Origin of the sequence: Amycolatopsis sp. (assembly GCF_035276945.1) — a bacterium.
In the GTDB taxonomy this organism is placed as follows: Bacteria; Actinomycetota; Actinomycetes; order Mycobacteriales; family Pseudonocardiaceae; genus Amycolatopsis_E.
This window is the reverse complement of the sequence record NZ_DATELF010000183.1, coordinates 54,422-108,991: the sequence shown is the minus strand read 5'-3', so window position 1 is coordinate 108,991 and position 54,570 is coordinate 54,422. Positions and strand designations below refer to the sequence as shown.

Sequence of the window (54,570 nt, the reverse complement as noted above, 5' to 3'; positions counted from 1 at the left end):
CCACGCGGCCACGAAGTCACGCACTAACAGCTCCTCGCCGTCGTCCGCCGCGTAGACCTCGGCCATGGCGCGGAGCTGGTCGTTTGCCCCGAATACGAGGTCGACCGCGGTGGCCGTCCACTTGACCTCGCCGGTGGCTCGGTCCCGGCCCTCGAAGGTCTCCGCGGTCGCGCCGTCCCCGGACGTCGCCGTCCACTCCGTGCCCGTGTCGAGCAGGTTCACGAAGAAGTCGTTGGTCAGCGACCCGGGTGCCGAGGTGAAGACGCCCAGCGGGGACTGCTGGTAGTTCGCGCCCAGGACACGCAGGCCGCCGACGAGGACGGTCATCTCCGGTGCACTCAGGTTCAGCAGGTTCGCGCGGTCGACCAGGAGGTACTCGGACGGCAGCCGGTTACCCTTCCCGCGGTAGTTGCGGAACCCGTCCGCGGCCGGCTCGAGCGCGGCGAAGGACTCGGCGTCGGTCTGGTCCTGCGACGCGTCCGTGCGTCCCGGGGTGAACGGGACCTGGACTTCGTGGCCGGCGTCCCTGGCGGCCTGCTCGACCGCGGCGCACCCGCCGAGCACGATCAGGTCGGCCAGCGAGACCTGCTTGCCGCCGGTCTGAGCGCTGTTGAAGGACTCCTGGATCCCCTCCAGGGTGCGCAGCACCTGCGCCAGCGTGTCGGGGTCGTTGACCTCCCAGGTCCGCTGGGGCTCGAGGCGGATGCGGGCCCCGTTCGCCCCGCCGCGCTTGTCGCTGTTGCGGAACGTCGACGCCGAGGCCCACGCGGTGGAGACGAGCTGGGAGACCGACAGCCCCGAGGCGAGGATCCGTTCCTTGAGGGTGGCGATCTCCTCCGCCCCGATCAGCTCGTGCGTCACGGCGGGGACGGGGTCCTGCCAGATCAGCGTCTCCTGCGGGACCAGCGGCCCGAGGTAGCGCTGAATCGGGCCCATGTCACGGTGGGTCAGCTTGAACCAGGCGCGGGCGAACGCGTCCGCGAACTGGTCCGGGTTCTCGTGGAAGCGCCGCGAGATCGGCTCGTAGATCGGGTCGAACCGGAGCGCGAGGTCGGTCGTCAGCATCGTCGGGGGTCGCTTCAGCTCGCCCGTCTCGGGGTCGGGCACGGTGTTGGCCCCGGCGCCGTCCTTCGGCTGCCACTGGTGGGCACCGGCGGGGCTCTTGGTCAGCTCCCACTCGTAGCCGAACAGGTTGTCGAAAAAGCCGTTGTTCCACGTGGTCGGCGTGGCCGTCCAGGTGACCTCGAGGCCGCTGGTGATCGCGTCCCGGCCCTTGCCGCTGCCGAAGCTGTTCTTCCAGCCGAAACCCTGCTCCTCGATCGAGGCGCCCTCGGGCTCGGGGCCGACGTAGCGGTCCGCGTCGGCGGCACCGTGGGCCTTGCCGAACGTGTGCCCGCCCGCGACCAGCGCGACGGTCTCCTCGTCGTTCATCGCCATCCGCCGGAACGTCTCCCGGATGTCCCGGGCCGCGGCGAGCGGGTCCGGGTTGCCGTTCGGGCCCTCCGGGTTGACGTAGATGAGACCCATCTGGACGGCGGCCAGGGGGTTCTCGAGCTCCCGTTCACCGGTGTACCGCTGGTCGCCGAGCCAGGTGCGCTCGGGGCCCCAGTAGACGTCCTCGTCGGGCTCCCAGACGTCCGCCCGGCCGCCGGCGAAGCCGAAGGTCTTGAAGCCCATGGTCTCCAGGGCGCGGTTGCCCGTGAAGATCATCAGGTCGGCCCACGAGATCTTGCGGCCGTACTTCTTCTTCACCGGCCAGAGCAGCCGGCGCGCCTTGTCGAGGTTCCCGTTGTCGGGCCAGCTGTTCAGCGGTGCGAAGCGCTGCATGCCGGCGCCCGCGCCGCCGCGGCCGTCGTCGATGCGGTAGGTGCCCGCGCTGTGCCACGCCATCCGGATCATGAGCGGGCCGTAGTGGCCGAAGTCGGCGGGCCACCACTCCTGCGACGTCGTCAGCACCTCGTCGACGTCCCTCGCCAGAGCGTCGAGGTCCAGGGTCTGGAACTCCGCGGCGTAGTCGAAGTCCCCGCCCATGGGGTTGGCCACGTCGGAGTGCTTACGGAGGATCTTCAGGTTGAGCTGGTTCGGCCACCAGTCGCGGTTGCCGGCACCCTCGGTCGGATGATTGCGGCGCCCGGCCGAGACCGGGCACCCGCCCGCGCTTTCCACGTTCATCTCACCGACAACGGCGTCAGGGCTTTCGGTCACGAGAATCCTTCCGGGATCAGGGGGGTGTGCTTCAGGAACTGATTGCGGTGGAGCAGTCGGGGCACAGGCCCCAGTAGATGACCTCGGCTTCCTCGATCGTGAAGCCGTAATCTTCGAGCGCCGTCAAACAGGGCGTGGTACCAACGGCGCAGTCGACATCGACGATGGCGCCGCAGGACCGGCACACGAGGTGGTGGTGGTTGTCCCCGACCCGCGCCTCGTAGCGTGCCACGGAGCCCAGCGGCTGGATCTGCCGCAGCAGACCCGCGCCGGTCAGCGCGCGCAGCACGTCGTAGACGGCCTGGTGGGACACCTCACCGAGATCCGCACGCACGGCACCGATGATCGAGTCCGTGTCCGCGTGCGGATGATCGTGTACCGCCGACAGCACCGCCACGCGAGGACGCGTCACACGCAGCGCGACCCCACGCAACATGCGCTCGAAGTCCGAAGTCGTTGGCACAGGCCGTAGTGTGCCCTATTTTCTGGAATCAATCAAGATTCTGCTCCGGTGTGTCCTACACCTCGCGATGGCCGGTCCCGTCGATCCGGGTGTCGGCGACGGGGCGGCTGGTGGTGGCGGCGAATCGGGCACGTCGTCCAGCAGGAACGCCGGGGCCCGCGGCGCCTTGCCGGCGCGGGCGTGGTGGAAGTCGGCGCGGTCACGTCACCGAGCGTGGACGCGGGTTTCGTGGATAAGGGACATTGTCCAGACCTTCGCCAGCGCCGCCGTCGCCGTGACACCGGCAAACGGCCCATTGTCCAGACGTAACAGGCCGGCTACTGTCGACAGTGGACAGATCGCCACTGTGGTCGACCGCCGTTCCTGGCACGTGCCGGTGAATTGGTGATCAAGTACGGCCGTGCGTGCCTGGCTCCGGCGCGGCGGGGGAGGGACCGTTCAGCGACAGCCGCAGGCCCCGCCACAGCAGCCTCCGGTCGGCGCCGGCGCGGCGGAACCGGTCAGCGCCACCGTGGTGAGTAGCTTGACCGTGTCGGTGTGGCCGTCCGGGCAGGTGGCGGGCGCGGCCGACTCGCTCATCGGCCTGCTCAACGAGAACGTGCTGGAACAGTCGCGGCAGCGGTAGTCGTAGGTCGGCATGCTCGCTATTGTCCCTGAACCCGGATGGCACGGTCGGACGGGTTTCCCGGCGACCCTGCACCGTTGCCCGGCCACGACGTCCCGGTCAGGGACTCGCCAAGGGCGGTCGTCATGTACGGGACATTGCGCCCGGATCGGTTGCCCGCGACGAGCCGCTTTCGCGAAGCACGCGGGGTGTTGCGACACGGCGCTGGGCGTGACGTCGATGTTCTTGTCTCCACTGCCTCCGCCCGGCCCGCTGCTGCTGTCCGCGTGTGGCCGGCTCGAGGTGTCACCGAGACGCGGACCGAAATCTCCGGCGATGGGATTCGTGCCGCGGCCGCGCGGGTTCGCCAGCTGTGGCCCTGGGAGCCGGAAAGAGCCCGGCGGGTTTCGCCACCGCCGCCGGTGGTGCCCGAAGGCGGCTGGTTCGACCAATATCATCCGCGGCACACCACCGAAGGATGACGCTGCCAGCCCTCGCGTGGCTTCCAGTATGGAAGTCGAGGCCTCCCGGCTCGGCGCGGTCGTCGCGACCGGGCAACTCGCGGGTCGCGAAAGCCGAACTCACCGGTCGTGCAGGCTGGACTCGCGCACCTGACGAAAATCAACAAAACCGACCAGGACTCTTGCCAGACCGCACACCGGGTTGCGATCATCTCAGGCGCAGGCCCGACGTCGCGCCGCGCTGCTGGTACCGGCGAGGGGCCATTGCCGGAACTGGCCGGAGGTGTCGGTATGGGGTGGTCCAACCCTGGCTGGCAGCGCGTCGCAGCCATCGTCAGCATGTTCGCGCTCGCTCTCGCCGGTTTGGGCGGCCAGCGTCCGGCACGCGCCGCGACGGCCGGCCCGGCCCCGGCCCCGGCGCACGCGGTGACCTACGACGGCTACTCGTTCCTGGTCGACGGCAAGCGAACCTATCTGTGGTCGGGGGAATTCCACTACTTCCGGCTGCCCAGCCCCGACCTCTGGCTGGACATCTTCCAGAAGATGAAGGCCGCCGGCTTCAACGCCACCTCACTGTATTTCGACTGGGGCTATCACTCGCCCGCGCCGGGGAAATACGACTTCACCGGGGTGCGGGACGTCGACCGGCTGCTCGACACGGCGCACCAGGCGGGGCTCTACGTCATCGCCCGGCCCGCGCCGTACATCAACGCCGAGGTCGACGGCGGTGGCCTGCCGGGCTGGATGTCCACGAAACCGGGCGACAACCGCGGCGCGGATCCGCGGTTCCTCGCCTACGCCGACGAGTGGCTGTCCCAGATCGACCGGATCCTCGCGCGGCACCAGCTGACCAACGGCACCGGATCGGTGATCGCGTACCAGGTCGAGAACGAGTACTACAACGGCTCGGCCGCGGGGCGCAGCTACCTGCGGCACCTCGAGGACAAGGCCCGCGCGGACGGCATCACCGTGCCGCTGACCGGCAACAACAACGGCACCTTCAACTCCGGCACGGGTGCGCTCGACGTGGACGGGCCGGACTCGTACCCGCAAGGTTTCAACTGCTCGAACCCGGCTCGATGGCGGGGCGTCCCGGACATCAGCTACGACCACCCGGCGGGCAAGCCGTTGTACAGCCCGGAGTTCCAGGGAGGCGCGTTCGACCCGTGGGGTGGTCCCGGCTACGACAAGTGCGCGCAGCTGATCAACGACCAGTTCGCCGACGTGTTCTACAAGCAGAACATCGCGGTGGGCGCGACGGCGCAGAGCTTCTACATGACCTACGGGGGTACCAACTGGGGCTGGCTCGGCATGCCCGAGAACTACACGTCCTACGACTACGGGGCGGCGATCCGGGAGACCCGCCAACTCGACCCGAAATACTACGAGGACAAGCTGATCGGTTACCTGACTCAGTCGGTGGCGCCGTTGACGAAGACCGACAAGATCAACACCAGTGCTCCGGACAACAGGGCGGTCGTCGACACGGCCCGGATGAACCCCGACACGAAGACGCAGTTCCACGTGCTCCGGCACGCCGACTCCACCTCGACGTCGGTCGACACCACACACGTTTCCGTTGACCTCGACGCCCAGCCGGCGACCGAGACCGCCTGTACCTACGACGACACCGACCCGGCGCTGCACTACAGCGGTTCCTGGTCACACGTGTCCAACACCAGCTACACCGGCGGCGACTACCAGAACACCGAGTCGTTTTCCAACCAGGCCGGCGATTCGCTCACCGTGCCGTTCACCGGCACGGCGGTGCGCTGGATCGGGTCGAAGACCGGAAACCACGGCTACGCCGACGTCTATCTGGACGGCACGAAACAGGCCACTGTGGACGCTTCCGGCGGCCAGAACCAGGCCGTGCTGTACCAGGCGAGCGGGTTGAGTGACGGGGCGCACACGCTGAAGATCGTCGTGGACGGCACGCACAGCGGTTCTTCCACCGCCGACTACGTCGCCGTCGACGCCATCGATCTGACGGCCGGACCCGTCGTGCGGCCGCCCACCTACCCGGTGGTGCCGCAGCAACCCGGCACCGCGATCACCCTGAACGGCCGGGACTCCACCATCATCGTGGCGAACTACAAGATCGGCGAGTCGCAGCTGCGGTACTCCACGTCGGAGATCATGACCAACGCGACGATCGGCGACCGGGACGTGGCCGTGCTCTACGGAGGCCAGGACACCGACGGCGAGACCGTGCTCCGCTACTCGTCGCGGCCGACCGTCACGTCCTCGGGCGGGGCGGTGGACACCACCTGGGACGCCGGCACCGGGGATCTGCGGCTGAACTACCGGCACAGCGGGCTGGTCCGGGTCACTGTCTCCGGAGGGGGCGCGCGGCCGTTGCAGTTGCTGCTCGCCGACAAGCCCACGGCCGAAACGTTCTGGCGACAGGACACCGCCACCGGCCCGGTGCTCGTGCGCGGCACCCATCTCCTGCGCACCGCGACGAGCCTGGACGGCGGCGCGACGCTCGCGCTCACCGGCGACAACGGCACGGACCCTGGCGTCGAGGTCTTCGCCACCGCACGCGACGTGACATGGAACGGCAGGCCGGTCCGGACCACGCCCACCGGACTCGGCAGCCTTGCCGGCACCATCCCGGCCGCTGTTCCGGTGACGCTGCCCGCGCTCACCAACTGGAGGCACCAGGAGGAGTCGCCGGAGGCGGATCCGGGATTCGACGACTCGACGTGGGCGGTCGCGGACAAGACGACCTCCAACAGCATCACACCCGTGACCGGTGGTCCGGTGCTCTTCGCCGACGACTACGGCTTCCACACCGGAAACACCTGGTACCGCGGCCGGTTCCGGGCCACCGGCAAGGAGAAGGGCATCCACCTCACCTCGGACTCGGGAGGCGGGGCCCAGGCGTTTTCGGTGTGGCTGAACGGCGTCTTCCTCGGCAGTTCGACGACCGGCACGGGCGATTTCGTACTCCCTGCGAACGCGCTGAAGACGGGTGAGGACAACGTGTTGTCCGTGCTCACCGTGAACATGGGGCACGAGGAGGACTACAACTCCACCAACAACAACAAGTCCGCGCGCGGCCTCACCGGGGCGACCCTGACCGGCGCGCCGCTGACCTCGATCAGCTGGCGGCTGCAGGGCGTCCGTGGCGGCGAGGACCCGATCGATCCCGTTCGCGGCCCGTTGTCCACCGGTGGGCTGTACGGCGAGCGGGCCGGGTGGTCCCTGCCCGGTTATCCGGACGGCGGGTGGGCGAACGCTTCGCTCCCGGCGACCGACACGCGCCCGGGCGTCTCGTGGTACCGCACCAACGTCGACCTGGCCCTGCCGGCCGGGCAGGACACGTCCCTCGGACTCACCATCACCGACGACCCATCCCGCGCATACCGCGCGACCCTGTTCGTCAACGGCTGGCAGATCGGCAACTACGTCAACGTCCTGGGACCGCAGAAGAGCTTCCCGGTGCCGGACGGCATTCTCGACCCGCATGGGGGCAATACGATCGCGATCGCGGTGTGGAACTCCGACGGCGGCACCGGCGGTCTCGGCAAGGTGGAACTGACCAACTACGGCAGCTACACCTCGTCGTTGCGGGTCGGCCAGAACTTCGGCCCGCGCTTCGATCCGCGCAAGTACGCGATGCCGAAAGCACCCGGCGCCACCGTCGGCCTGGATGTGCCGGACACCGCGAACCCCGGGCAGACTTTCACGGCCACCGCCGTCGTCAGCGTGCCCGCCGGTAATCCGCCGGCGTGGAACCTCGCGCCGGCGCTTTCGGTTCCGTCCGGCTGGACCGCGACGGCGGCGAGCCCGGCGGCGGTGGGCGTCCTGTGGCCGGGCCGATCGACGCGGTTCACCTGGCAGGTGACCGCGCCAGCCGGCACCCTTCCGCAGTGGTCCGCACTGCGGGCGGCCGTGGGCTACACCCAGCGCGGCGTCCGATCGTCCATTCAGGACGAACGTATCGTCCGGGCGGTTCCACCGGTGCCGCCGGGCGGCGGCGACGCCGTCAGCGACCTGCCCTTCCTCTCCGCGACCAATGGCTGGGGACCGGTCGAGCGGGACACCAGCGTGGGCGAAAACCAGGCCGGAGACGGTAAGCCGATCACGATCGACGGCGTCACCTACGCCAAGGGCCTGGGCACCAATTCCGTGAGCGACGTGCGGATCTATCTCGGCGGAACCTGCTCGGCGTTCACCAGCCTCGCCGGTGTGGACGACGAGACCAAGGGAGCAGGGACCGTGACGTTCACGGTCCTCGCGGACGGAGTTCCGCTCGCCACCACACAGACGATCAAGGGCAGGACGGCGGCGATGCCGATCAGCGCCGGTGTGGCCGGCGCCCAGGTGCTCGACCTCGTGGTGGGCGACGCGGGCGATGGCAACGGTAACGACCACGGTGACTGGGCCGACCCGACGCTCACCTGCGGGTGAGCAGGCGAAGGGTGTGTTGTTCGCCAATTCTGTCAGTGTGGCGACGACCCCCGCCACCGGCGTCCTGCCGGCCCATGACCGGCTCCGTACCGTCCACGGTGACCGTGTTCCCGGGAACCGCGGTGATGGTGATCGGGGCGCCCGGCCGGCCCGACCCGTTCGCGGTAACGTCCGGACCAGGCAAGTCGCGATCACCGCGAGGGCCGGTAAAGAGTTGTTCGGAAAGACCCGCGGACACGCGCTCGCGTCACCGATTCCGATCTCGCCTCGCGCCCGATTTGCCCGATATGCGGCAGTCTGCGTAGTTCCGGCACGGTAGAAGACAGATCGGATGTCCGTCAAACGTCGGCCAATGCGCAGAGGCCCTGTGGACGGCATTCCTGAACCGGCAAGGCAAAAACCTTCGTTTCGGCGCTGCCGTGACGGAAGGACCGGACGCACGACGACGCATGACACGGCACTGGCCTGACTCGGCACCAGGATGTCTTTGGCAATGGCGGCGGCCAGGAGTATCGTTTTGTATCGCGTTCGGCACGGTGGTGACGCGGCGTACCACCGCGCGGGCCCTCGGGTCTACCTGCATGCCGAAATCTGAACAAAGCGCACTGGCAATCCTCGTCAAGGAGGCGGTGCGTCATGAGCACCGAAGCCACCCTGGCCCATCCCGAAGACGTCGGTCTGAAACGGGACATCGGTCTGATCGGCCTGATCTGGACTTCGGAAGGGTCGATCATCGGTTCCGGCTGGCTGTTCGGCGCGCTGTACGCCGCACAGGCGGCGGGAACCGCGGCCATCATCTCCTGGATCATCGGGGCGGCCGCGATCATCACGCTGGCGCTCGTCCACGCCGAACTGGGCGGAACGTATCCCGTCGCGGGCGGCACCGGCAGATTCCCGCACTACGCGTTCGGCAGCGTCGCCGGCGCGTCGTTCGGGTGGTTCTCCTGGCTCCAGGCGGTCACCGTGGCGCCGATCGAGGTCATGGCCGCCATCAACTACGCCAGCGTGTACCTGCCGTGGCTGCAGCAGGGCGAGAACCAGTTGACCGGCGCGGGCTACGCGGTCGCGGTGGCGCTGATGGCGGTCTTCGTGGTCATCAACTTCCTGGGTATCCGCTGGCTGGCCAACGTCAACAGCGGGGCGACCTGGTGGAAGGTCGGCGTCCCGGTGCTCGCCATCGTGGCGCTGGCGGCAACCGCGTTCCACGGAAGCAACTTCGGAGTCGGTGGCTTCGCGCCGTTCGGCGCGGCCGGCGTGCTTTCCGCGGTGAGCACCGGCGGGGTGATCTTCGCCCTGCTGGGTTTCGAGCAGGCGGACCAGCTGGCCGGGGAAAGCCGTAACCCGGCGCGGGACATCCCGATCGCCGTGCTCGGGTCCATCTTCATCGGTGCCGTCATCTACCTGCTGCTGCAGATCGTGTTCATCGCGGCGCTGCCGTCGACCGCGTTCGCGAACGGCTGGGCGAACCTGAGCTTCCCGGCCAAGGCGGGACCGTTCGCCGGGCTGGCCATCGCCATCGGCCTGGGCTGGCTGGCCACCATCCTCTACATCGACGCGATCGTCTCCCCGGGCGGGACCGGGATGATCTATGTCACGGCCACTTCCCGTGTCTCCTACGGGTTGTCGCGCAACGGTTACGTGCCGATGGCGTTCGAGCGCACCACCCGGCGGGGCGTGCCGTGGTTCAGTCTGCTGTTCGCGTTCGTCGTCGGGCTGGTGGTGTTCCTGCCGTTCCCGACCTGGCAGAAACTGGTCGGGTTCGTCACCTCGGCGAGCGTGCTGATGTACGCCGGGGCGCCGCTGGCCTTCGGCGCGCTGCGGAAGCAGGACCCGGACCGGTACCGACCCTTCCGGCTGCCCGCCGGGAACTTCTGGTCGCCACTGGCGTTCGTCGTCGCCAACCTGGTCATCTACTGGGCCGGCTGGGACACGCTGTGGCGGCTCGGCGTCGGGATCGCACTCGGCTACCTGCTGCTGGGCCTGGCCGCCGGGCTGAAACTCAACCCGCGGACCCCGAGGCTGGACTGGCGGTCCGCGCAGTGGCTTCCCGCGTACCTCATCGGGATCGGCCTGATCTCCTGGCAGGGCGGTTTCTGCAGCGGGGGCCCGGCGAGCACGGCCAGTTGCGGCGCGCGGAACCACCTGCCGCTGTGGTGGGACATTCTCGTGATCGCCGTGTTCAGCCTGGCCATCTACTACTGGGCGCAGGCCGTCCGGCTACCGCGGGAGAAGACTCAGGACTACATCGCGGCGCATCCGGTCAAGCTCGCCGCCTGACACCGGCGCGGCGCCCGGTCGCCATGCCCAGGCGTGCCGTTGGCCCGCTGTTCATCTGGCACGCCCGGTTCATTCATGCGCGGGGGTGACGATCTCGGGCATGACCGATACCGAGGATGTCACGCGAGGATTCCGGATCAGCAGGCGCGGTTTGTTCGTGGGCGGTGCGGGCCTGGGCGGAGCGGTGGCGCTGGGCGCCCCGGCCGCGGTGGCGGCGCCCGAGCTGTGGCGCCGGCCGGGGGCGAGTGGGGCGCCACCGGTGGCGGGACTGCATCTGCAGTTCGGCGCGGACGCTTCCGGTGAGCTCGTGGTCTCCTGGCACACCACCGCATCGGTGTCCCGCCCGCGGATCCTGCTGGGCACGCCGGACGGCGGTCTCGGCCACACGACCGAGGCCGAGACCACGACCTACCGGGACGCGAAGTCCGGCACCGAGGTCCAGGTGCACCACGCTCGCCTGTCGAACCTGCGGCCCGGCACCGACTACGTTTACGCGGCGGTGCACGACGGCGCCGCGCCGGAGCTGGGCACCGCGCGGACCGCGCCCCGTGGCCGAGCGCCGTTCCGGTTCACCAGTTTCGGCGACCAGGGCACCCCGACGCTGGGCAAGCTGTCCGGGAGCGCCTGGGTCAACGACAACCTCGGCTCGCCGTCGGCGGGCGACGTCACCGCGGCGGTCGAGGCGGCCGCGCCGCTGTTCCACCTCGTCAACGGCGACCTCTGCTACGCCAACCTGTCCACCGATCGCGTGCGGACCTGGTCGGACTGGTTCACCAACAACAGCCGTTCCGCGCGTCACCGGCCGTGGATGCCCGCGGCCGGCAACCACGAGAACGAGCTGGGCAACGGGCCGATCGGTTACGGCGCCTACCAGACCTACTTCACCGTGCCCGATTCCGGCGCGGACCCGGAACTGCGCGGCCTGTGGTACGCCTTCACCGCCGGGTCCGTGCGGGTGATCAGCCTCAACAACGACGACGTCGCCTACCAGGACGGCGGGAACTCCTACGTGCACGGCTATTCCGGCGGCGCGCAGCAGCGCTGGCTCGAGGCCGAACTCGCCCGGTCCCGGGCCAACCCGGACATCGACTGGATCGTGGTGTGCATGCACCAGGTCGTCGTGTCCACTGTGGACAAGTTCAACGGCGCGGACCTCGGCATCCGGGAGCGCTGGGTGCCGCTGTTCGACCGCTACGGGGTCGATCTCGTCGTGTGCGGGCACGAGCACCACTACGAACGCTCGCACCCGATCCGCGGGCAGCAGCCCAACGACACCCGCACCCCGATCCCGGCCGACACCCGCACCGATCTCATCGACACCACTCGCGGCACGGTGCACATGGTGATCGGCGGGGGCGGCACTTCCGCGCCGTCCAACAAGCTGTTCTTTTCGCCGGCACAGTGCCGCGTGATCACCGGTGTCGGCCCCACCGACCCCACCACCGGCAAGAAGCCGCCGATCTACGTGCTCGAGGACGCGCCGTGGTCGGCGATGCGCGACCCCGATCACGCCTACGGGTTCGCCGCGTTCGACGTCGACCCCGGCAAGCCCGGCGGCAACACGACGATCACCGTGACCTATTACGCCGTCACCGGCCCGTACGGCTCGGTGACCCCCGTCGACCACTTCACACTCACCAGGCCACGCGGTCGCTGACCGGCCTGCGGTCCAGAGCGGAGAAGGTCGCCAGCGTCAGCGCCGCGCTCGCGAATCCTTTGCGGGGTGAGGACGGAGCTGTTCTCTCGTAACGTTCTGGGAGAGGGGGCCGACCGTGCATCGATTCCGCGGCCGTGATGGCCTGGACCTGGTTTACCGCGAGAGAGGGTAACGCCGTCCCCTGGTGTTGTTCCACGGGTTCACGTCCGCCGGGTCGCAATGGATCGGGCACGGTCACGCGGCCGCCATCGCCGCACACGGCTACCGCGTCATCCTGCCGGATCCGCGCGGCCACGGTGACAGCGCGCGTCCGCACGATCCGGCGTGCTACCCACCCGACGTGCTGGCCGGCGACGGGCTCGCCTTGGTCGATCGGCTCGGACTCGACGACCATGACCTCGGCGGCTGCTCGTTGGGCGGCCGGATCGTGTTGCGGATGCTCGTCCGCGGCGCTCGCCCGGCCCGCGCCGTCGTGGCGGGCCAGGGACTCGACGCGATCGACGGGGCGACCAACCGCACCGGCCGCCACCGCCGGGTGCTGACCGTCCTCGCCGGAGGGGACACCATCGAGCCCGGATCACCGGACGAGGAAATGGCGTACTGGATCAACCAACCGGGCACCGACCCACAGGCGCTCCTTCATGTCCTGGACACCCACGTCGCGACCTCTGACGCCGCGTTGCGCCAGGTCGCGACCCCCACCCTGGTGGTGATCGGCGACCAGGACGACGACCACGCCTCGGCCGACGTGCTGGCCGCGGCACTGCCCAACGCGCGATTCGCGCGGGTGCCGGACAACCATTTCACCGCGCTGGACCGGAGTTCGTGACGGCGATGGTGACCTTCCTCAAGACCGTCCTGACAAGCGGACGTCCTGAACTGCCGGTCGAGGTCGGTCGAAGAGCGAGGGATTACTCGCGCTCGATCTTTCGCAGCCCGTGCGCAGGCGTCCACCACTCGACGACGAGCATCGTCGCCTCCCCGTTGAGGTGGGTGTGCACGACCTCGGCGATGTCGGCGTGGAAGCGGTCGCCGTCCTGTCCTTGCGTGGTCGGTCCGGCAGCGATCGCCCGACCGGAGATCTTCGCCTCGCCCGGCCACCGCGCCTCGGCGCCCTCGACCGGGTCGACCGTGGCGCTGTGCAGGGCGAACCGCGGATCCCGGCGGAGATCCGCGCCCTTGCGGGCGTTCGGCATCGAGCCGAAAACCAGTTCGCCGTCTTCGAAGGCAACCTCGATCCCGGAGATCCGCGGGGACCCGTCGGCTCGCACGGTGGCAATGGTCTTGTGCCGGTGGGCATCCAACAGCGCCCACACGCGCCGCGCGAACTTCGGCTCTGCCTGTTCGACATCCTGCCATGCCGTCATACGTTCATGATCGCACCGATGACCGACAGGCCGCTGGTCGACAGGCCCGTCCGGTTTGTTCGCGGGCCTCACTCACGGTTGATCACGGTGGCCGGTGTGCTCAGCTCGATCTGGGCCAGGAAGGGGTTGCGCTCGGCCTGTTCGCGGTAGGACGCGGGGTCGCGGACGCAGTCGGGGCACCAGTGGCCGGCGGTGAGGACGAGACGGGGGCTGCCGGGGAATTCGTGGCCGAAGGCGCATTGCCAGCGCAGCGGTGTTTCGACGTCACCGGGGTTGACGTCCGTGGAGAGCAGTTTCCCGCCACGGAATCCCGCGGCGCCAGCGTAGTCGTCTCTGGTCCAGGTGGCCGGATCCTTCGACTCGTCGTAGCCGTGGTCGAGGTAGCGAGGAGTCCGGTCGGGGTTCGGTGGTTCGAACGTCGACCAGTCGCCGATGGCCTCCCATTCGGCGCGCGAACCGAAGTAGGCCTCGATCTTCTCGATGTCGTTGTCCCTGAGGAACCGCATGGTGCCGCGCGGCCGGAGGGTGAGCGGCTTGAGCACGAGGTGCTTGACCAGCCAAGTGGGTACCTTGCCCGCGTGCCGGACGGCCGCCGGTGCGCTCGCGACCGCCCGGGCCAGCGCCGTGTCGAAGGTGTCGTGGCGGAACGGGACGAGGTCGTGGAGCCGGTCGGAGTCGGTGTACCACTGCCCGTGGAAGTTCCGGGTGGCGAACCAGTCGCGCGCGTACCAGCGCCGCAGGTCCTTGACGCCCATGGCCGCGAACATCCGGGTCTGTAGCTCCCAGTTGGTCAGCCGCCAGCCGGCGCCGCCGCCGATGTTGTGGACACCGCCCCAGAATTCCGGCGGGGTGCCGGGGTCGCAGATAGTGACCAGCAGCCGGGCGGAGTCTTCGACGGACACCCACTCCATGACGCCCGCGAACGGGCAGTGCGTCATGATCGGGTCCCGGATCTCGAGCACACCGGGGTGGAAGATGGCCGTCTGGCGCAGCCAGGCCCACTTCGGCAGGCCGGAGTCGACCAGCTCCCGCTCGGCGACGATCTTGCTCTGGCCGTACTCGTCGAACCGGGAGACGCGCAGCGGGTCCCCGACCCGGCCCCAGTGGTGAGGCGGGTTGCGGTCGCCGGTCTCGGCGACCGAGCCCACCATCACGACGCCGATCGACGCCGGGTCGGGCTGGGCCTTGACCGCGCGGATGATGTTGCGCGCACCGCCCACGTTGACGCGCCGTGTCAGCTCGGGGTGATCGTCGGCGAGCGGGGAGACGACGGCGCCGAGATGCAGGACGACGTCCGCGCCCCGGACGCATCGCTCGACCGCGGCGTAGTCGGTGAGGTCGCCGAACGCGACTTCCAGGTTTTCCATGTCCGCGAAGGCGTTCATGGCCTCGCGGTCGCGCGGAGTCGGCAGCACGAGCGCCACGACGTCGAAGTGGCCGGCACGTTCGGAGAACTCCCTGAGCACGCACCGCCCCCAGTTTCCTGACGCACCGGTCAGGAACACTCGCCACCGCGCGACGCTCATGTCGCCTCCTCGTCTGTGGACCGAACCGGTGGTCGCGCCGGCGCCGAGGTGCTTTGGCGGGCACCCCGGCGGTTCGCGCGGGGCGTCAGCCAGTGTAGGAGACGGAGAAACCGTCGCCGGTGGAGTTGGGATTGGACGGGGTGGAGTAGTTGGTCCCGTTCTGCTGGAGGATGATTTTGTCCGAGCTGGTGAGGCCGGGACCGGCGCCGTTCGCCTTGAGGTTCTTGAAGCTGAACTTCGAGAAGTCCGCCACGCCCGACTGATCTCCGCCGACCGTCGGGGCCTCCTGGATGTACTCCACCGACTCGCCGGGACCGGTGTAGGTCTTGGTGGCCGACCACGACCGGCCGGTGGTGTTGTTCTTCAACGAGATCTTCCAGGTGCCGCCGCTGACCTTCGCCACCGAAGCGGTGATCGAGTCGCCCGGCGAGACCGGCACGCTGGAGATCGTCACCGAATAGTCGGGCAGAATTTCCCACCAGGCCGAATATTCGGCCGCGCCGCCCGCGTAATCGGATTCCGTGCCGGTCTGGATGAGGTTGGAATTTTTGTCGCCGTCGATGCCGACCCAGGCCGAGGAGTAGGTGTCGGAATCGGTGGGCGAAACCGACGGCACGGTCCAGGTCGCGGTCGCCGAGGTGTCGCCGCTGCCGGTTTCGGCATAGCCGGACCAGTTCGACGAATACTGCGCGTTGGTGGTGTGGCCGAGGAGGTGGGCGCGGCCGTGTTGCTCGGCCGCGGCCGCGGGGGAGGCCGCGGCCGTGGCGACGGTCAGCGCGAATCCGGCCGCGAGTACGACGGTTCTCCGGGTGAATATCCGGGCAGGGGATTTCCGACCCATTTTGGTCTCCTGGGGAATGGGGATGAGGGAGCGGCGCCGCAGGAAAATTATTAGCGACTGGCCAGGGAACCGGGCAAGAAGCCGGGGACGGAGTCCCTACTTTCGTCGTGTCGCAAAAAGGATAAGCGGGCCGTGCGGGCGGCATCGGCGCATATCGCGCACCAGGTTTTTGTATAACGATCTATACGGCGCGGCGTCGGCGCTCGCCGGCGTGCCCCACGGCGTGCCCTCACCGGTCTTGTCGGACCCACTCGCTAACGTGGTCACGTCGTCACGGATGGGAGCGGGCATGCAACGAGTGCCGCCGGAGTTGTTCCGGTTCAGCGTCGGTGAGTATGCCGAGCTGTACACCGCCATCCTGCACGCGTTCGCCGAGGCCAACGAGCGGCTCGAGACATCGCTGAGCCTTGACCGGGTCCGGAGCCGGTTGCGCACCGTCGGCTGGTTCGACGCCCTCACCGACGACGATCTCGCCCGTGCGCTGAGCCGCCTCAAGGAGTGGCGGCTGGTCGACGTCATTCAGAACCATGCCGAGAACTACCGGTCCGCCGAGGAGTACGAGCGGCGGAACCTCCAGTATTCGCTGACGCGGCGCGGCGAGGCGGCGTTCGCCGGGGTCCAGCACGCGCTCACCGTGCTCGCGTCCACCGGGGCATTGCAGACGGCGGTCCTCGACGCGATCTCCGATCGGCTGACCGAGCTGGATGCACTGCTCGCCGAGCCCGCCGTGGCCGACCGGAAGGTCTACACGACGCTGACCGAGCTGGAAACCCACCTGGATGCCCTGCGTACCAACACCAAACAGTTCAACGGTGAGTTGCAGCGGTTGCTGCGCGCGGAGGGCGCCGATCTCACCACCTTCCACGAGGTCAAGATCGCGACCGTGACGTACCTGCAGGAGTTCGTGACCAACCTCGACCAGCGGGTGCACAGCATCGCCGCCGGTGTCGCCCGGATCGAAGAACACGGCGTGCCCCGGCTGCACCATCGGGCGTTGCTGGGCGCGGAGCTGCCGCCGGTCCCTGGGGCGGACCCGGTGCCGGACTGGCTCGATCACCGGCGCACCCGGTGGGCGGGGCTGCGCGCGTGGTTCCTGCCCGAGGACGACGGCCCGGCCCGGGCGGAGCAGTTGCACACGGTGGCGCGGCGCGCGATCGTGACCCTGCTGCAGGTGCTGGACCGCATCACCGAGTCGCGCAGGCGGGCCAGCAGCGCGGTAGCCGACTTCCGGGAACTGGCCAGGTGGTTCGAGCTCGCGCCGGGCGAGCAGGACATGCACCGGCTCTGGTCGGCGGCGTTCGGGCTGGGCTCGGCGAGGCATGCCCATCTCGCGCACCCCGATCCGGAGCTGGCGAGCGCGAGCGGCAGCTGGCTGGACCCACCGTACGTCCAGGTGTCACCGTTGCTGCGCAGCGCGGGACGCACCGAGCGTTTCACGCGAACGGGCAGGGTTCGCGACGTGGCGGCCCTGAAGCGAGAACGCGCGGAACGTGCTCGTGCGCAGCGGGCCGAACTGCTGCGGGCATGGCGCCTGCTCGACACCGGCGGCCTGGTGCGGCTGTCCGATTTCGGACAGCTGGATCACGCGACCTTCGAGCGGCTGCTCGATCTTCTCGGCCGGGCGTTCGGGCTGCGCCCGGACGCGACGGGTGTCCGGCGCGCGGTGACGGCCGACGGCAAGGTCGAAATCCTGCTGCGGCCACCGCCCGATGACCGGGTGGCGCGGCTTCGCACGCCCCGAGGTCTGCTGGCCGGCCCGGACTACCTCGTGGACGTCAGCACGGACGCGCGGCAAGCGGGCGAGGAGGCGACGGGATGAGGGGAGGAGCATGAGCAACCTGACCAACCAGCTCGCCGTAGCCGAACGCGAAGACGTCGCGAGAGGAATCCGCGAGCTGCTGGCCACACCACTGGTCACGGAGCAGGCCAAGCCGGAGGCGTTCGAGGTGATCCGCCGTCGCCAGGTGCCGATCGCCCGGTGGTTCGACTACCACTGTGGATGGACGCTCGTGGTGGAGCCGCGATTCGGCTACGCGCGCCTGGCGAAGGTGCGTACCGACCACGACGCCACCCGCCCGGCCCGGCGCCCGCGGTCGGGGCGTGCGCCGTTCGACCGCCGCCGCTACGTGCTGTTCTGCGTGGTCGCCGCCGAGTTGCTCAGCGCACCGGTCACGACCGTCGGGCTGCTCGCCGACCGGGTGAAGCAGGCGACCGCCGCCGACCCCGTGGTGGCCGCTTTCGACACCGCGAGCCGCGCCGAGCGCATGGCCTATGTCGACGCGTTGCGGCTGCTGGAATCCCACGGAGCGGTCACGGTCGTCGACGGCAGCACGGAATCCTTTGTGGACTCCGCCGAGGCGAAGGTGTTGTACCGGGTCGACTCGACCTTGCTGATGCGGCTGCTGTCCGCGCCCCGGGGCCCGTCGCAGCTGGCGATGCCGGCCGATGAGATCAGCGCCAGGTGGCCGGAGCTGCTGGACGGCCTCACGCGGCAGCGCCGCTACGGACTCGCCGCCGACGGTAAGCCGACTTCTTCGGTGCAGCACAACCTGTGGCTGCGGCATTCCATCCTGCGCCGGCTCGTCGACGATCCGGTGGTCTACCGGCACGAGTTGAGTGAGGAACAGCGAGCGTATCTCGCTTCGCCGACGGGCCGTCAGATCGTGCGCCGGGCTGCCGAGCAGGCCGGCTTCGTGCTCGAGGAACGCGCGGAGGGGTTGCTGCTCGTCGACCCGTCCGGGCTCGCCACCGACAGCCGGTTCCCCGACGACAGCAGCACCGCGAACGTGGCCGGTCTGATGCTGCTCGACACCTTGCTGCGGGCGCGGGCGGGCCTGGCGCCGGAGCAACTGCGGGCCACGGCGGACGAACTGCTGCGCCGGTTCCCGAGGTGGGCGAAGACATATCGCGACGCCGACGGTACGGCACGCCTGGCCGCCGACGCGGTCACCGCGCTGGTTCGCTTCGGGCTTGCCGAGCACGCCGGCGCCCGCGTCCGAGCGCTGCCCGCCGCCACTCGCTACGCGGTCGCGGATCCGCGCACCAAGGAGCCCGGCGGCGAAGGGAACCGGCCATGACGGTCACCGCACTGCCGACCACCCATCCCGAGCCGGAAGGCCGGCCGACGTCCGGTGCGGCGGGCCGCTGGGTACCGGCTCGCGCCGGGATCCTCAACGTCTGGCGCTACTACGACGAGGTCTTCGAGTTCCACAATGGACGGCTGCTGCTACGCGGTCCCAACGGCACCGGAAAGTCGAAGGCTCTCGAGCTCCTGCTGCCGTACCTGTTCGACGCCAGCCTGCGCGCCAACCGGCTGTCCACGTTCGGCACCAGCGAGCGGACCATGCACTGGAACCTCATGGGCGAGGGTGCGACGGGAACCACCAGGGTGGGCTACGTCTGGCTGGAGTTCGCCGCCGGCACGGACTCGTGGTTCACTTGCGGCGCGCGCCTGCAGGCCAGCTCCCATACCAGCGCCGTGCACGCGGACTACTTCACCACGAGCCTCCGCGTCGGCCAGTCGCTGTCACTGGCCAACGAGGCGGGCTCGCCACTGACCAAAGCGGTGCTCGCGGAGCGGTTGGGGGAGCACGGCGCGGTGCACGCCAACGCGACCGATTACCGCAGCACCGTCCGCCAGACCCTGTTTCCGGGGCTGTCCGAGCAGCGTTACGACGCCCTCATCACCGCGTTGCTACAGCTGCGGACCCCGAAGCTGTCGCAGCGTCTCGATCCGGGGTTGCTGTCCACTTTGCTCTCTCGTGCCCTGCCGCCGCTCGGCCAGGACGAGGTCGCGGAGCTCGCGGAAGGGTTCGAGCGGCTCGACCGGCAGCGGGACCACCTGGTGCGGTTGGACAAGGAGACCGAGGCCGCGCGGATGGTCGCCGACCGGCAGCGTTCGTACGCTCAGCGGGTGCTCCGTGCCGCCTCCGCGGAGGTGATCTCGACCACCGACGAGCGGGACAGGCTGACGCGGATCGCGCGCGAGTCCGAAGAGGAGCATCGGGCCGCGGTCGCGGAAGAGAACGCGATCACGCGGCGCGCGGGAGAGCTGGAAGACACCCTCGAGCAGGTTCGCGCACGCATCGACGGGCTCACCAATCGCGAGGAGTACCGGCAGGGCCGTGAGCTGGACACCTTGCGGCAGCAGGAGCGCCGGGCACGCCAGGAGGCCGAGTCGTCGGCGGAGGACGCGGCGGCACGACAGGCGACCGCGCGGGACGACGCCGGCCGCGCGGCGACCGCCGACGAAGGGGTCCGGCGTTGGGAAGAGGCCGTCCGCGTCGCCGAATCCGGCGCGGAGCAGGCCGCTCGGCGCGCGGATCTGCACAACACCCATGCCGAGATTCGCGGCGAGCTCGGCGCGGGGGGTCAGCGAGCGCGTCAGTTGCTACGGGCCGCGGTGGCCGGGCGCAACGAGCAGATCGCGGCCGTGCGCGCCGCGCTCGAGAAGCACGAGCGCGCGGTCGAGACGAGGCGAGCCGCCGAGGAGCAGCTGGAACGGGCCCGCCGTGACCTGGCCGCCCTGACCGCCCATCGCGCTCGCGTCCTCGCCGCCTACGACGACATCCTGGCCAGGCAGCACGAGCTCTTGCTCGCCTGGGCGCGCGGCTGCGCCGAACTCGCCTTCGCCGATCCGGAAGACCTCGCCGGCCGGGCCGAGTCGGAGACCGCGGTGATCGAGTACGTGGAGGAAGCCACGAGGCGGCGGCTCCACGAAATCACGACCGAAGAGACGACCCTGCGCGCGGCCAGCACGGAGGCGCAGCGAGAGCGCGGGCGGCTCGCCGACGATCTCGCCGCGCTCCACGACGCCGTCGAGTTGCCGCCCGATCCTCCGCCCCACCGCACCGCGGACCGTTGCGCGCCGGCCGGTGCGCCGCTGTGGAAGCTGGTCGCGTTCGCCGAGGGGGTGCCGGCCGGCATCCAGGGCCGGGTGGAGGCCGCGCTGCAGGCCAGTGGCCTCTTGGACGCCTGGCTGACCTCCTCGGGCGCGGTCACCGTCGACGGGCACGACACCCTCGCCGGGCCCGACCTCCTCGAACCCGCGCCTGGCCGGTCCCTTCGCGACGTGCTCCGCCCCGAGCCGGATGGCCCGGTACCGGTCGAGCTCGTCGAGCGGCTGCTCTCGGCCGTCGCCTACGGTCCATCGTTGCCGGACGCCCATCCGGCCGCGGTGGGCGCGGACGGGCGGTGGCGGCTCGCCACGGTGACCGGCAGCTGGGCCAAGGACGAGGCTGCCCATATCGGAGCGGCGGCACGCGAACGGAACCGACAGCGGCGCATCGCCGAGCTCGCGGCCCGTGTCGCGACATGCGAGGCCGAGATCAGCCGGATCGGCACTGCGCTCGACGTGCTCGCCGGCCGGCGGCGGCTGCTCGACGCCGAGCGCCGCGAACGGCCACCGCACACACCGGTCGCCGACGCTCGCCGGGAGCTCGACGCCGCCGACGCGCATGTGGGCGCTGCCGACCGGACCGTCAATCACGCCACCGAGGCGTTGAGCGAACGGGAACGCCAGGCGGCCGCGGGGCTGCGCGAGCTCAGCCTCGCGGCGACCACGGCCAGAGCGCCCGCGGAGCGCGCCGCGCTCGACACGCTCGCGCGCGCGGTGGAGAGCTTCCAGGAGGCCGCCGCACTCTGGCTGGCCGAGCATGCCGACCTTGTCTCCGCACGGAATACCGCGGAGCTGCTCCGCTCGCAGGCACAGCGCTCGGCGGCCGCCGCGGAGCAGACCGCCGAGAAGGCGGAGCAGGCGCGTACCGGGGCACGGGCCCTTGCCGAAAAGGTACGCGCGGTGACCGATTCGATCGGTGCGGACTACCGCGAGATTCTCGCGGAGATCGAGCAGTTGCGTGGCACCCAACAGCGGCTGTCCCAGGAGATCAGGGCCGCGACAGACTCGTTGCGCGAGCTGGCTCGCACCATCGGCGGTCTCGAGGATCGGCTCGGGCGGGCGGCCGAAGACCGGGACAGTGCCACCAGCCAGCGCGATGTCGTCGTGGCCCGGTTCCGCCAGCTCGTGGCGGGCACCTTCCCGAAGGACACCGGGATCGAGCTGAAACTGTCCACTTCGGACGGTATCAAGGCCACGCTGCAAGCGGCGAGGAGTATCGCGGGCCGGTGGCCGAACGTGCCGCACGCACCGAGCAACCTCAGCGACGCGTTCAGCAGGCTGGCCGAAGCGGTCCACGAATGCCGCGAGGCGCTGGGCGGGCACGCCGACCTGGAGCTGGAAACCGACGACGAGGTGCAGGTCCTGACCGCGGTGGTGGACGGGGTCCGGGTGGGCGCGCGCGAGCTGCACGACAGCCTCCTCACCGAGGCGGAACGCGCGCGGGGCGACATCACCGCCGCTGAACGGGAGTTGTTCGACAAGACACTCACCGGCGACACCCGGCGTCAGCTCGCCGATCGCATCCGGCAGGCCGGAGAACTGGTCGATGCGATGAACGCTCGCCTCGAGCGCGTGCGCACGGCGTCGCGGATCGCGGTGCGGCTGGTGTGGCAGGTCGACACCGACCTGCCACCGGGCACGAAGGCCGCACGCGAGCTGCTGCTCAAGGATCCGGTGCGCCTGTCCGAGGGCGACCGTGAAGCGCTGCATCGTTTCTTCCGGGACCGGATCGAGCAGGCCAAGGTCGAGAACACGGCGTCGAGCTGGCACCAGCAACTCGCCCAGGTCTTCGACTACACCTCGTGGCACCAGTTCGTGGTCAAGCTCGATCGCGCGGACGGCAAGGGCTGGCAGCCGTTGACGAAGCGCATGCACGGTGCGCTCTCCGGCGGTGAGAAGGCCATCGCATTGCACCTGCCGTTGTTCGCCGCCGTGGCCGCCCACTATCAGGCGGTGCCGGAAGCGCCGAGGCTCATCCTGCTCGACGAGGTGTTCGTCGGCGTGGACTCGGCCAACCGCGGCCAGGTGTTCGAGCTGCTCACGTCGTTGGATCTCGACCTGGTGCTGACCTCGGATCACGAGTGGTGCACCTATCGCGAGCTGCCCGGTATCGCGGTGCACCAGCTGATCACCGAGGCCGACGACGACGCGGTCACCACGGCCCGCTTCGTGTGGACGGGCACCGGCTGGCAGGACGAACCGGAATGACGCTGTCGACCCGCGGCCGCTTGCCCCCAGCGGAAGGTGTGGGGGCGGAGCCCCGACAAGACACCGCCGCGCGCTCACTCGCGGAGGAAACAGCATGGCGGTTCCCGGAGAGCTGAGGTCGGCGGCGTTGCGGCCGCTCTGGCTGGCGGTTCACGAGCGGCTCTCTTCCGGCCGGCCGGTGAACCGCGTGCGTGTCGGCCCGCTGGACGACGAGCAGCGGAGTGCCGTCGCCGACCTGTTGGGTCTGGACCGGCTGCCGCCGCGGCAACCCGTGATCACGCTCGCCCGGCTGGACGAGGTGCTGCGGGAGGCGGCAGGCGTGGACACTCGATCCGTCGTCGCCGAGTTGCTCGGCCCGCTCGGCGACCGCGCGGCCGACCGGGCACGCTCCGCCGCGGAACGAGCCGAGCTGTGGCAGTGGCTGTTCGAGCACACAATTGTGTCGAGCCAGCCGGCGTTGCGTGACTGGGCGGCCCACCTACGCCGAACCGGCCTGGTGAACGGCTCCGTTCCGCGGACCAGGGAGCTGCTCGACGTCGCGCTCACCGTTCTCGAACGCCTGCCCGCGACAGGGGAGCCGCTGCCTTCGTTCGCCGAAGCGGTGACCGGCGACCCACATGCCCTGGACGAGGGCACCCGGCTTGCCGGTGTCGTCCTGCGGGCCCTCGCGGTGCAGTTCGGCACGGAACCACCCGGCAACGCCGACCAGCGGCGGCAGTTGTGGGAACGCGCGGGTGTGGCGGTCGACGAGATGTCGACCGTGGTGCTCGCCGCCGGGCTGCGTCCGGCCGGTGACCCGCTGGCGTGCCGGATCGCCCGCGCATGCGCGGGCGAAGGTCAGGCGGCGGCTCTCACCCTCGCTCAACTACGCCACCTGCGCGCGCTGGAACTGCCTGGCGGCGAGGTGTGGGTAACAGAAAACCCGAGCGTGCTGGCGAAGGCATTGCGCCGGTTCGGTTCCCGCTGTCCGCCACTGGTCTGTACGGCGGGCTGGCCCAGCAGCGCGGGGATCCTGCTGCTCCGCCTGCTCGCCGCCGCGGGCAACCGGTTGCACTACCATGGCGACCTCGATGGCGAAGGTGTGCGCATTGCCGCTTACGTTCTGGACAAGACCAACGCCGAGCCCTGGCGTATGTCCACATCGGACTACCTCGCCGCGCTGGGCGAACGGTCGCACGGCCCCGGCCCCGGCCGCATCACCGACGCTCCCTGGGACGCGCACCTGGCCGCCGCCATGCACGAGCACGGTGTGGCCGTCGTCGAGGAGCGCGTCATCGACGTCCTCCTCAGCGACTTGGAAGCGTGTTACGTCACGTAGATGGACCAAGCCGCTGGCACGCCGGGCGGTGTGGTGCTCGGCCCGTTCAGCGGCGCGGCGACAACGGAACTGGCTGCGCGAGAGCTCGCCTTGCTCGAAGCACCTGGCAAGCGGCAGGAGGTCCAGCGCCCAGTCCACGCTGATGCCGTACCTGAGCAAATCGGGAGTGAAATACCACGTGGCGTCGCTGGTGCGGAGAATGGGCGGAGAATGGGCGGAGCCAATCGCGCCGCGATGGTGGCGATGGCCTGTGTGGCCGGTGTCCTGATGCCTGATCGATGGCCGCCGAAGGTGGATCCGCTTTTCGTCATGTGACCTCGCACAGATTCTTTGGACGGGTCGGCTGGTTGTTCGTCCCGATACCGTTGTCAAGGTCTCAGATTGAATGTGATCATTACCATGCGAACCGTGCCCATGGGTAACCAGCGGGCTGAGTGATGCTCGAGATCGGGATCGTTGCAACGGCGCCGGAGACCTTCGCCAGGCGGGTGTTGCCGGTGTGCGAGGCGGCGGGCCGGCGCGGGGCGCTTGAGCTTTTGTCGGCGGATCGGCACGACGAAACAGGTCCCGAGCGCAACGCTCAGGACCTGCTCGCTTGCCCGCTCGGTGATCAGCGAGTCCGGTCACCACACCAACAGGGCGGCCGCCGTACCACGAAACACAGCGGCTGATCCCCGCGAGGACCGCACACACCAATCAGTTCGTTCGCCAATCCCCGTAACCCCCGCTGGGCTTCCCACCGTGGCCCGCGCAGTAGACGTACGACCAGCCGGAAGTGACCCACGGTCCTTGGTACCAGTTACCGTCATCGCATCTGGAAACCGCCCGGAAGCGTACTACGTCGGTGCACGTGACGCCGAAGGTGTTTTGGTCGCTCCAATTCTGACATCCGACTGCCGCCGGGGCTGCGGCAGGTGACGCAGCTGCAACGGCAGGCGTGCTGAGTCCGCCCATCGTCCCGGCTATGGCCAAGGCGGCCAAGGCAACTTTCTTGCCCATTCCGAACATAACCTTCCTCTCTGTTGCGCGGTTCTACGGAGATCTTTTTACCACGATTCACGTTCGCGCGGCTGAGAAAAAACGGCCCGAGCATTGGTTTTCCCGGATAGTGGATCGAATTTTCTAAAACTGCGGACCTCGCCGCGCGCCCGCCGTAGCCTTGTTTTGCCGGCTGGGATGACACCATCTCCGCGTCATCTGCCGCGATCGCGCACGACAGCGGACGTAGCTGTTCAGCTGGTGGGTAGGCGGTGTCGGTGAGGGGATCGGCTCCTGAGATGATCTTGTGCTCGACGTCAACCAAGCGGCGCATCAGGCCCGCGAGCGCGGCGCCGACCGTCTCGGCAAGGTCACACTCAAGCAAATCCGCACCACTACCTGGGTGCGTTGGCCCGAGGCCAACACACCACACTCGCCAGCAAGGCACGAACCCTCATCGCACGGTTCCGACGATACGAAGACATCATCCTCAGATTCGCCGCCGACCTGTCGGTGCTGTTCACCAACAACTGCGCGGAAAGAGCCGTCCGCCCAGTCAAGATCCGGCGACGTACCTCCGGCGGCTGCTGGCGCACCCTGGCCGGCCTCATCGACTTCGCCATCGTCCAGTCCTATCTGGACACCGCTACCCAATGGGGACTCGACAAACTCGGCGCCCTCCACCAACTCTGCACCACCGGACCATGGCTACCACCGACACTCACACCAGGTGAACAGCTACCAGCGGACGGCGTCGCACATTCGGCGGTGCACTCCTGCAACCGTCGAGATGGAGTTGCCCGGCGGTCGTCTGGCCCGCCTGACCAACGCCGAAGCCGGTCAGCTTCGGGTCGTTCCCGGTGAAGTGCCGCTTGACGAACGCCGACCGCATCTGGCGGGGGCCGCGGGAGTCACGTGGCTTTCAAGCTGAAACGCCGCCCTGGCGTCGTGCTGGCGTGTGCCTGCACATCGACCGCGGCGGGGCCGGAGTGGTTCTCCGAGTGCCCATCATCGTGATGCCGGATAGCCCGACGGATTGTGTCTTCGTTACGCAGCAATGAACAACGATGCGCATGTCCGTCTGGGCGGACCTCGTTCGCAGACGGGTGGCTGGAAGCGACGCGGCGAAACCATCCCGTTGCCTGCTCTCGACGCCCGCCGATACGCGAGAAATCTCTTGTACAGCACCGCTTTCCATTCGAGTAGTCCATTTTCGACAATCGCGAACTGTCGCGACAATTCACTGAGTCGACGATAGGAGGCAGGTGTCACGGCGAGGTCCTTCGTGTCTGATCGGTGGCGGACCTCATGGAGAAATCCGTCGGTCACCCGGGCGGTGATGCGGTGGGACATGGCCACACCGACGTCCTGGAATTTCGCCTCAAGTTCGATACCGCGACATTCTGTCATCGCTCACGGGAATCTCGTGAGCGAAAACCGGCCTCAGCCGGAAAATTTCTTGAGCGCCGACAGTGACCGTCAGGTCACGGTTGTCCGCCTTTGCACGCCACGCCGGCGATCACCCGTGACTTCGACGGCTGGTCCGCCAGGACGGTGTCCTTGGCGGGGCGCCATGCCGGGGCATACACCAGGCCCGGCTCCACGAGGTCCCAGTCCCCGAAAAACCGGGTGAACTCCGCCGCGGTGCGCAACTGCCCCGGGTTGGTCGTGCTTTCGTAGTACCGCACCAAATCCTGCACCTCGCGCCAGTCGTCATCGTCGTCGGACAGGCCCTCCTGGCTGAACTGAGACAACACCAACATCGAGCCAGGGACAAGTTTCCTGCGGTAGAAGTCCAGCGCGATGCCGGGATTCTGTTCGTTCTTGATGAAGTGCAGGACCGCGTTGACCACCAGCGCGATAGGCCGGAACGGATCGATAATCCGGGTTTCGAGCACCCGGCGCCACAGATCGGGGGGCCACAGGAAGTCACCGGCGATCGCCCTGTGTCGCTTCTCGTCCGCGCCGTCGGCGAGCAGGATCTCCGAATGGAGCACGGCCAGCGGCTCGTTGTCGACGTAGACGACATGCGTGTCGCGCTTCGGGCGCGCCTGGTCGGCGACCTCGTGCAGGTTGCCCGGGGCGGGCAGTCCGGAACCGATGTCCACGAACTGCGTGATCCCGGCCCGGGCACAGTAGCGGACCGCGCGTCCGAGAAACTGGCGGCTGGCGACCGCCGACTGCGGAAGGAGCGGAAAGCGCGCCGTGACCTTCTCGGCGAACGCGTGATCAATGGCGTAATGGTGGCTGCCACCCAGGAAGTAGTCGTACACCCGCGCCGCGGACGGCTTGTCCACAGTCTCATCGATGTCCCGCAGCACGTCACCGTCATCCGCCACGCGCCACAGCATGCCACACGATGCCGCTGGCAGCCGCTTCAAGAGGTGTGCAGGCGGTTCACGGTCACGTAGCCGTGTTCGGCGGCCAGGTAGTGGTCATACCAGCGACCGGTGTCGTCCGGGCCGGCGTAGTGCTGCCATTCGGCCCCGTCGGCTTGCCCGACCTGCCCGTTCGAGCGCTGGAAAACGGCCTTCGATGACACCTCGTCGCTGGACTCCGCCCGTTTCGAGCAGGTGCTACCCGTGTTCTCGGTGTCGGACAGCCTGCGCGTCATGTCGACGCTACCGTTGAGGACGAAGTTGTCACCGTCGGTAACCTGGCTGGCCCAGGAAACGGTGATGGGATAGGACCAGGTGTGCACGCTGGACCGGACGGGGCCACCTCGCGCGGACGTTGTGGTGCGGGTCCACCCGTCGTCGGCCTGGGTCACGTCCTGGCGCCAGCCGGCGTCGGCGACGGTGCCGGTGTTGCGATAGGTCACGTGCTGGGTCACGGACGTTTCGACACGGCCGGCCGACGTGTCGACGTAACCGCTGACCGTCCAGTCGCGTGCCGCCGTCATGGTCGAAGCGATGGACCCGTCCGGGTTCGGCTGCTCAGTGGTGTTCGTGACGGCGCCAGGCGCGATGGTGTCGGCGGTGAGGGCACCGGACGTGCGGGCGGCCCTGTGGTCCACGTAGAGCAGGAGGTTCGCGCCGAGGTTCCAGACGTCTCCGGCGTTGGCCACCGTCAGCGCGACGTCGTGGCTTCCCCCGTCGACCAGCCGGCCGACGAAAGGCGTGATGTCCAGCAATTCGGGCGTCATGTCGAAGGTGCCGACCGCCGGGATCGGCCGCCACAGCGTGGGCACGATTCCTCCGGTGTAGATATAGGGGAAATACTGCGTCACTCCGGCCAGGGTGCCGTCGACCGAGGCGGCCACTTCGCGGTATGGGCCCTTTCCACACAAGGAGTCCGGGTACTTCGCGGCGATGTCGTCGGGTACGTCGGTGAACCACTGTTCGTCGCAGCCGTTGCCCTTGACATAGACCTCGAGGTAGGCGCGAACGAGGTTGCGTGGCAGGTCCGCGGCGGTGAAACGCACGGTCGGCGCGTTCGCGTCGGTGTTCTTGATGCCCATGCCCACCACGCGGTCCGGTTCGGCGGGTGCGGGGTGCGCACGGTCGGCCTGATAGAAGGTGACGCTGACCGTCTGCTCGTAGACGCCGTCGTACGTGCTGTTGACGTAGTTCTCGATCCCGCCGGAGAACGGCTGGGGAGACCGGAACAGGGCGCTGTAGCCGGTGATGTCCTTGCTCACGTGGTAGCTGATGCTGGCGGGATCAGGCTCATACGTGGTACCGTAGTAGACCGTCGTCCCGCCGAGGGTCAGCGAGGCGGTCCGGTCGTACTGCCTGCCCTTGACGCTGGTGGTCCAGTCCAGGATCACCTTGGTCCACGGCCCGCGGCAGCCGGGAGGCGGCGTGAGGGTCCCGCTGAAGAACTGCGTGGCGCCGTCGGCCGCGTTCGATGGGAAACGGTCGGCCAGCGTTTCGGTGCACGACTTCGTGTCCGGCCGGGAAACCGGTGGTTCGGCGGTGACCGGGTTCTGGGAGTTGATTTCGACGGCCGGCCAGGCGGCCGGCGCGAGCCAGGCCGAAACGGGCAACGCGAGGGAAACCACCGCCGCCAGGACACCGACTCTGCGCACGCTGGAGATCTCAGCACACCAACAGGCCCCTCCGCCAGACCCGAACGGCGTCAGGAGCCGATGGTGTCGAAGCAGCCGTCGAACTCGTACAGCGGGTTGGTGTGAGTCCGCCCGTCCGCGCCCCGCACCTTCTGCTGTCCCACCAAAGTGGACGGTCCCTGCGCGGTGTAGCAGCCGTTCGGCAGCACGGTGACCTCGTATTCGACGCGCACGAGCGTTTCGGTGACCGGTGACGGCCAGAACAGCAGGCAGGCCCAGTCCGCGCCGGGTCCGCTCACCGCCACGTCCTTGCCGCCCTTCGTGCAATGGGGTGCGGCGTCGAAGGTGAGGGAATCGGATATCCCGGTCGCGCCGGCCGGCTGGGAATCCTGCGTTCCCGACTGCACGTGCTGGCCGACGTTGTACAGATTCACGAACGTCGATCCGATGGACGCTTCGAGCCGGGCACGCGTGATGTCCGGACCACCGCATCCGGCCGTGCCGCCGAGGACCACGGCCGCCAGTGCGGCGACGGCGAACACGCGCTGGGGCGACGGCAGGGTCATGCGGGGCAATGCTTTCAGCCTTCCGTGAAATCTCGGCGGCGGATGACGACGTAGGCGGCGGCCATGAGCACCACCACATAGGCGGCGGACACCGCGAGGCCTTCCTCGAGCGGCCCGTAGAACGGCTTGTCGACCAGGAAGCCGTGCCAGGAGTCGAACGGGGTGGTCAGGAGCAGGTGCCTGATGACGTCGGGGCCGTTGACGAACGCGTAGATCTCCATCAGCAGCCCGATCACGGTGGACCCGAGCACACCCGCGACGCTGTTGCGGGTGGTGAGCGAGAAGAACAGGCCCAGTGCGGTGAATCCCAGGACCGGCGGCAACGCCGTGGCCCAGCTCAGCGCCACCAACCCGGCGGCCCGCCCGGCCGGCAGCGGGGTGCCGGAAAGGTTGACGAGCGGCTGGTGACCGAGCAGCAGCACCCCCGAGAGGAGACTCCCGGCCGCGGACAGCACCACCACCGCCACCGAGTACGAGGCGGCGGCCAGCGACTTGCCGATCAGGATCTCCGTGCGCCCGCGTGACCGGGTCAGGATCGTCTTCCAGGTGCCGTAGCGGTCCTCGGACGAGAAGATGTCTCCGGCCACGAGGCATGCGAGCAGGGGAAAGCCCCACTGGGTCGCGAAACCGAGCACGACCAGTGGGCTGGCGAACCCGCTGTCGTGGACCCAGCGCCCGAACAACGTGTCGGTCGGTTCCGTGTCCTGCATCTCGATGGCCAGCGCGAACGCGAACGGCGCCACGAAGCATGCGCCGAGAATCGCCTTGACCCACCACTGGGCGGTCAGCTTCACGAGCTCGCATCGGTAGACCACTCCGGCACCCCAGCGAACGCGCACTGTTTCGGTCACCGGTCCGCTCCTCCCGCGCTCTGATCAGGGGCCTCGGTGAGCATGGAGAACAACGATTCCAGCGAGGTACGCAGGAGTCTCAGTTCCCGGATGGCGATCCCGGCCTTGAACAGGGTGAACGTATAGGCGTCGAGCTCCTCCTGGTCGGCCCTGATCGACAGGCCACCGTCCGGGCTTTCCGCCACGCTGAGCGTCGGCTGTGTTCGCGCCAGTTCGAGTGCCTGGTGATCGTCGGCGGTGCGCAGACAGTGGGCCGGGGCAGGGGCCTGAGCCCGCAGGTCCTCGATCGAGCCGTCGTGGACGACCTGGCCGGTGCGCATGATGGTCACGCTCTCGCACAGGGACTCGACCTCGTCCATGTTGTGACTGCTGAGCAGCACCGTGAAACCGCTTTCGCCGAGGCCGCGGAGCAGGGCCCGCATGTCGCGAATGCCGGCCGGGTCCAGCCCGTTCGCCGGCTCGTCCAGCACCAGCAGCCGGGGTGCGCGCAGCAGCGCCGCGGCGATCCCCAGCCGCTGCCTCATGCCCAGGGAGTACCCGCCGACCTTGTCCTTCTCGCGCAAGGCGAGACCGACGTGTTCGATCACCTCGTCCACCTTCGCGGCGGCCGCGCCACCGTCGAGTTTCGCGAGGAGTTCCAGATTCCTCCTGCCCGACAGGTATGGGTAGAAGCTGGGGCTTTCCACGAAACCCGCGACCCCTTCCCGGAAGTCGTCACCTTTGTCCGGGGTTCTCCCGAGCACCCGCACCGTCCCGCCGTCCGGGCGGATCAGCCCGAAAAGCACCCTCAGCAACGTGGTTTTGCCCGCTCCGTTCGGGCCGAGAAGGCCGTGCACCCGGCCCACCGGGACCCGCATGTCCACCCCGGCGAGGGCGCGGACGTCCCCGAAGTGTTTGGTCAGGCCCTCGACTTCGACCGCGGTCAATTGCCGTCACCGTCCGGGGCGCCGACCGAGTAGCCGGTTGCCGGCATCCGGCACCCTTGACGCTCTCCCGGATCGCCTGGTTCGACAGTTGCTCCGCCCACCGCCGGCCCGGTCGCGGTGGTGATCCCGGCCCGCGCGAGTCGTTTCATTGTGGCCACTCCTGCTGTTCGCCTGCTCCGAGCCGGGCTGTTCGCCAAGGGGAAGCTTGTTCACGCGCAGCGAACCACCGTAAAGCGACCGCGCGTCAACGATGAACCGAACATCGGGTAACGGTGTACGGCGAAACCATGTTTTCAAACGATTCGCCGGATCTGTACCGGAATACCCAATTGTCCCGATAACCGGCGCCGAGAGGCCGGCACCCGGAGCTGCCCGCGATCCTCACGATCCACGAGCTGGTGGACTCCGGTGCCGACGGGCAGGCGGACGCTGTCCGATTTCGGCGAGGGGGCGCGACCTGGTGGCCGGCAATGACCAGATCTTTTTGGTCCTCAACGGTCATTTCCGGCCGCCCGGGCGCACCGTGCCGCCGACCGCCTACGCCTTCGCTTCACCCGCAAACTGGCCGATCCTTGCCCCTGCGGGTTTGACGTCCGAGTTACTTCGCCATACGATATAACGTATGGCGAGGCAAGGGCGGGACGATGCCGGGTTGGCCCGGTTCGGGGAGCCGGGGGTGCTGGTGCTTCTGGCGTTGAGCGACGGACCCAAGCACGGCTACGCCATCACCGCCGACGTGGCGGAACGCACCGGGATCCGGCTGGGCCCGGGCACGTTGTACGGCTCACTCGCCAAACTGGAACAGCTCGGGCTCATCGCCCCGCTCCCGAGCGAAGATCGCCGCCGTCCCTACGAGATTACTGCCGCCGGACGGGAAGCGCTCATCGCCCAGTTGCGGCGGTGGTCCCGGATCGTGGAGACCGGAAGGACCCGACTGGCATGGGCATGATCCGCGTACTGGTGGCACTCCATCCCAAGGATTGGCGGGCCCGCTACGGCGAAGAATTCGGCGCCTTGCTGGAAGACAGCCGCCTCACCCCGCTTGCCGTGGCCAACGTCGTCATCCACGCCGGGCGGCTGCGAACCCGCGCGCACATGACCGGGATACTGGCTGCCGCGGCGTTCCTGGCGTCAGTGGCTTGCAACCAGGCGGCACTGCGCGGCGGACTGGCCGACAACATCCTTTGGGCGCCGACCGATCTTCCCCGGGCATTGCTCCTGCTCGGCACCGTTGGCCCGTGGCTGGCGCTGATCACAGGGAAGCTTCGCGGACGGCGGGAGCGGCACGGCCATGAGCCCCAGCACGATCGCCGCGACTGACCTGACCCGTCAATCCGGCGCCGATACAGGTACACACCTCGTGACGCTCGCCGTTGTCGCCGTTGCAGTGGCGGTCACCGCTGTGGCCGGCTCACCGACCCCAGGGAGCGACGTTCACCAGGCACAGCCGGCACAACCCGCGCACATACCGGCTGGCCCGCCCGTCGCACGGCATCACCAGCGTCGGCCAGGTCAGCACCTGTCCGTTGTAGCGGGTGGCCAGCAGCGCGGCGCACGCCCCGAACCGCGGATCGATCTCCGCCAGTGACAGCACCACCTGGTAGCCGTCCTCGGACATCGCGACCACAACCACGTTGAGCTGGCCCATCTTGTGCCGTGCGTCGAGCCGGGGACGTACGTCGGCGAGCACGTCATACAACGGGACCCCGCATACCCGGTGCACCTCGCGCAGCCGCCGGGTCACATAACGCACTTCTTGCCGCACCCGCGCGCGAGCATCCAACTCGGCCGTGTCGACGACCCGTTCCCCGGCCACGTCCCCCGTGATCAGTACCTGCCCAGGTCCCAGCGGGGCACGCCGGCCAACGGTCAACGGCGCCGGCCCCTCCACCCCGCGCGGCGACGGCTCCATACCTCGACCGTAGATCGCGTCCGGCACCCGCACAGCCGCCGAACGGGACTTGTTACCGATCCGCAAACACGCGGCTTTTCCGTCTTTCAGACCGTACAAGCGGATCTCACTGCCAAGTTGAACGGCATCTGCGGATCACAGCCGATCGGCTGTCGGCAGGACTGTTCGGCCCCTGCGCGCGGCGTCCGCGGTTTCGCGGCGAAGCCGACGGCGCAGCCATAGCAGCGCGGCTACGACGACAGCAAAGCCAGGGCCGCTGTGTACGGCGAGTACCCCCAGGAGACTGGGGCCGCCCCAAGCGTTCTGGTAGCTGGTGGGGTTGGAGTAGTCGACGAGCCAAAGTTCCGTGACGCCTCGACCGACGAGGTAGACGGCCCGCAGGCCGCCCACGAGCACACCGATGACCCGCGGAGCGGTTCGGCGCCACCGGGGTGACACGACCATTCGACACGGCCGTCAGCGAGACCTCGGTCGACCTGGCCAGTTCGTCGGCGGCGTTCCTGGTGATCGCGGTGCTCAGCTGCCGATGCCGAGCCGTTGCTCGGCGGTGGTCCAGTCCGAGGCTATGGCCTGTTGTGCCGCGGCGAGGGTGACGCGGCCGGAGCACACGGCCGCGTGCAGGTCGTTTTCGACCTTGTCCTTCGCGTTGGGGGAAGTGCCGGGCTCGGGCCAGAGGTTGCGCGGATCGTCCGGACTTCCGCCGAGCTCCAGCGAAACCAGGTGGTCTTCCTCGTAGTCGCCCGCCTTGGTGTCTCCATAGCCGTACGCGGAGATCTGTTCCCGTTTCAGCTTGTCGGTGTAGGACGTCGGCGGGCGCACGGTCTTCGTCCAGCCGGACTGGCACGCGGTCTGTTTCAAGGTCGCCTGGGTGACCTGTGGGTTGGTCGCGCCCGGCGTGCAGGCGGGATCCGGCAGCGGCTGACCGCCTTCCGTACGCATATGGCAGGTGCCGGGCCCGGCCACCGAGGTTTGCGTGCCGCCGGCCGGCACACCGCCGGCCGGCGCGCCGCTCGTGGGGGTGCGGCAGGCGGTCGTCGCCGTCGTCGCACAAAGGACGGCGACAGCCAGAGCCGTCCGGATCTTCACACTGGTCCTCCTCATCCCGCTCGGCCGATCTTGCCGAGCCGCGGCGCGATAGTCCACACCACAATGCCCATATGTGCGAATTGCGGATTTGTGTCCCTGTTTCGCGGTTTTCGGGCGCTGTGACTGAATTTTGGCCTTTGTGTCACGTGTGTTGATCGGGCACGACTTTCGTATCGACTTTGGTTGATGTTCACCGTTCCGGTCCGGGGTGTCCGCCCGGCCGCGGCCGTTCTTTCAGCGGCCTGGCCGCACGAGTGGCTCCTTGACCGGGAGGAAATGCCTGATGCGTAAGCAGTTCTACGTCGCCTGTGGCGCGCTCGTCCTCACCCTTGCCGGAACCGCAGCGTGTCGGCTCCCAGGTTCTGCCGGAACCCCCGCACCATGCGCCGAGTGGTCCGGTAGACGGTGCCGTAGTCGTCGGTCACCGACAGTCCGCTGGGCACCACCTCGTCGCTGGTGAAGTTGTCGCGGGGATCGGCCCAGTTGACCCCGCGGAATTCACTGTCAGGCGCCATGGTGACGAACTCGTGACGGTCCATGGTTGCGAACCGCCGGGCAAACATCGTTACGTCTTCGCGACGTCGCGCCGGTGCCGGCCGACACGAGCGGCAACGCGCCGCACCCGTTCCCGTTCTTCGGGGCATGACCGGCGACAGCAAGCGGCTAGGATGCTAGCATCAGGTTGTGGGCGGTGAGGATGTCAAGCAGTTCAACGTGTACCTGCCGATCGGGCTGATCAAGCAGGTCAAGCACCACGCCATCGAGGAGGGCCTGTCCCTGTCGGCGTTGGTCGCCGAGGCGCTGCGCGCCTACCTCGACGCCCATGAGCAGCAACAGCAATCGTCTGGGGAAGGAGACTGACATGTCCACCGAAGGAATCGAGGCCGTGTTCCTGGAGACCCACAACTGGGGCAAGGCCGCGAAGTTCTTCCAGGCACTGGGCTTCGAACTGGAGTTCTCGACCGATCACAACTCCGGCCAGCTTCGCAACGGCGATGGTCCTTACGTGTTCATCGCCGAGGTTCCCGAGGACCGAGAGCCTCAAATGCGGATCGCCCTGAAGGTCCCCGACGCGGACGCGTTCCACACTGATCCCGCCGTCGAGGTGGTCACGCCGTTCGAGGACACCCATTACGGGACCAGGGAAATGGTGGTGCGGGACCCCGACGGGCGGCTCTGGAGCCTGCAGGCCCCGGCCAAGAACTGAGCGCGAGGGGAGCGTCGTGACAGGCGAGGAAACCGTGGCGCCGGACGGCACCGCCGAGCGGGTCGCGCTCTGGCGGGCGATGCACGTCCGGGTCGATCCGGCGCCCCATGTGCTGGAGGATGAGATCGGGCTGCGTCTGGCGGCCCCCGAAGACGGCTGGCCCGGCCGGCCGGACATGGATCCGCGTGGCACCCGGGGATTGCGGGCGGCCATTGTGGCGCGTGCCCGGTTCGTCGAGGACCTGGTTACCGAGCAGGCCGGTCACGGCGTCGCCCAGTACGTCATCCTGGGTGCCGGTCTGGACACCTTCGCCCAGCGCAGGCCGGAGATCGCCGCCCGGCTACGGGTGTTCGAGGTCGATCAGCCCGGCCCCCAGGCCTGGAAGCGGCAGCGCCTGCTCGGGCTCGGCTACGGTATCCCCGATTGGCTGCGGCTGGTGCCCGTCGACTTCGAGGCGAACGAGTCCTGGTTGGCGCGGCTGTGCGCCGCCGGCTTCGATCCCGGCCGGCCGTCCGTCGTTGTCTCCACCGGCGTCACCATGTACCTGACGAAAGACACGACCAGGGCGACTCTGCGCCAGATCGCCGGGTTCGCCGCGGGCTCGACGCTCGCCATGACGTTCCTGCTGCCGGCGGAACTTCTCGACGACGCCGATCGGCCCGCACTCCTGGCCAGCGAGGAAGGAGCGCGGGCAGCCGGGACACCCTTCGTCAGCTTTTACACCCCGCCGGAAATGCTGGCACTGGCGCGCCGAGCGGGTTTCGAGGACACCCGGCATATTGCGGGGACTTCGCTCGGCGACCGCCACTTCGCCGGCCGGACCGACGGTCTTCGCCCGGCAGGCGGGGAAGACCTGCTGGTGGCCACGACCTGACCCGGCTTCCCATGCGATGGCCCGACACCGTCACCACCGCACCGGAACTTCGCGCAGCCCGCCGACCACCAGCCCGTCCACGGTGCGCAACTCGTCGGCCGGCACCGCGAGCTCCAGGGAGGGAAGCTTGCGTAGCAGCACCTCGAGCACCACCTGGAGTTCGGTACGGGCCAGCGGCTGGCCCGGGCACGAGTGGGCCCCGGCGCCGAAGGCCAGGTGCGGGTTCGGGCTGCGGGTCAGGTCCATCCGGTTGGCGCCCTCGAACGCCGTCTCGTCGCGGTTCGCCGCGGCCATGCTGCACATCACCGTGGTGCCCGCGGGCAGCGAGGTTCCGGCCACGTCGACCGGCTCGCCGATGTAGCGCACCATGCCGAGGCCCGCGTTGGCGTCGAACCGCAACACCTCTTCCACCGCCGTGCGAACCAGCGACGGGTCGGCCAGCAGTCGCTCCCAGCGCCGCCGGTCGGCCAGCAGCATGCCGGCCATCTTGCCGATCATGTTCGCGGTGGTCTCGTGCCCGGCGACCAGCAGGCCCAGGCCGGTGGCCACCAGTGCCTTGTCCGGCAGCTTGCCGCCTTCCGCGTCGCTGGTGACGATGAGCGCGCTGAGGATGTCCTCGCCCGGCTCCGCCCGTTTGGCGGTGACGTGGGCGGCCATGTACGCCCAGAACTCCTCCTGGGCCGCGTTCACCTCCGCCTCGGTGTAGCGGGTCAGGTTGAGCATGGTGTCCGACCAGTAGGAGAACCGGTCCCGGTCGGAGCCGGGCACGCCGAGCATGTCGCAGATGACCCAGACCGGCAGCGGAAAGCCCAGGCTCGCCTTCAGGTCGGCCGGGTGCCCCTGCTCGACCATCTCGTCGACGAGCCGCCCGGCCATCGCCTCGATGCGGGGTCGCAGCACAGCCATGCGCTTCATCGTGAACCACTTGCTGATCATCCGTCGCCACCCCAGGTGCCCCTCGCCCCCTTGGGGGAGCACCGCCGACACCTCGTTGTTGAACACGCCGCCCGATTCGGTGTCGGTGAGCCGCGCCGCGTCGGGCGCGTCCAGCCGCCGGGTGAAGCCGGGGTGGGACAGCACGAACTTGACGTCCTCGTAGCGGGTGACCAGCGACACCTCGTCCCCGCTGGGCAGCTTCGCCCGCGCCACCGGGCACTGGCGGCGCAGCCGCACCCACTCGGCAGGCGGCTCCAGAGCCGCCGGGCTGGCGATCGGGTAGCTCAGCACTCGCTCGTTCTGGCTGTGGCTCACCGCGCATCCTCCTCGACATCGGCCTCGAGCACGCGACCGATCACCCGGCCCCGCTATTCTAAGTCAATCGACTGAGCTATTCTCCCGGCGCCCCGGTTCGAAAGTGGTCCTTCCATCACCGAAGTCCTTGCCGAGGGGACATGTACGGGAAGTGGGGGATGTCGCTGTTCAGCTTGCTGATGCCGGTGGCGGGGTCGGTCACCGTGGCGCTCCAGCGGCAGCCTGGCGCCGACGGTGCTCGCCGGACCTCGCGGGGCCCGGCGGCCGGGTGATCCCGCTGGGGATCAGCATAATGCGCGACGAGCTACTACTGCTCGTTCTTTCGGAGTTCGTCGAGCTCGCCGCGGTCGATCTGGTCGCGGAGGCGGAATTTCTGAGTTTTTCCGGATCCGGTGAGGGGTAGTTCGGCGGTCTGGAACCAGCGGGCCGGGGTCTTGTGGGGCGCGAGGTGGGTGCGGCAGAGGTCGTGGAGTTCGGTGACCGCGGGAGGCCGGCCGGGTTGGCCTGCCACCAGCACGGCGGCGACGATCTCGCCCCAGGCGGGGTCGGGCAAACCGAGTACGGCGACGTCTCGGACGCCGGGGTGGGTGAACAGCACCTGCTCGATCTCGGTGGCGTAGACGTTCTCCCCACCGCGGATGATCATGTCCTTGAGGCGGCCGGTGATCCGCAGGTAGCCGCGCTGGTCGAGGACGCCGAGGTCGCCGGTGTGGACCCAGCCTTCCGGGTCGACGGTTTCCGCGGTGCGTTCGGGCATCTCGTAGTAGCCGAGCATGGCCTGGTAGCCGCGGGCGCAGATTTCCCCCTGCTCGCCGATCGGCACGGTGTCCCCGGTGGCCGGGTCGCGGACGGCGACCTCGAGGTGCGGCAGTGGGCGACCGGCGGTGGTGGCCTTGTCGTCGGGGGAGTCGTCCGGGCTGGATTGCGTCACCACCGGGGACAGTTCGGTTTGGCCGTACACCGAGGTGAACTGGACGCCGAAGCGCTGCTCGACGCGGTGAACCAGTTCGGGCGGGACGGGACTGCCGCCGGAGAGCACCACCGACAGGCGGGACAGGTCGAACTTGCCGAAGCCGGGGTGGCTCAGCATGGCGATGAGCATGGTGGGGACGCCGGCCAGGAGGTTCGCGTGGTGGTCTTCAGCCGCGGTGAGGACGAGCTCGGGGTCGAAGAGCTGGCACACGATGTAGCGGGCTCGCTGGTGTGCCGAGCCGAGCACGCCCATCGCACAGCCCGCGGTGTGGAACAGGGGCATCGCGGAGGCCAGGCCGCCTCGCTCGGGCAGCCCCGTGCGGTCGATCATGAACCGGGCGTTGGCGACCAGTCCGCGGTGGTGCAGCAGGGCGCCCTTCGGGAATCCGGTGGTGCCGGAGGTGTACTGGATCTGGGCCGGGTCGCCGGGCCGCACCGTCGGCAGCGTGCCGTCGCCTGCCTGGTGGGCGCGCACTGTCGCCTGCCAGCCGGCGAAGCAGAACGTGGTGCGCAGCTCGGGTAGTCCGGCTGCCGCTTCCCGCGCGATCGCGGCCATGTCGCTACCGCGGAAGGCGGCGGTGTGGAACAGCCCCGCCGAACGGGATTGTTCGAGAACGTAGCGCAGCTCTGCCGCGCGTAGCGCCGGATTGGCGGTGACCACGATCAGTCCGGCCAGTGCGGCACCGTATTGCAGGATGATCCACTCGGGGACGTTGGGGGCCCAGACGGTGATCCGCTCACCGGGGGCGAATTGGGTCAGCAACCAGTGCGCGCATTGCTCGGCCTCGGCCAGGAGCTGCCGGTAGGTCCAGTGGCGGTCGGTGCGTTCCGCGCCGGCCGGCGACGGCGTGCCCGGTGGCGCGACCTCGATGACGGCCGTGGCTTCCCCGGCATCGCGGGCGGCTTCGCGCAGGAGATCCCCGGTGGTCAGGTCCAGCACGGGCCGGCTGGTATCGGCGGGCCAATAAGCGAGGTCCGTCAGGGCTGCCACAGTCGTTGGCTCCTTGTCGAGTGATCAAGCGGCCGAGTCCCGCCACCGTACCGCCGCGGGAGTGCCCGCAGCGCGTTACTGCTCCGGATTCCGGGCGAGCACAAGGAGATGTTCCTCGGCCGGCTGCCCGGCCCGGTCGGGATGGAACGTCTCCGAACGGGTGGCGGTGACCTCCAGGCCTGCCCGTTCGATCACGTGGAGAAGGTCGGCGGTGGCGAAGCTGGTGATCCGGACCTGATGGCCGAGGAAGGGCACCGGCAGGTTCTCCACGTCCATCGGGACCGTGACCAGCGCGAGGGTTCCGCCGGGGACCAGCCAGCCGGCGACGCGGTGCAGCGTGGCGGCCGTGTCCGCCCGGGACATTTGCAGGAACGGGAAGAAGGCGCATACCGCATCCCAGGATGCCGGCGGTGAGGACCAGTTCCGGACGTCGGCGTGCTGGAACGTGGCTCGCGGGACGCGTTCGCGGGCCAGCTCCACCATCACGGCCGACACGTCGAGCCCGACGACTTCGTATCCCGCGCGGCTCAGTTCCTCGGCAACCGGTTTGCCCGTGCCGCTGCCGATGTCCAGCACGCGTGCGCCCGGTCGCAGGCGTTGGGTGATCGCCCGGATCGCCCCGGCCAGGATCGGCGGGCGCCCGAACGCGTCTTCGTAGCCGGCGCCGATCGCGTCGAACAGCTCTGCTGCCGTCATCACCCGCGCCCGGGCTCGCGGTTGGTCCATGTGCCGACGCTACCAACGCCGGGTGGGCACGGGCGATCGGCGAACCGTCACCTCCCGGAAATCGGGATCGCCGTCGACTCCCGGGCCACCAGCCGGCACGGCCGCGTGTGCCGCCCCGGGGCCGGCTCGCCGTTGATCGCGGCCAAGAGCAGTTCGGCGGCGGTCCCGAGCTTCTCCGGTGCCATGTCGACACTGGTCAGCGGTGGCCGGCAGCCGACCGCCGTGTTCTCCCCTGGCTTCACTGAGCGGATCCCCCGGTGGCCAGCCGCATGAGGTCGGAGTCGAGGTCGATGTCGAGGTCGATGTCGGTTTCGGTGCCGCCCGCGCTGCCGAACTCGTGCTGGTAGTTGTGCCAGGACTCGTCCCTGACCTGCCGCGCGAAACCGCTTTCCATCAGGAGCACCAGCTCGAAGGCGGCACGGTCGACGCGCTTGTTGAGGGCGGGATCGACCCAGTCTTCGGAGGTGGCGAACAGCGAGGTCGGCACGGTGATGGCCCGCAGGTACGCGAACAGGGACCGGAGCTGGTCATCGACGACCAGCGCGTGCCGGGCGGTTCCCGCGGTGGCGGCGAGCACGGCTGGTTTGGCGATCAGCAGGTCGTTGTCCAGGATCTGGAAGAACGAGGTGAACAGGCCGCTGGCGCCGGCCTTGTGGACCGGAGTACTCGCGACGATCCCATCGGCGTCGCCGAGCGCGGCGATCGCTTTTCCCAGTTTCGGCCCGGTCAGCTGGGAGACCAGCGCGGTGGTGATCTCGGTGGCGAGCTCACGGAGGTCGATGACCCGCACGGCCACCTCGTTCCCGCGCCGGCGCGCCAGTTCGTTCACGCGTTGCGCGGTCCGGTCGGCGAGCAGCCGGGTCGAGGACGGGTCGCTGGTTCCGGCCGTGACGACCACGAGGGTGAAGGGCTGCTTCCGGGTGTTCATGAGTGCTTCCTTGCCGGTGGTCAGTGGGCCAGCTTCGAGCAGATCGTTTCCAGTTGCCGGAGTTCGTCCGGGCTCAGCCTGGCGGTCATCGCGCGGGCCACGCCGCGGGCATGCCGGTGGCCGATCCGCCGCTGGACGTCCCGGCCGGTGTCGGTCAGGGACAGCCGGACACCGCGCCCGTCCATCGGGTCCGGCTGCCGCTCGATGAACCCGCGCTCGGCCAGCCGGTCCACCATGCGGGACAGGGCCGGCTGGCTGAGCAGGACGTCCCGGTGCAACTCGCCGATGCGCAGGGGTTCCCGGCACTTGGACAGGGTGTAGAGCACGTCGTACTCCCGCATGGACACCTCACGCCAGATGTCTTCGGCCGTGAAGTCCTTGATCAGGCGGGCGTGGGCGGACAGCAGGGCCTCCCACGCGTCGTTGGCTCGCCGCGTCACGGCCGGTGTCACAGGCTCGGGTAGTCGGCTTGCACGGCCGGGTCGCTGTCCTGGTAAGGGGAGGAACCGGTCACGTTGTCGCCGCGGTTGGCGTTCGGGCGCGGCTGCCGGGGCGGCTGGTCGCCGTACTTCGCCTTGACCAGGGCGGCGTGCGTCGGCCCGTCCGGAACCTCCGGATCGCGCTTGGCGGCCAGCTCCTCGCGCAGCGTGGGCACGACCTCCTCGCCGAGCAGGTCCAGCTGGTTGAGCACGGTCTTCAACGGCAGGCCGGCATGGTCCATCATGAACAGCTGGCGCTGGTAGTCGCCGAAGGACTCACGGAAGGTCAGGGTCTTGTCGATGACCTCCTGGGGGCTGCCCACCGACAGCGGCGTCATCCGCATGAAGTCTTCCATCGAGGGGCCGTGCCCGTAGACCGGTGCCTCGTCGAAGTAGGGGCGGAACTCCCGGATGGCGTCCTGCGACCTGCGGGCGAGGTAGGCCTGGCCACCCAGACCGACGATGGCCTGTTTCTCGGTGCCGTGGCCGTAGTGGGCGAAGCGTTGCCGGTAGAACCGGATCAGGCGCATGAAGTGCTCCTTCGGCCAGAAGATGTTGTTGGCGAAGAAGCCGTCTCCGTAGTAGGCGGCCTGCTCGGCGATCTCGGGGGTGCGGATCGAGCCGTGCCAGACGAACGGCGGCACGTCGTCCAACGGGCGGGGGATCGAGGTGAAGCCCTGCAGCGGGGTACGGAACTTTCCTTCCCAGTCCACCACGTCCTCGCGCCACAACCGGTGGAGCAGGTTGTAGTTCTCCAGCGCCAGCGGCAGGCCCTGGCGGATGTCCTGGCCGAACCACGGATACACCGGGCCGGTGTTGCCACGCCCGAGCATCAGGTCCATCCGGCCTTTCGCCAGGTGCTGCAGCATCGCGTACTCCTCGGCGATGCGCACCGGGTCGTTCGTCGTGATCAGCGTCGTCGACGTGGTCACGATCAGCTTCTCGGTGGTCGCCGCGATGTAGGACAACAGTGTCGTCGGCGCGGACGAGAAGAACGGCGGGTTGTGGTGCTCGCCGATGGCGAACACGTCGAGTCCGACTTCCTCGGTCTTCTGGGCGATCCGCACGATCGCGTCGATCCGCTCCGCCTCGCTCGGCGTCTCTCCCGACACCGGATCCCGGGTGATGTCGCTGACCGAGAACACTCCGAACTGCATGGTGCCGTCTCCTTCGCCCTCAACTCTATGCGTTTGCATGGAGCTGAACCGGCCGGGGCGTCCCGCTATTCCCCGAGCGTCCGCGCGGTGTGGTGATGGACACGGTGTGGGTGTCAGCGGGCGTCGAGGCATGCCTCGCGGACGAACTCGTCCGGTCCGGTGGGCAGCACGAAGTGGTCTGTCAGCGAGGTCAGCGCTGCCGCCGCCATGAGGTGGCCGAGACGCAGTCGCACGTGCTGGGGCAGGTCGTGGAGCATCCCGTGCAGCCAGCCGGCGGCGAAGGCGTCGCCGGCCCCCACCGGTTCGACGACGTCGACCGTGCGTGCGGGCACCACGGTCTCTTCGGTACCGGCGAAGGAAACCGCCTCCCGTGGGCCGTCCTTGACCACCAGGGTTCCGGGAGCGGACAGCAGGTCCCGCGTCTCCCGCGCGCTGCGCACACCCCACAGGCTTTCCGCCTCGTCGAGGCCCACGAAGACCACGTCCGCCGAGTTCGCCAGGTCCAGGAGCCGGCGAGCGGCCCCGTCCCGGGACGGCCAGAGAACCGGGCGGTAGTTGACGTCGAACGAGGTGCGGACCCCGCGGTCACGGCACTCCCGCAGCGCGTGCCGCGCCGCGGCCTCGCAGGTACTGGACAACGCGGGTGTGATACCGCTGAGGTGCATCAGGGCGGGGCCGGGCGCCAGCGCGCTCTCGATGTCCTCAATGGACATCGTCGACGCGGCGGAGGACTCCCGGTAGTAGGTGACGACCGAGCCGAGCGCGCCCGGGTCCTTGAGGAACAACCCGGTGCGCATCCCGGGGATCCTGCGGACCAGCGAGACATCGATCCCGGCGGCCGTGAGGTCCCGCACGATCCGCCGGCCCAGCGCGTCTTCGCCCAGCCTGCCCATCCAGTACACCCGGTTGCCCAACTGCGCGAGGCCCTGCGCCACGTTCGACTCCGCACCGGCGGTGCGCAGGCTGAACGTGCTCGCACCGGCCAGCGACCCGCCGCCCTCCGGCACCACCTGTGCCATGGTCTCCCCGACGCACACCACCGGTGGCCAAGTCCTCGACACGTGTTCCTCCTCCGGCCCTGACCACACTGTAGTGCCGGCTGGGTCAGCTCACCGCCGTCGTCAGCGTAGGTCACCTGCCGTGCGGCGGGTGAAAGCGCTTTCCACACAGTTGCGGGGCGCGACTCAACGACGGCCGGTGAGGGAGCGGAGGAAGAAGGTCAGGTTGGCCGGACGCTCGCCCAGGCGGCGCATGAAGTATGGATACCACTCGGTGCCGTACGGCAGATACACCCGTAACCGCAGGCCGTTGCGCGCCAGTTCGGCCTGCAGGGCCGGGCGGACGCCGTACAGCATCTGGAGTTCGTAGTCGTCCCTCGAACGCCCGGCCTGATCCGCCAGCCGCATCGCGATCTCGAGCAGGCGGGAATCGTGGGTGGCGACCATGGGGTGGCCCTGGCCGCTCATCAGGACTTTCAGGCACCGTACGTAGGAAGCGTCCACATCGGACTTCGCGCGGTAGGCGACGGATGCCGGTTCGTCGTAGGCTCCCTTGCACAACCGGATCCTCGAGTTCGGCCCCGCCAGGTCCGCACAGTCGCCCTCGGTCCGCTTGAGGTGGGCCTGCAGCACCGTTCCCGTGTCGCGGAAGTCGGCGCGCAGGGCCTGGACGATGGACAGGGTCGAGTCGGTGGTCGTGTGGTCCTCCATGTCCACCGTGACCATGGTGCCCGCCGCCGCCGCGGCCTCGCAGATCCGCCAGGTGTTCGCCAGCGCGATTTTCCCGCCGTCGCCGGGCAGGGCCTGACCGAGGGCGGACAGCTTCACCGAAACCTCCGCGCGCTCGCCCAACCCCTCGTCGGCGAGCCGCCGCAGCAGGGTGCGGTAGGACTCGACCGCCTGTCCGGCTTGCGCGCGGGAGTGGGTGTCTTCGCCGAGGTGGTCGAGCGAGATCAACCGGTCGGCGGCGAGTTCGCGGGCGACGGCGATGGCATCGCCCGTGGTGGGGCCGGCGACGAAACGATCGACGACCGGCCGCACCAGGGGAGTGCGCTCGGCCAGGTCACGGCAGTTCGCGGAGCGGGAGGCGGTGATCAGCGCGGAGCGCAGCATGACGGATGCCCTTCTGGATCGTGTTTCGAAGCGGAGACGCTTGCGGTGAGGCGCGGAACCTCTTCCGCCACCCAAACCACTTCAAAGCAGTGCTCAGCGTTGGTGGGGGTAGCCGACCGAGGTCGGCGGGCGGAGGTTCTCCTTGATGGTGCGCGGGCTCACCCAGCGCAGCAGGTTGTGGACCGACCCCGCCTTGTCGTTCGTGCCCGACGCTCGCGCGCCGCCGAACGGCTGCTGCCCGACGACCGCTCCGGTCGGCTTGTCGTTGACGTAGAAGTTGCCGGCGGCGAACCGCAGCGCCTCACTCGCCCGCAGTACCGCCGCGCGATCGTTCGCGATCACCGCACCCGTCAGCCCGTACGGTGTGCCTTGGTCCACCAGCCGCAGGACCTGGTCGAATTCGCCGTCGGAGTAGACATGCATGGCAAGGATCGGACCGAAGAACTCGGTGGTGAACACCTCGTGTGCCGGATCGTGGCCGACGATCACGGTCGGCCGCACGAAGAAGCCCCGGGTGTCGTCCGCCGCGCCGCCGGCCATGACCTCCACAGAGGACGAGTGGCGGACGGCGGTCAGCGTGTCCGTAAGGCGGGCGAAGGAACGCCGGTCGATCACCGCACCCAGGAAGTTCCGGAAATCGGTGACATCTCCCATCGGTAGCGAGTCCACTTCGGACAAGAGGTCGTCCTTCAGGCGGGACCACACCGACCGCGGCACGAACGCGCGAGAGGCCGCCGAGCACTTCTGGCCCTGGTACTCGAACGAGCCGCGGATCAGGGCGGTGCGCAGCACGTCCAGATCCGCCGACGGATGCGCGACGACGAAATCCTTCCCACCGGTTTCCCCCACCAGCCGGGGATAGCCGTGGTAGGTCGCGATGTTCGCGCCCACGGTGGACCACAGGTGCTGGAAGGTCCTGGTGGAACCGGTGAAGTGAAGCCCGGCCAGTGCCGGATCGGCGAGCGCGACGTCCGAGACCGCGCGCCCGTCGCCGGTGACCAGGTTGATCACGCCGGGCGGCAGACCTGCCTCCTCGAGCAGGCGCAACGTCAGGTGCGCGGCCAGCCCCTGGGTCGGCGAGGGCTTCCAGACGACGGTGTTCCCCATGAGCGCGGGGGCGGTGGGCAGATTGCCCGCGATCGCGGTGAAGTTGAAGGGTGTGATCGCGTAGACGAAGCCCTCCAGGGGCCGGTAGTCCAGGCGGTTCCACGTCCCTGCCGCGCTTTCCGGCTGCCCGGCGTGGATCTGGCGCGCGTAGTGCACGTTGAACCGCCAGAAGTCGGCCAGTTCGCACGCGGAGTCGATCTCGGCCTGGATCGCGGTCTTCGACTGGCCGAGCATGGTCGCCGCGTTGAGGGTGTCGCGCCACGGGCCGGACAGCAGGTCCGCCGCCCGCAGCAGGATGGCCGCCCGCTCGTCGAACGGGATCCGCCGCCAGTCCGGGGCGGCGCGCAGCGCGGCGGCGACCGCGGCCTTCGCGTCGGCGTGCGTCGCGTTCGCGGTCGTGCCCAGCACGTGCCCGTGGTTGTGCGGCTGCACCACGTCGATCGGGGTGCCGCCGGCCATGCGCCGCTCACCGTCGATGGTCATGGTCAGTTCGAACTGGGTGGCCGACAGTTCGGCCAGCTTCGCGGTCAGGCTTTTCCGTTCCGGGGAGCCGGGGGCGTAGTCCCGCACGGGTTCGTTCGCCGGTGCGGGCGGGTGGGTGATCGCGTCCATACCTGCGGAGGCTAGGTGTCCACGGCCGTGGGCGGATTGGCTGATCAGCTAAAGTTGACGGCTTCAAGCTGTGCGATTGGACAACTGACATGGACATCCCCGGCGTTACCCTGCGCCGCCTGCTCGCGTCGGTCGGCGAGCAGTTCCTCGAGTTGCGCGCGGGCAGTATGGACGTGCGTGTGCGCGGCGTCGCGATCCTCGATCCGGGCGACGAGCCCATGGCGTGCCCAGGTGAGTTGGTACTGGTCATCGGCGCTCGCGGCCGGGAGGCGCTGCGCGTGGCGGAGAGGGCCGGGGCGCCGGCCGTCGCCGTCAGGCCCGCTGGCGAGGATCTTTCCGCCGCGGCCCGCGATGCCGGCGTCGCCCTGCTCACCGTGCCTGGGCAGGTGCGCTGGGACCAGTTGCAGGCGCTGATCCGCCAGGTGCTCGACGACGCGGCGCTCGCGGCCGCCGCCGACCTCGGCCACGGCGACCTGTTCGCGCTCGCGGAAACGGTCGCGACCCTCACCGCCGGGAGCGTCAGCATCGAGGACGCGGCCAATCGCGTGGTGGCCTACTCCCGGTCCGACGACGACATCGACGAACTTCGCCGCCGGACGATCCTCGGCTGGGAAGGGCCGGGGGAGTACCTCGCACTGCTCCGCGAATGGGGTGTCTACCAGCGCCTGCGGTCGGCCGAGGAAGTCGTGCACGTCGAGCAGCGGCTCGAACTGGGCATCCGGCGCCGCCTCGCGATCGGCATCCGTGCCGGCACTCAGCACCTGGGCGCGATCTGGGTGCAGGAGGGCCGCCGGCCGTTCGCCGACCAGGCGGAGTCCGCGGTGCTCGGCGCGGCCCGGATCGCCGCCGTACACCTGCTGCGGCGTCGTGGGTCCCCGGGCCTCCGGTCGGGCGAGGACCTGATCGAGGGTCTGCTGGAAGGCCGGACCAGCGCGGACCTCGTCGCCGGTCAGTTCGGCCTCGACCCGGCGGCCTCGGCGATCGTGCTGGTGTTCGCGGTCCGCGAGATCGAGCCCGACCGTCCCGCACACGAACTGCACCGGCTCGAACTGTCCACTGTGGTCTCCGTGTACGTGACGTCGTACCGGCGGGGCGCGCTCGTCGGCACGATCGGGCCGCGGGTCTACGCGGTGCTGCCGGAGGTGGCGCGCCGCCGGGCGGAACCGGCGCTGATCACGCTCGCGCGGCAGGTCGTCGGCGTCCTGGCCCGCGCCGGGGTGCGGGCGCAGGCGGGCATCGGTTCCGTCGTCTCGGTGCTGGGCGACGTGGTCGTTTCGCGATCGGAGGCCGACCGCGTGCTCGAGGCGATGGCGCGCACTCCCGAGCGCGATGTCGCGACGATCAGCGACCTCCGTTCAGAGGTTCTGCTCGGCGAGACGCTGGCGCTCCTCGACGCGCGTCCCGACCTGCGCGATCCGGCGGTGGAGGCCCTGGTGGCCCATGACGCCGGCCACGGCACCGAGTTGGTGACTTCGTTGCTGGCGTACCTGGACGCGCTCGGCGATGTCCGCGCGGCCGCGACGCGGCTGCACATCCATCCCAACACGCTGCGCCACCGGATCCGCCGCGCCACCGCGCTCGGCGGTATCGACCTCGACGACCCTCGCGCGCGCCTGTTCTGCCACCTCCAGATCCTGCTCGCCCGCCGAAGCTGACTGTCCACAGTGGATTTTATCGGCCGTGCAGGGCGCTGCCCGCCTGCCAGTCGGCCCAGTTGAGTTCCCAGTCGCCGTAGGTGTCGTAGATCGGCAGGATCGGGCCACCGGAGTTGGTCACTTCGACGACATCCCCGAGGCCGAACTGGCCGAAGAACGCCTGGGCGTTTTCGGGGCTGAGGTTCACGCAGCCGTGCGAGACGTTGGTGCTGCCCTGCTGGCCGACCGTGTTCGGGTTCTCGTGCACGAACTCGCCGTCGTTGGAGATCCGTTCCGCCCAGTACTCGGTGGACTTGTAGGCGCCGGGCGCGGGCGGGCACACGCCGTAGGTGCAGGAGTCCATGACGACCTGCTGCTGCTTGTCGGAGATCACGTGCGGCCCGACGTGGGTCGGGGTCGCGTCCTTGCCGAGGCTGATCGGCATGGTGCCGACCACGGCGCCGTTGTGCACGATCTGCATCTGGTCGGTCTGGCCGTCGGCCTTGGCGACCCACGAGTCGTGGATCTTGTAGGTGGCCGAGCGATCGGTCTTGCCGTACACGCCCGAGCCCACATTGACCCCGTAGAGGTTGATGTCGAGCTTGATGGTGGTGCCGGCCTGCCAGTACACCGGAGGCCGGTAGTGGACGGTCTTGTCGTCGATCCAGTGCCAGCTGCCCTGCTGAGGGGGATTCGTCGTCACCGTCAGGGCCTTCTCGACCGTTGCCCGGTCGGTGATCTTCTGGTCGAAGGACACACCGATGATCTGGCCGACCCCGAAGGTCGCCCCGGGCGACGGGGGAGCGGGAGTCATCGCCGGGTACGCCTGCGCGGCCGGAGTCAGGGTCTTGACGGTGGCCTCTTGTTCGACCTGCTTGCCGTCCGTGCCCACGGCGTCGGCCACGACGTTGTAGGTGGCGGCGTAGCCGAGTTCCCCGCTGGAGGTCCAGCTCGAGCCGTCCACGGTGAGCACGCCGTCGACCGTGTTGCCCTTCGCCGCGTTGGTCACGGTGACCTTGGTCAGCTTGCCCTGGGCCACCCTGACCACGATCGGGGTTTTCGGATTGAGGTCGGTCGTTCCCCCTACCGGGATGCTCACCTGGGCCACGGGCGCGGCCGCCGCGCTGGTCGCCGGGGCGCCGGCGGTTCCGTTCACCTGCGACGTGCAGGCGCCGGCCGCCAGCGCGGGCAGGACCACGGCGACCAGGAAGCGGGAGCGATTGCGGGTCACGGTCGGACGGACGGGCATACGGTTCCTCTTCGATGCTGGCACTCTCGCTCAGACGCGGCAGAAGCCGCAGCGTTGCTTTCCGGATCAGAGCATGCCCATATCTTCGTGATCGAAACGCACACGGCTCACTGGGTGAGGCTGCCGGAGCCGGACGACGTTCCAGGGCCGGAAGGCAGCACGACTCGCAGCGTGGCGTCATCGAGCGATACTTTTCGGCGGTTCGGAGCGTCGCGCGGTCAGGCCGGTCTACCGGTTGGGCGCGCGGAGGTCGTCATCGGCCGGCGTTCACGCCTCCGCGGTCCGCGACGCCTCGATCCGCGACACCTCGGAAAACATGGGCAGATCGGCGGTCAGTACCACGGGAGATGACCGTGAACAGGACGAGATCTCCGGTGGTGTCGTCGTGCGTGTCAACCGAGTCCACCACGGGTACATCGCCGTGCCGGAGGTTTCGTCACGCGGCGAATCGAGCATAGTGCGCAAAACGGTCCCCTTCGCCAGGATTACGGTTTTGGCTGCGGGTGGAAGATCGTCTGGCGCCAGGTGGGCCTGCTCGGTTCCGAGCGGATGGGCGCGGTTGACCAGCTGAGCTTGGCAAGTCGCCGTGGGGCGGTCGGTGTGGTGTCATCGGCGTGGCGCAGGAGCGAAATCAGGAGGTTGCCGACGGCGGCGACGTTGTACTCGTCCTCAATGCCGCGCGGATGCCGCGCGGCGCGACGAGCCGGCCGGAAGGCGCTTCCCCTGGCGCGGGCAGTGATCGCCGTACTCGTGTGTGATTTGTGCCCGAGTTGCCAGGGGTCGTCCCGCTACGCCACCCGCTGGTCCATCGAAGTGATGTTCTTCGACGTCAAGAACATCCTCGGCGCCGGGCACGCCAGGACGGCGCCACCCAGCGCCGCGCCTCCACGCCCTGGTTCCGGACCAAGACCGAACCCTCCACCCTGGACATACTCACCAAGTTCAGCCGACAGGTCAGTCGGGTAGGACCGGCGGGTTGCCCCGCCGATCCCCCCTCAGAACCGTGCGTGCCACTCGTCGTGGCGCACGGCTCAGGCAAGCCACAGGGGCGACTCAGGTTCGTTGTGCTGTGTTCCTACGTTGGCGGGCGAGGTGTCCGCGGTGGCAGGAGGCGTGTACGAGGCGGGTGGTCGAGGCGTGGTGGTGGCGTCGGCGATGAGGTGTTTGATCTCGGGGATAGTGAGCGGGATCAGGCCAGGGTCGGTGGGTGGGGGCGGTCCGGGAGTAGGGGTTCGGAGGCCTGGCTGTCGGTGCGATCGTGTAGCAGCGCGGCGGTGCCGGCGCAGACGGCGAGAGCGGCGCAGACGAGCACGGTGTGCCGGGCGATCGCGGTGTAGAGCCTGGCTTGGGATTGGTCCAGACCGAAGCAGTCCCTGCCGAATTCGAATCCTTCTTCGAAGCAGATCACGGCTCCTCGGCGCCGGGCGCTTTGTTGCGCGGCCAGTCCTTGCTCACCCACCTCTCGATCGCCTCGTCGTTGCGTTCTACCGCGCGGCGGGCCGGGCGTTGCCGGGCCCATCCCCACCGCTGCCGCAGGATCGTCCGGGTCTGCGTCGGTGAATACCGCACCCCGTTATCCGTTCGATCACCTCGGCCCCACGCGCCAGGGTCCACATACCGGTCGGGTACCCGTTCGCTTTCGGCCCGTCCGTGAGTGCCGCTTCCACCTCGGCCAACTGCCCCTCCGACAACCCGGCGCTCACGTCCAGCCCAACCCCACACCATTTCCATCGGGTCGCGGCCGTGAGCGTAACCGGGCGGTCGCTCAACGATCAGCCAGCGCCGCCGAGGACGCCAGCCACGCCTTCATGTCCTCCCAGCGATAGACGGAAAACCCACCCAGACCAACCTCACCGGCCGCCCGCCCGGCCCGCGCCCGGCAACGCCCTCCCGCCCACCAACCAGCCAGTCCCGATGCCACCGCGACGCCGTCTGTGCCGAAACCCCAACTCCTGGCGCAAGAACTCCCATGGGATCCTGGTGTAGAGGGCGAACAGGGTGCCGCGCAACACCTTCCGATTGTCCAACCGCCGACGCCCGGCATGGTCCCGGCGCCGGGACACCACCGGCAACAACGGTTCGATCCGCGCCCGCAAGCCATCCGACGCGATCCACGGACGCTGCTGACCCTTCCTCACGTTTCGACCAACAACCTGATCAAGATCATTCTGTTAGAAGTTCTCTGCGCGAGGAAAGCGGCCCGCCGGTTCGTGGACGGTCCACCAGGGCGGCGCCGCTTGCCCGGCCCGGCGTGTGCCATCCCGCTCCCGCGCTCGCCGTCCTTTCGGGATGCCGATCGTTTCGCGCCCCGCCTGGGAACGATCCACACTGGAGGGATGGATCAGCGGGTCCGGCGCACTGTACGGGTCGAGGGCGTCGTGCAGGGCGTGGGTTTTCGGCCCTTCGTGTACACGCTGGCCACCGGCCTGCACCTCGCCGGGCGGGTGGGTAACGATGTCGACGGCGTGTTCATCGACGTTGAGGGGGCGCGGCGGGATGTGGAGGACTTCCTGGACGCGCTGCGACACCAGGCGCCACCGCTGGCCGCCATCGAACGCGTCACCGTGACACCCACTGAGCCGGCCGGGCTCGCCGGGTTCGCCATCGTGGCGAGTGACGCGGGTGGGCAGCGCCGGGCGCTTGTCTCCGCTGACAGCGCGACTTGCGCCGACTGCCTGCGTGAGTTGGACGATCCGCGCGACCGGCGGTTCGGCTACCCCTTCCTCAACTGCACCAACTGCGGGCCGCGGTTCACCATCGTCCGGGACGTGCCCTACGACCGGCCGCTGACCACGATGTCCGCGTTCACCATGTGCGGCGACTGCGCGGCCGAGTACCACGACCCGGCCGACCGGCGGTTCCACGCCCAGCCGACCTGCTGCCCCGCCTGCGGCCCCCGGTCGCGGCTGCTCGCCCGGGATGGCGCCGAGTTGCCGGGGGACCCGGTCGCGGAATCGGCCATGGTGCTGCGTGCCGGACGGATCCTGGCCGTCAAGGGGCTCGGCGGGTACCACCTCGCGGTCCTTGCCGAGGACGAACCGGCCACCGCCGAGCTGCGACGGCGCAAACACCGCGAGGACAAGCCGTTCGCCCTGATGGTGTCCGATGTGGACCAAGCGAGGCGGCTGTGCGAAGTGGACTGCGTCGCGGCCGCGTTGCTCACCGGACGGCGCAGGCCGATCGTGCTGCTGCCCCGGCGCGAAACCGCGCCCGTGGCGGGGTCCGTGGCACCCGGCAACCGCGAGCTCGGCCTGATGCTGCCTTACACGCCGCTGCATCATCTGCTGCTGCGCGCGGTCGAGGCACCGATCGTGCTCACCAGTGGCAACACCTCCGACGAGCCGATCGCCTACGTCGACGACGAGGCCCTGCGACGGCTGTCCGGGATAGCCGACGTCTTCCTGATCCACGACCGCCCCATCCACATCCGCACCGACGACTCGGTAGTGCGGCCGCTGTCCGGCCGTGAGTCCGTGATCCGCCGCTCACGCGGGTATGTGCCGGAACCCATCAAGCTGCGCCGGCCAGTTCGCAGGCCGGTGCTTGCCTGCGGGGCCGAACTCAAGAACACCTTCTGCCTCGCCAGGGAACGGCACGCTTTCGTCTCCCACCACATCGGCGACCTGGAGAACTACGAAACCCTGCGGTCGTTCACCACGGGCATCGAGCATTTCCGGCGCCTGTTCGAGATCGACCCGGTCGTCATCGCGCACGACCTGCACCCGGAGTACCTGTCCACCAAGCACGCGGTGGCGATGGCCGAGCGGAACGAGAACCTGGTGCTGGCCGGCGTACAGCACCACCATGCGCATATCGCGTCCTGCCTCGCCGACAACGGCGAAGTGGGCCCGGTCCTCGGGGTGGCGCTCGACGGTCTCGGGTACGGTACGGACGGCACCATCTGGGGCGGCGAGTTCCTGCTCGCCGACCTTGTGTCCTTCCGCCGGCTCGGCCACTTCGAGCCGGTCCCGATGCCCGGCGGCACCGCGGCGATCCGGCAGCCGTGGCGGATGGCGGTCGCCTACCTGGACGCCGCCTTCGGCGGCGAAGTGCCGCCCAGCCTGCCGTGGCGCCCTGAGTGGCCGGGAGTGCTCGACCTGGCGCGAAAGAGGATCAACGCACCGCTCACCTCCAGTGTGGGGCGGCTGTTCGACGCGGTGTCGGCCCTGCTTCGGCTGCGGGACACGATCAATTACGAGGGGCAGGCGGCGATCGAACTCGAGCAGCTGGCCGACACCGGCGAGCAGGGCAGCTATCGCGCCGCCGTTTCCGGTTCGTCGCCGTGGCGCGTGACCGGCGCCGATCTGGTCCGCGCGGCCGCCCGCGATCTGCTCGGCGGCGTGCCGCCCGCGGTGATCGCGGCACGGTTCCACAACGGCGTCGCCGACGCCGTCGTCCGCGTGTGCCTGCGCCTGGGCGAGAACACCGGGGTGCGGGCCGTGGCCCTGTCCGGTGGCGTGTTCCAGAACCTGCTGCTGCTCACCCGGATCGTGGACCGGTTGGGGAACAACGGGTTCCGGGTCCTCACCCACGCCAGGGTGCCGGCCAACGACGGCGGCATCAGCCTCGGCCAAGCCGTGGTCGCCGCCGCACGAGACCGATCGGGCCGCTGAAGCTCACATCCGCTCGATCTTGAAGTAGCGGACCAGCGCGGGGAATTCCTTCCACACCACCGCGGCGAAACCCGCCGCGAGGGCCAGC

The 54,570-nt window shown here is 69.1% G+C and carries 46 protein-coding genes and 1 pseudogene (1 of these 47 running past the window's edge); 17 read left to right on the top strand and 30 right to left on the bottom strand.

Annotation, left to right across the window (positions count from 1 at the left end):
- The 3 genes from katG to VJT49_RS34125 all read right to left on the bottom strand — a co-directional run.
- On the bottom strand, window positions 1–2,205 hold a 2,205-nt coding region (katG, locus tag VJT49_RS34135), incomplete at its 3' end, for a catalase/peroxidase HPI (protein ID WP_324169118.1).
- 31 nt (window positions 2,206–2,236) lie between these two features.
- Window positions 2,237–2,668 carry a Fur family transcriptional regulator gene (locus VJT49_RS34130; protein WP_324169117.1) on the bottom strand — a complete coding sequence of 144 codons (432 nt, stop codon included), beginning with the start codon at window positions 2,666–2,668 and terminating at the stop codon, window positions 2,237–2,239.
- A 438-nt stretch (window positions 2,669–3,106) separates the two neighbouring features.
- Window positions 3,107–3,307: a zinc ribbon domain-containing protein gene (locus VJT49_RS34125; RefSeq protein ID WP_324169116.1), complete on the bottom strand. Its 201-nt coding sequence runs from the start codon at window positions 3,305–3,307 to the stop codon at window positions 3,107–3,109.
- A gap of 717 nt (window positions 3,308–4,024) precedes the next feature.
- Between VJT49_RS34125 and VJT49_RS34120 the strand changes: the two genes are divergently transcribed.
- The 4 genes from VJT49_RS34120 to VJT49_RS34105 all read left to right on the top strand — a co-directional run bounded on the left by VJT49_RS34120 (window position 4,025) and on the right by VJT49_RS34105 (window position 12,915).
- Window positions 4,025–8,152 carry a beta-galactosidase gene (locus VJT49_RS34120; RefSeq protein ID WP_324169115.1) on the top strand — a complete coding sequence of 1,376 codons (4,128 nt, stop codon included), beginning with the start codon at window positions 4,025–4,027 and terminating at the stop codon, window positions 8,150–8,152.
- 636 nt (window positions 8,153–8,788) lie between these two features.
- On the top strand, window positions 8,789–10,429 hold the full coding sequence (locus VJT49_RS34115; protein ID WP_324169114.1) for an APC family permease: 1,641 nt from the start codon (window positions 8,789–8,791) through the stop codon (window positions 10,427–10,429).
- A 100-nt stretch (window positions 10,430–10,529) separates the two neighbouring features.
- Window positions 10,530–12,086, top strand: a complete 1,557-nt coding sequence (locus tag VJT49_RS34110; RefSeq protein WP_324169113.1) for a metallophosphoesterase family protein — start codon at window positions 10,530–10,532, stop codon at window positions 12,084–12,086.
- Window positions 12,087–12,270: 184 nt separating this feature from the next.
- On the top strand, window positions 12,271–12,915 hold the full coding sequence (locus tag VJT49_RS34105; protein WP_324169112.1) for an alpha/beta fold hydrolase: 645 nt from the start codon (window positions 12,271–12,273) through the stop codon (window positions 12,913–12,915).
- A gap of 82 nt (window positions 12,916–12,997) precedes the next feature.
- Here VJT49_RS34105 and VJT49_RS34100 read toward each other — a convergent pair whose 3' ends face one another.
- The 3 genes from VJT49_RS34100 to VJT49_RS34090 form a co-directional block, all read right to left on the bottom strand.
- Window positions 12,998–13,453 (bottom strand): pyridoxamine 5'-phosphate oxidase family protein, encoded by a 456-nt coding sequence (locus VJT49_RS34100; protein ID WP_324169111.1) that lies wholly within the window; start codon window positions 13,451–13,453, stop codon window positions 12,998–13,000.
- Between the two features lie 68 nt (window positions 13,454–13,521).
- On the bottom strand, window positions 13,522–14,979 hold the full coding sequence (locus VJT49_RS34095) for an NAD-dependent epimerase/dehydratase family protein (protein ID WP_324169110.1): 1,458 nt from the start codon (window positions 14,977–14,979) through the stop codon (window positions 13,522–13,524).
- A gap of 85 nt (window positions 14,980–15,064) precedes the next feature.
- Entirely contained in the window at window positions 15,065–15,820 is a 756-nt protein-coding gene (locus tag VJT49_RS34090; RefSeq protein ID WP_324169109.1) for a G1 family glutamic endopeptidase, read from the bottom strand.
- A 289-nt stretch (window positions 15,821–16,109) separates the two neighbouring features.
- On the opposite strand from VJT49_RS34090, the gene VJT49_RS34085 reads away from it, so the two are divergent.
- From VJT49_RS34085 to VJT49_RS34060, 6 genes and pseudogenes are all read left to right on the top strand, one after another.
- A complete protein-coding gene (locus tag VJT49_RS34085; protein WP_324169108.1) occupies window positions 16,110–17,639 on the top strand; it encodes a TIGR02677 family protein in 1,530 nt (509 codons plus the stop codon).
- Between the two features lie 10 nt (window positions 17,640–17,649).
- A complete protein-coding gene (locus VJT49_RS34080) occupies window positions 17,650–18,897 on the top strand; it encodes a TIGR02678 family protein (RefSeq protein WP_324169107.1) in 1,248 nt (415 codons plus the stop codon).
- Entirely contained in the window at window positions 18,894–22,925 is a 4,032-nt protein-coding gene (locus VJT49_RS34075) for a TIGR02680 family protein (protein ID WP_324169106.1), read from the top strand. The genes VJT49_RS34080 and VJT49_RS34075 overlap by 4 nt, the downstream gene beginning before the upstream one ends.
- Window positions 22,926–23,019: 94 nt before the next feature.
- A complete protein-coding gene (locus VJT49_RS34070) occupies window positions 23,020–24,243 on the top strand; it encodes a TIGR02679 family protein (RefSeq protein ID WP_324169105.1) in 1,224 nt (407 codons plus the stop codon).
- Window positions 24,244–24,558 carry a hypothetical protein gene (locus VJT49_RS34065; RefSeq protein ID WP_324169104.1) on the top strand — a complete coding sequence of 105 codons (315 nt, stop codon included), beginning with the start codon at window positions 24,244–24,246 and terminating at the stop codon, window positions 24,556–24,558. It abuts the gene before it with no gap.
- Between the two features lie 970 nt (window positions 24,559–25,528).
- Window positions 25,529–25,953, top strand: a pseudogene (locus tag VJT49_RS34060) (IS66 family transposase); the annotation flags it as partial.
- A 752-nt stretch (window positions 25,954–26,705) separates the two neighbouring features.
- On the opposite strand, the gene VJT49_RS34055 reads toward VJT49_RS34060, so the two are convergent.
- The 6 genes from VJT49_RS34055 to VJT49_RS34030 are packed head-to-tail and all read right to left on the bottom strand — an operon-like array spanning window position 26,706 to window position 31,722.
- Window positions 26,706–27,560 (bottom strand): SAM-dependent methyltransferase, encoded by an 855-nt coding sequence (locus VJT49_RS34055; protein WP_324169103.1) that lies wholly within the window; start codon window positions 27,558–27,560, stop codon window positions 26,706–26,708.
- A gap of 38 nt (window positions 27,561–27,598) precedes the next feature.
- Complete coding sequence (locus VJT49_RS34050; RefSeq protein ID WP_324169102.1) at window positions 27,599–29,251, bottom strand: peptide-N4-asparagine amidase; 1,653 nt, start codon at window positions 29,249–29,251, stop codon at window positions 27,599–27,601.
- A 50-nt stretch (window positions 29,252–29,301) separates the two neighbouring features.
- Entirely contained in the window at window positions 29,302–29,796 is a 495-nt protein-coding gene (locus VJT49_RS34045) for a hypothetical protein (protein WP_324169101.1), read from the bottom strand.
- A 14-nt stretch (window positions 29,797–29,810) separates the two neighbouring features.
- Window positions 29,811–30,647, bottom strand: a complete 837-nt coding sequence (locus VJT49_RS34040) for an ABC transporter permease (protein ID WP_324169100.1) — start codon at window positions 30,645–30,647, stop codon at window positions 29,811–29,813.
- The gene (locus tag VJT49_RS34035; RefSeq protein ID WP_324169099.1) at window positions 30,644–31,573 is read right to left on the bottom strand and encodes an ABC transporter ATP-binding protein; all 930 of its coding nucleotides are present in this window, start codon (window positions 31,571–31,573) and stop codon (window positions 30,644–30,646) included. The genes VJT49_RS34040 and VJT49_RS34035 overlap by 4 nt, the downstream gene beginning before the upstream one ends.
- Complete coding sequence (locus tag VJT49_RS34030) at window positions 31,570–31,722, bottom strand: hypothetical protein (RefSeq protein ID WP_324169098.1); 153 nt, start codon at window positions 31,720–31,722, stop codon at window positions 31,570–31,572. The genes VJT49_RS34035 and VJT49_RS34030 overlap by 4 nt, the downstream gene beginning before the upstream one ends.
- 473 nt (window positions 31,723–32,195) lie before the next feature.
- Here VJT49_RS34030 and VJT49_RS34025 point away from each other — a divergent pair, with 473 nt between their 5' ends.
- Both VJT49_RS34025 and VJT49_RS34020 read left to right on the top strand, forming a co-directional pair.
- Window positions 32,196–32,522, top strand: coding sequence for a PadR family transcriptional regulator (locus tag VJT49_RS34025; RefSeq protein WP_324169097.1), 327 nt, complete (start codon window positions 32,196–32,198; stop codon window positions 32,520–32,522).
- Window positions 32,513–32,893 (top strand): hypothetical protein, encoded by a 381-nt coding sequence (locus VJT49_RS34020; protein ID WP_324169096.1) that lies wholly within the window; start codon window positions 32,513–32,515, stop codon window positions 32,891–32,893. Before VJT49_RS34025 ends, VJT49_RS34020 begins: the two co-directional genes overlap by 10 nt.
- Before the next feature lie 91 nt (window positions 32,894–32,984).
- Here the strand turns inward: VJT49_RS34020 and VJT49_RS34015 are convergent, their stop codons facing one another.
- From VJT49_RS34015 to VJT49_RS34005, 3 genes are all read right to left on the bottom strand, one after another.
- A complete protein-coding gene (locus VJT49_RS34015; RefSeq protein WP_324169095.1) occupies window positions 32,985–33,485 on the bottom strand; it encodes a molybdopterin-binding protein in 501 nt (166 codons plus the stop codon).
- A 516-nt stretch (window positions 33,486–34,001) separates the two neighbouring features.
- The gene (locus VJT49_RS34010; protein ID WP_324169094.1) at window positions 34,002–34,571 is read right to left on the bottom strand and encodes a hypothetical protein; all 570 of its coding nucleotides are present in this window, start codon (window positions 34,569–34,571) and stop codon (window positions 34,002–34,004) included.
- A gap of 323 nt (window positions 34,572–34,894) precedes the next feature.
- Window positions 34,895–35,110 (bottom strand): hypothetical protein, encoded by a 216-nt coding sequence (locus VJT49_RS34005; protein WP_324169093.1) that lies wholly within the window; start codon window positions 35,108–35,110, stop codon window positions 34,895–34,897.
- Between the two features lie 145 nt (window positions 35,111–35,255).
- On the opposite strand from VJT49_RS34005, the gene VJT49_RS34000 reads away from it, so the two are divergent.
- Genes VJT49_RS34000 through VJT49_RS33990 form a run of 3 tightly spaced genes read left to right on the top strand, consistent with a single transcriptional unit; the run spans window position 35,256 to window position 36,652 of the window.
- Window positions 35,256–35,432, top strand: a complete 177-nt coding sequence (locus VJT49_RS34000; protein WP_324169092.1) for a CopG family transcriptional regulator — start codon at window positions 35,256–35,258, stop codon at window positions 35,430–35,432.
- 1 nt (window position 35,433) lies between these two features.
- Window positions 35,434–35,778: a VOC family protein gene (locus tag VJT49_RS33995; RefSeq protein WP_324169091.1), complete on the top strand. Its 345-nt coding sequence runs from the start codon at window positions 35,434–35,436 to the stop codon at window positions 35,776–35,778.
- A gap of 16 nt (window positions 35,779–35,794) precedes the next feature.
- Window positions 35,795–36,652 carry a class I SAM-dependent methyltransferase gene (locus VJT49_RS33990; RefSeq protein WP_324169090.1) on the top strand — a complete coding sequence of 286 codons (858 nt, stop codon included), beginning with the start codon at window positions 35,795–35,797 and terminating at the stop codon, window positions 36,650–36,652.
- A gap of 30 nt (window positions 36,653–36,682) precedes the next feature.
- Here the strand turns inward: VJT49_RS33990 and VJT49_RS33985 are convergent, their stop codons facing one another.
- The 10 genes from VJT49_RS33985 to pruA form a co-directional block, all read right to left on the bottom strand.
- A complete protein-coding gene (locus VJT49_RS33985; protein ID WP_324169089.1) occupies window positions 36,683–37,903 on the bottom strand; it encodes a cytochrome P450 in 1,221 nt (406 codons plus the stop codon).
- A 307-nt stretch (window positions 37,904–38,210) separates the two neighbouring features.
- Window positions 38,211–39,866: an AMP-binding protein gene (locus tag VJT49_RS33980; RefSeq protein WP_324169088.1), complete on the bottom strand. Its 1,656-nt coding sequence runs from the start codon at window positions 39,864–39,866 to the stop codon at window positions 38,211–38,213.
- A gap of 75 nt (window positions 39,867–39,941) precedes the next feature.
- Complete coding sequence (locus tag VJT49_RS33975) at window positions 39,942–40,592, bottom strand: class I SAM-dependent methyltransferase (RefSeq protein ID WP_324169087.1); 651 nt, start codon at window positions 40,590–40,592, stop codon at window positions 39,942–39,944.
- A 47-nt stretch (window positions 40,593–40,639) separates the two neighbouring features.
- Window positions 40,640–40,834, bottom strand: a complete 195-nt coding sequence (locus VJT49_RS33970) for a substrate-binding domain-containing protein (RefSeq protein ID WP_324169086.1) — start codon at window positions 40,832–40,834, stop codon at window positions 40,640–40,642.
- Window positions 40,831–41,520, bottom strand: coding sequence for a CE1759 family FMN reductase (locus tag VJT49_RS33965; RefSeq protein ID WP_324169085.1), 690 nt, complete (start codon window positions 41,518–41,520; stop codon window positions 40,831–40,833). Before VJT49_RS33965 ends, VJT49_RS33970 begins: the two co-directional genes overlap by 4 nt.
- 20 nt (window positions 41,521–41,540) lie before the next feature.
- A complete protein-coding gene (locus VJT49_RS33960) occupies window positions 41,541–41,960 on the bottom strand; it encodes a MarR family winged helix-turn-helix transcriptional regulator (protein ID WP_324169084.1) in 420 nt (139 codons plus the stop codon).
- An 8-nt stretch (window positions 41,961–41,968) separates the two neighbouring features.
- Complete coding sequence (locus tag VJT49_RS33955) at window positions 41,969–43,156, bottom strand: LLM class flavin-dependent oxidoreductase (protein WP_324169083.1); 1,188 nt, start codon at window positions 43,154–43,156, stop codon at window positions 41,969–41,971.
- A 113-nt stretch (window positions 43,157–43,269) separates the two neighbouring features.
- Window positions 43,270–44,217 (bottom strand): sugar kinase, encoded by a 948-nt coding sequence (locus VJT49_RS33950; protein ID WP_324169082.1) that lies wholly within the window; start codon window positions 44,215–44,217, stop codon window positions 43,270–43,272.
- Between the two features lie 123 nt (window positions 44,218–44,340).
- Complete coding sequence (locus VJT49_RS33945; protein ID WP_324169081.1) at window positions 44,341–45,267, bottom strand: proline dehydrogenase family protein; 927 nt, start codon at window positions 45,265–45,267, stop codon at window positions 44,341–44,343.
- A 93-nt stretch (window positions 45,268–45,360) separates the two neighbouring features.
- Window positions 45,361–46,986 (bottom strand): L-glutamate gamma-semialdehyde dehydrogenase, encoded by a 1,626-nt coding sequence (pruA, locus tag VJT49_RS33940; RefSeq protein WP_324169080.1) that lies wholly within the window; start codon window positions 46,984–46,986, stop codon window positions 45,361–45,363.
- Window positions 46,987–47,075: 89 nt separating this feature from the next.
- Here pruA and VJT49_RS33935 point away from each other — a divergent pair, with 89 nt between their 5' ends.
- Window positions 47,076–48,641, top strand: coding sequence for a helix-turn-helix domain-containing protein (locus VJT49_RS33935; protein WP_324169079.1), 1,566 nt, complete (start codon window positions 47,076–47,078; stop codon window positions 48,639–48,641).
- A 16-nt stretch (window positions 48,642–48,657) separates the two neighbouring features.
- On the opposite strand, the gene VJT49_RS33930 is transcribed toward VJT49_RS33935, so the two are convergent.
- The 4 genes from VJT49_RS33930 to VJT49_RS33915 form a co-directional block, all read right to left on the bottom strand.
- On the bottom strand, window positions 48,658–49,869 hold the full coding sequence (locus VJT49_RS33930; protein ID WP_324169078.1) for a L,D-transpeptidase: 1,212 nt from the start codon (window positions 49,867–49,869) through the stop codon (window positions 48,658–48,660).
- A 1,189-nt stretch (window positions 49,870–51,058) separates the two neighbouring features.
- Window positions 51,059–51,277: a hypothetical protein gene (locus tag VJT49_RS33925; RefSeq protein ID WP_324169077.1), complete on the bottom strand. Its 219-nt coding sequence runs from the start codon at window positions 51,275–51,277 to the stop codon at window positions 51,059–51,061.
- Entirely contained in the window at window positions 51,274–51,438 is a 165-nt protein-coding gene (locus VJT49_RS33920; protein WP_324169076.1) for a winged helix-turn-helix domain-containing protein, read from the bottom strand. Before VJT49_RS33920 ends, VJT49_RS33925 begins: the two co-directional genes overlap by 4 nt.
- 281 nt (window positions 51,439–51,719) lie before the next feature.
- On the bottom strand, window positions 51,720–52,007 hold the full coding sequence (locus tag VJT49_RS33915) for a transposase (protein WP_414636145.1): 288 nt from the start codon (window positions 52,005–52,007) through the stop codon (window positions 51,720–51,722).
- Window positions 52,008–52,205: 198 nt separating this feature from the next.
- Here VJT49_RS33915 and hypF point away from each other — a divergent pair, with 198 nt between their 5' ends.
- Entirely contained in the window at window positions 52,206–54,482 is a 2,277-nt protein-coding gene (hypF, locus tag VJT49_RS33910; protein ID WP_324169075.1) for a carbamoyltransferase HypF, read from the top strand.
- A 3-nt stretch (window positions 54,483–54,485) separates the two neighbouring features.
- Here hypF and VJT49_RS35575 read toward each other — a convergent pair whose 3' ends face one another.
- Window positions 54,486–54,570, bottom strand: the 3' portion of a protein-coding gene (locus tag VJT49_RS35575) for a DUF6893 family small protein (protein WP_414636144.1). It continues 20 nt past the right edge of the window; the window shows 85 of its 105 coding nt (coding positions 21–105); its start codon lies off the right edge, out of view; its stop codon occupies window positions 54,486–54,488.

Bases quoted from the DNA above. Each gene is read 5' to 3' on its own strand.
- VJT49_RS34125 (WP_324169116.1), bottom strand. From the start codon at position 3,307: ATGCCGACCTACGACTACCGCTGCCGCGACTGTTCCAGCACGTTCTCG.
- VJT49_RS34100 (WP_324169111.1), bottom strand. From the start codon at position 13,453: ATGACGGCATGGCAGGATGTCGAACAGGCAGAGCCGAAGTTCGCGCGG.
- pruA (WP_324169080.1), bottom strand. From the start codon at position 46,986: ATGGACGCGATCACCCACCCGCCCGCACCGGCGAACGAACCCGTGCGG.
- VJT49_RS33945 (WP_324169081.1), bottom strand. From the start codon at position 45,267: ATGCTGCGCTCCGCGCTGATCACCGCCTCCCGCTCCGCGAACTGCCGT.
- VJT49_RS34065 (WP_324169104.1), top strand. From the start codon at position 24,244: ATGGACCAAGCCGCTGGCACGCCGGGCGGTGTGGTGCTCGGCCCGTTC.
- VJT49_RS33930 (WP_324169078.1), bottom strand. From the start codon at position 49,869: ATGCCCGTCCGTCCGACCGTGACCCGCAATCGCTCCCGCTTCCTGGTC.
- VJT49_RS34045 (WP_324169101.1), bottom strand. From the start codon at position 29,796: ATGACCCTGCCGTCGCCCCAGCGCGTGTTCGCCGTCGCCGCACTGGCG.
- VJT49_RS33975 (WP_324169087.1), bottom strand. From the start codon at position 40,592: ATGGACCAACCGCGAGCCCGGGCGCGGGTGATGACGGCAGCAGAGCTG.
- VJT49_RS34090 (WP_324169109.1), bottom strand. From the start codon at position 15,820: ATGGGTCGGAAATCCCCTGCCCGGATATTCACCCGGAGAACCGTCGTA.
- VJT49_RS34120 (WP_324169115.1), top strand. From the start codon at position 4,025: ATGGGGTGGTCCAACCCTGGCTGGCAGCGCGTCGCAGCCATCGTCAGC.
- VJT49_RS34085 (WP_324169108.1), top strand. From the start codon at position 16,110: ATGCAACGAGTGCCGCCGGAGTTGTTCCGGTTCAGCGTCGGTGAGTAT.
- VJT49_RS34030 (WP_324169098.1), bottom strand. From the start codon at position 31,722: ATGAAACGACTCGCGCGGGCCGGGATCACCACCGCGACCGGGCCGGCG.
- VJT49_RS33935 (WP_324169079.1), top strand. From the start codon at position 47,076: ATGGACATCCCCGGCGTTACCCTGCGCCGCCTGCTCGCGTCGGTCGGC.
- VJT49_RS34080 (WP_324169107.1), top strand. From the start codon at position 17,650: ATGAGCAACCTGACCAACCAGCTCGCCGTAGCCGAACGCGAAGACGTC.
- VJT49_RS34020 (WP_324169096.1), top strand. From the start codon at position 32,513: ATGGGCATGATCCGCGTACTGGTGGCACTCCATCCCAAGGATTGGCGG.
- VJT49_RS33955 (WP_324169083.1), bottom strand. From the start codon at position 43,156: ATGCAGTTCGGAGTGTTCTCGGTCAGCGACATCACCCGGGATCCGGTG.
- VJT49_RS34005 (WP_324169093.1), bottom strand. From the start codon at position 35,110: ATGGACCGTCACGAGTTCGTCACCATGGCGCCTGACAGTGAATTCCGC.
- VJT49_RS34115 (WP_324169114.1), top strand. From the start codon at position 8,789: ATGAGCACCGAAGCCACCCTGGCCCATCCCGAAGACGTCGGTCTGAAA.
- VJT49_RS34025 (WP_324169097.1), top strand. From the start codon at position 32,196: ATGGCGAGGCAAGGGCGGGACGATGCCGGGTTGGCCCGGTTCGGGGAG.
- VJT49_RS34070 (WP_324169105.1), top strand. From the start codon at position 23,020: ATGGCGGTTCCCGGAGAGCTGAGGTCGGCGGCGTTGCGGCCGCTCTGG.
- VJT49_RS34075 (WP_324169106.1), top strand. From the start codon at position 18,894: ATGACGGTCACCGCACTGCCGACCACCCATCCCGAGCCGGAAGGCCGG.
- VJT49_RS34095 (WP_324169110.1), bottom strand. From the start codon at position 14,979: ATGAGCGTCGCGCGGTGGCGAGTGTTCCTGACCGGTGCGTCAGGAAAC.
- hypF (WP_324169075.1), top strand. From the start codon at position 52,206: ATGGATCAGCGGGTCCGGCGCACTGTACGGGTCGAGGGCGTCGTGCAG.
- VJT49_RS34015 (WP_324169095.1), bottom strand. From the start codon at position 33,485: ATGGAGCCGTCGCCGCGCGGGGTGGAGGGGCCGGCGCCGTTGACCGTT.
- VJT49_RS33965 (WP_324169085.1), bottom strand. From the start codon at position 41,520: ATGAACACCCGGAAGCAGCCCTTCACCCTCGTGGTCGTCACGGCCGGA.
- VJT49_RS33995 (WP_324169091.1), top strand. From the start codon at position 35,434: ATGTCCACCGAAGGAATCGAGGCCGTGTTCCTGGAGACCCACAACTGG.
- VJT49_RS34110 (WP_324169113.1), top strand. From the start codon at position 10,530: ATGACCGATACCGAGGATGTCACGCGAGGATTCCGGATCAGCAGGCGC.